52 protein-coding genes and 1 pseudogene (1 of these 53 running past the window's edge) are annotated in these 56742 nt (G+C 71.3%); 38 read left to right on the forward strand and 15 right to left on the reverse strand.

The genetic code is table 11. The features are described 5' to 3' along the window. Nucleotides 1-1353 carry the 5' portion of a UDP-glucose/GDP-mannose dehydrogenase family protein gene (locus tag AB0C25_RS02975; RefSeq protein ID WP_357368906.1) on the reverse strand. It extends 75 nt beyond the left edge of the window, so 1353 of the gene's 1428 nt are visible here — the first part of the coding sequence; the start codon lies at nucleotides 1351-1353; the stop codon falls past the left edge of the window. 250 nt (nucleotides 1354-1603) lie between these two features. Between AB0C25_RS02975 and AB0C25_RS02980 the strand changes: the two genes are divergently transcribed. From AB0C25_RS02980 to AB0C25_RS02995, 4 genes and pseudogenes are all read left to right on the forward strand, one after another. Continuing rightward, nucleotides 1604-2767, forward strand: coding sequence for an acyl-CoA dehydrogenase family protein (locus AB0C25_RS02980; protein WP_357368908.1), 1164 nt, complete (start codon nucleotides 1604-1606; stop codon nucleotides 2765-2767). 526 nt (nucleotides 2768-3293) lie between these two features. Then, nucleotides 3294-3467 (forward strand): annotated as a pseudogene (locus AB0C25_RS02985) (NUDIX domain-containing protein); the annotation flags it as partial. A 126-nt stretch (nucleotides 3468-3593) separates the two neighbouring features. After that, nucleotides 3594-4115, forward strand: coding sequence for a SigE family RNA polymerase sigma factor (locus tag AB0C25_RS02990; RefSeq protein WP_357368910.1), 522 nt, complete (start codon nucleotides 3594-3596; stop codon nucleotides 4113-4115). Further along, nucleotides 4108-5382 (forward strand): rod shape-determining protein MreC, encoded by a 1275-nt coding sequence (locus AB0C25_RS02995; protein WP_357368912.1) that lies wholly within the window; start codon nucleotides 4108-4110, stop codon nucleotides 5380-5382. The genes AB0C25_RS02990 and AB0C25_RS02995 overlap by 8 nt, the downstream gene beginning before the upstream one ends. 69 nt (nucleotides 5383-5451) lie before the next feature. On the opposite strand, the gene AB0C25_RS03000 is transcribed toward AB0C25_RS02995, so the two are convergent. Both AB0C25_RS03000 and AB0C25_RS03005 read right to left on the reverse strand, forming a co-directional pair. After that, the gene (locus AB0C25_RS03000) at nucleotides 5452-6012 is read right to left on the reverse strand and encodes a hypothetical protein (protein WP_357368914.1); all 561 of its coding nucleotides are present in this window, start codon (nucleotides 6010-6012) and stop codon (nucleotides 5452-5454) included. A gap of 361 nt (nucleotides 6013-6373) precedes the next feature. Next, complete coding sequence (locus tag AB0C25_RS03005; protein ID WP_357368916.1) at nucleotides 6374-7345, reverse strand: GNAT family N-acetyltransferase; 972 nt, start codon at nucleotides 7343-7345, stop codon at nucleotides 6374-6376. Between the two features lie 145 nt (nucleotides 7346-7490). Here AB0C25_RS03005 and AB0C25_RS03010 point away from each other — a divergent pair, with 145 nt between their 5' ends. After that, a complete protein-coding gene (locus tag AB0C25_RS03010; RefSeq protein WP_357368918.1) occupies nucleotides 7491-11222 on the forward strand; it encodes a S8 family serine peptidase in 3732 nt (1243 codons plus the stop codon). A 75-nt stretch (nucleotides 11223-11297) separates the two neighbouring features. Here AB0C25_RS03010 and AB0C25_RS03015 read toward each other — a convergent pair whose 3' ends face one another. From AB0C25_RS03015 to AB0C25_RS03035, 5 genes are read right to left on the reverse strand one after another with little or no spacing between them, the layout of a single operon-like run. Beyond that, nucleotides 11298-11912: a hypothetical protein gene (locus AB0C25_RS03015; protein WP_357368920.1), complete on the reverse strand. Its 615-nt coding sequence runs from the start codon at nucleotides 11910-11912 to the stop codon at nucleotides 11298-11300. Further along, on the reverse strand, nucleotides 11909-13288 hold the full coding sequence (locus tag AB0C25_RS03020; protein WP_357368922.1) for a hypothetical protein: 1380 nt from the start codon (nucleotides 13286-13288) through the stop codon (nucleotides 11909-11911). The genes AB0C25_RS03015 and AB0C25_RS03020 overlap by 4 nt, the downstream gene beginning before the upstream one ends. Next, a complete protein-coding gene (locus tag AB0C25_RS03025) occupies nucleotides 13285-14085 on the reverse strand; it encodes an ABC transporter ATP-binding protein (RefSeq protein ID WP_357242416.1) in 801 nt (266 codons plus the stop codon). Before AB0C25_RS03025 ends, AB0C25_RS03020 begins: the two co-directional genes overlap by 4 nt. Nucleotides 14086-14127: 42 nt before the next feature. Further along, on the reverse strand, nucleotides 14128-14925 hold the full coding sequence (locus tag AB0C25_RS03030; protein ID WP_357368924.1) for a zf-HC2 domain-containing protein: 798 nt from the start codon (nucleotides 14923-14925) through the stop codon (nucleotides 14128-14130). Then, nucleotides 14922-15473: an RNA polymerase sigma factor gene (locus AB0C25_RS03035; protein ID WP_357241868.1), complete on the reverse strand. Its 552-nt coding sequence runs from the start codon at nucleotides 15471-15473 to the stop codon at nucleotides 14922-14924. Before AB0C25_RS03035 ends, AB0C25_RS03030 begins: the two co-directional genes overlap by 4 nt. Before the next feature lie 295 nt (nucleotides 15474-15768). On the opposite strand from AB0C25_RS03035, the gene AB0C25_RS03040 reads away from it, so the two are divergent. Then, nucleotides 15769-16989, forward strand: a complete 1221-nt coding sequence (locus AB0C25_RS03040) for a multidrug effflux MFS transporter (protein ID WP_357369058.1) — start codon at nucleotides 15769-15771, stop codon at nucleotides 16987-16989. Between the two features lie 36 nt (nucleotides 16990-17025). Here AB0C25_RS03040 and AB0C25_RS03045 read toward each other — a convergent pair whose 3' ends face one another. Continuing rightward, complete coding sequence (locus AB0C25_RS03045; protein ID WP_357368926.1) at nucleotides 17026-17700, reverse strand: hypothetical protein; 675 nt, start codon at nucleotides 17698-17700, stop codon at nucleotides 17026-17028. 23 nt (nucleotides 17701-17723) lie between these two features. Between AB0C25_RS03045 and AB0C25_RS03050 the strand changes: the two genes are divergently transcribed. Both AB0C25_RS03050 and AB0C25_RS03055 read left to right on the forward strand, forming a co-directional pair. Continuing rightward, nucleotides 17724-18242 carry a hotdog domain-containing protein gene (locus AB0C25_RS03050; protein ID WP_357368928.1) on the forward strand — a complete coding sequence of 173 codons (519 nt, stop codon included), beginning with the start codon at nucleotides 17724-17726 and terminating at the stop codon, nucleotides 18240-18242. A 142-nt stretch (nucleotides 18243-18384) separates the two neighbouring features. Further along, nucleotides 18385-20394, forward strand: coding sequence for an acetoacetate--CoA ligase (locus AB0C25_RS03055; RefSeq protein WP_357368930.1), 2010 nt, complete (start codon nucleotides 18385-18387; stop codon nucleotides 20392-20394). A 284-nt stretch (nucleotides 20395-20678) separates the two neighbouring features. On the opposite strand, the gene AB0C25_RS03060 is transcribed toward AB0C25_RS03055, so the two are convergent. Beyond that, nucleotides 20679-21368 (reverse strand): TIGR03089 family protein, encoded by a 690-nt coding sequence (locus AB0C25_RS03060; protein WP_357368932.1) that lies wholly within the window; start codon nucleotides 21366-21368, stop codon nucleotides 20679-20681. 154 nt (nucleotides 21369-21522) lie between these two features. Here AB0C25_RS03060 and AB0C25_RS03065 point away from each other — a divergent pair, with 154 nt between their 5' ends. Together AB0C25_RS03065 and AB0C25_RS03070 are read left to right on the forward strand one after the other, a co-directional pair. Beyond that, entirely contained in the window at nucleotides 21523-22668 is a 1146-nt protein-coding gene (locus tag AB0C25_RS03065) for a glycosyltransferase family 1 protein (RefSeq protein ID WP_357368934.1), read from the forward strand. A gap of 61 nt (nucleotides 22669-22729) precedes the next feature. Next, nucleotides 22730-23821, forward strand: a complete 1092-nt coding sequence (locus AB0C25_RS03070; protein WP_357368936.1) for a sugar phosphate nucleotidyltransferase — start codon at nucleotides 22730-22732, stop codon at nucleotides 23819-23821. Here the strand turns inward: AB0C25_RS03070 and AB0C25_RS03075 are convergent. Beyond that, nucleotides 23790-24398, reverse strand: a complete 609-nt coding sequence (locus AB0C25_RS03075) for an NUDIX hydrolase (RefSeq protein ID WP_357368938.1) — start codon at nucleotides 24396-24398, stop codon at nucleotides 23790-23792. The two genes, AB0C25_RS03070 and AB0C25_RS03075, sit on opposite strands and share 32 nt — an antisense overlap. 39 nt (nucleotides 24399-24437) lie before the next feature. Here AB0C25_RS03075 and AB0C25_RS03080 point away from each other — a divergent pair, with 39 nt between their 5' ends. Both AB0C25_RS03080 and AB0C25_RS03085 read left to right on the forward strand, forming a co-directional pair. Continuing rightward, on the forward strand, nucleotides 24438-25484 hold the full coding sequence (locus AB0C25_RS03080; RefSeq protein WP_357368940.1) for a hypothetical protein: 1047 nt from the start codon (nucleotides 24438-24440) through the stop codon (nucleotides 25482-25484). Nucleotides 25485-25769: 285 nt separating this feature from the next. Continuing rightward, on the forward strand, nucleotides 25770-26768 hold the full coding sequence (locus tag AB0C25_RS03085; protein WP_357368942.1) for a winged helix-turn-helix domain-containing protein: 999 nt from the start codon (nucleotides 25770-25772) through the stop codon (nucleotides 26766-26768). Between the two features lie 110 nt (nucleotides 26769-26878). Here AB0C25_RS03085 and AB0C25_RS03090 read toward each other — a convergent pair whose 3' ends face one another. Next, entirely contained in the window at nucleotides 26879-27964 is a 1086-nt protein-coding gene (locus AB0C25_RS03090; RefSeq protein ID WP_357368945.1) for a coenzyme F420-0:L-glutamate ligase, read from the reverse strand. Continuing rightward, nucleotides 27961-28962, reverse strand: a complete 1002-nt coding sequence (gene cofD, locus AB0C25_RS03095; protein WP_357368947.1) for a 2-phospho-L-lactate transferase — start codon at nucleotides 28960-28962, stop codon at nucleotides 27961-27963. The genes AB0C25_RS03090 and cofD overlap by 4 nt, the downstream gene beginning before the upstream one ends. Before the next feature lie 98 nt (nucleotides 28963-29060). Here cofD and AB0C25_RS03100 point away from each other — a divergent pair, with 98 nt between their 5' ends. From AB0C25_RS03100 to AB0C25_RS03125, 6 genes are all read left to right on the forward strand, one after another. Continuing rightward, complete coding sequence (locus AB0C25_RS03100; RefSeq protein WP_357368949.1) at nucleotides 29061-30152, forward strand: hypothetical protein; 1092 nt, start codon at nucleotides 29061-29063, stop codon at nucleotides 30150-30152. 308 nt (nucleotides 30153-30460) lie between these two features. Further along, a complete protein-coding gene (locus AB0C25_RS03105; RefSeq protein ID WP_357368951.1) occupies nucleotides 30461-33004 on the forward strand; it encodes a bifunctional FO biosynthesis protein CofGH in 2544 nt (847 codons plus the stop codon). 38 nt (nucleotides 33005-33042) lie between these two features. Continuing rightward, nucleotides 33043-33321 (forward strand): hypothetical protein, encoded by a 279-nt coding sequence (locus AB0C25_RS03110; protein WP_357241910.1) that lies wholly within the window; start codon nucleotides 33043-33045, stop codon nucleotides 33319-33321. Between the two features lie 51 nt (nucleotides 33322-33372). Beyond that, nucleotides 33373-34767: a DUF4331 domain-containing protein gene (locus AB0C25_RS03115; protein ID WP_357368953.1), complete on the forward strand. Its 1395-nt coding sequence runs from the start codon at nucleotides 33373-33375 to the stop codon at nucleotides 34765-34767. A 17-nt stretch (nucleotides 34768-34784) separates the two neighbouring features. Continuing rightward, nucleotides 34785-35114, forward strand: a complete 330-nt coding sequence (locus AB0C25_RS03120; RefSeq protein ID WP_357368955.1) for a phospholipase — start codon at nucleotides 34785-34787, stop codon at nucleotides 35112-35114. A 458-nt stretch (nucleotides 35115-35572) separates the two neighbouring features. Then, a complete protein-coding gene (locus AB0C25_RS03125; RefSeq protein WP_007455784.1) occupies nucleotides 35573-35830 on the forward strand; it encodes a WhiB family transcriptional regulator in 258 nt (85 codons plus the stop codon). A 138-nt stretch (nucleotides 35831-35968) separates the two neighbouring features. Here the strand turns inward: AB0C25_RS03125 and AB0C25_RS03130 are convergent, their stop codons facing one another. Further along, the gene (locus AB0C25_RS03130) at nucleotides 35969-36418 is read right to left on the reverse strand and encodes a metallopeptidase family protein (protein ID WP_357241919.1); all 450 of its coding nucleotides are present in this window, start codon (nucleotides 36416-36418) and stop codon (nucleotides 35969-35971) included. Nucleotides 36419-36571: 153 nt separating this feature from the next. Between AB0C25_RS03130 and AB0C25_RS03135 the strand changes: the two genes are divergently transcribed. From AB0C25_RS03135 to AB0C25_RS03210, 16 genes are all read left to right on the forward strand, one after another. After that, nucleotides 36572-36940, forward strand: a complete 369-nt coding sequence (locus AB0C25_RS03135) for a DUF3499 domain-containing protein (RefSeq protein WP_357368957.1) — start codon at nucleotides 36572-36574, stop codon at nucleotides 36938-36940. Between the two features lie 457 nt (nucleotides 36941-37397). Then, nucleotides 37398-38141: a DUF5753 domain-containing protein gene (locus AB0C25_RS03140; RefSeq protein ID WP_357369060.1), complete on the forward strand. Its 744-nt coding sequence runs from the start codon at nucleotides 37398-37400 to the stop codon at nucleotides 38139-38141. Next, nucleotides 38132-38320 carry a DUF397 domain-containing protein gene (locus AB0C25_RS03145; protein WP_357368959.1) on the forward strand — a complete coding sequence of 63 codons (189 nt, stop codon included), beginning with the start codon at nucleotides 38132-38134 and terminating at the stop codon, nucleotides 38318-38320. Before AB0C25_RS03140 ends, AB0C25_RS03145 begins: the two co-directional genes overlap by 10 nt. Nucleotides 38321-38339: 19 nt before the next feature. Further along, the gene (locus tag AB0C25_RS03150) at nucleotides 38340-38534 is read left to right on the forward strand and encodes a DUF397 domain-containing protein (protein WP_357368960.1); all 195 of its coding nucleotides are present in this window, start codon (nucleotides 38340-38342) and stop codon (nucleotides 38532-38534) included. A 282-nt stretch (nucleotides 38535-38816) separates the two neighbouring features. Beyond that, entirely contained in the window at nucleotides 38817-40001 is a 1185-nt protein-coding gene (locus AB0C25_RS03155; RefSeq protein WP_357368961.1) for a spermidine/putrescine ABC transporter substrate-binding protein, read from the forward strand. 4 nt (nucleotides 40002-40005) lie between these two features. After that, the gene (locus AB0C25_RS03160; RefSeq protein ID WP_357368963.1) at nucleotides 40006-41157 is read left to right on the forward strand and encodes an ABC transporter ATP-binding protein; all 1152 of its coding nucleotides are present in this window, start codon (nucleotides 40006-40008) and stop codon (nucleotides 41155-41157) included. Then, nucleotides 41154-42053, forward strand: coding sequence for an ABC transporter permease (locus AB0C25_RS03165; RefSeq protein WP_357368965.1), 900 nt, complete (start codon nucleotides 41154-41156; stop codon nucleotides 42051-42053). Before AB0C25_RS03160 ends, AB0C25_RS03165 begins: the two co-directional genes overlap by 4 nt. Beyond that, nucleotides 42050-42877 carry an ABC transporter permease gene (locus tag AB0C25_RS03170; protein WP_357368967.1) on the forward strand — a complete coding sequence of 276 codons (828 nt, stop codon included), beginning with the start codon at nucleotides 42050-42052 and terminating at the stop codon, nucleotides 42875-42877. Before AB0C25_RS03165 ends, AB0C25_RS03170 begins: the two co-directional genes overlap by 4 nt. Before the next feature lie 269 nt (nucleotides 42878-43146). After that, the gene (locus AB0C25_RS03175; protein WP_357369063.1) at nucleotides 43147-43956 is read left to right on the forward strand and encodes a G5 domain-containing protein; all 810 of its coding nucleotides are present in this window, start codon (nucleotides 43147-43149) and stop codon (nucleotides 43954-43956) included. 84 nt (nucleotides 43957-44040) lie between these two features. Further along, nucleotides 44041-44280, forward strand: coding sequence for a hypothetical protein (locus AB0C25_RS03180; RefSeq protein WP_357368969.1), 240 nt, complete (start codon nucleotides 44041-44043; stop codon nucleotides 44278-44280). A 213-nt stretch (nucleotides 44281-44493) separates the two neighbouring features. Next, nucleotides 44494-45159: a response regulator transcription factor gene (locus AB0C25_RS03185; RefSeq protein ID WP_357368971.1), complete on the forward strand. Its 666-nt coding sequence runs from the start codon at nucleotides 44494-44496 to the stop codon at nucleotides 45157-45159. Beyond that, nucleotides 45156-46220, forward strand: a complete 1065-nt coding sequence (locus AB0C25_RS03190) for a HAMP domain-containing sensor histidine kinase (protein ID WP_357368973.1) — start codon at nucleotides 45156-45158, stop codon at nucleotides 46218-46220. Before AB0C25_RS03185 ends, AB0C25_RS03190 begins: the two co-directional genes overlap by 4 nt. Nucleotides 46221-46290: 70 nt before the next feature. Then, nucleotides 46291-47304 (forward strand): pyridoxal-phosphate dependent enzyme, encoded by a 1014-nt coding sequence (locus tag AB0C25_RS03195; protein ID WP_357368975.1) that lies wholly within the window; start codon nucleotides 46291-46293, stop codon nucleotides 47302-47304. Then, entirely contained in the window at nucleotides 47301-48431 is a 1131-nt protein-coding gene (locus AB0C25_RS03200; RefSeq protein ID WP_357368977.1) for a D-alanine--D-alanine ligase family protein, read from the forward strand. Before AB0C25_RS03195 ends, AB0C25_RS03200 begins: the two co-directional genes overlap by 4 nt. Further along, on the forward strand, nucleotides 48428-49105 hold the full coding sequence (locus AB0C25_RS03205) for a M15 family metallopeptidase (RefSeq protein ID WP_357368979.1): 678 nt from the start codon (nucleotides 48428-48430) through the stop codon (nucleotides 49103-49105). The genes AB0C25_RS03200 and AB0C25_RS03205 overlap by 4 nt, the downstream gene beginning before the upstream one ends. Before the next feature lie 57 nt (nucleotides 49106-49162). Then, nucleotides 49163-49837 carry a hypothetical protein gene (locus tag AB0C25_RS03210; RefSeq protein WP_357368981.1) on the forward strand — a complete coding sequence of 225 codons (675 nt, stop codon included), beginning with the start codon at nucleotides 49163-49165 and terminating at the stop codon, nucleotides 49835-49837. A gap of 9 nt (nucleotides 49838-49846) precedes the next feature. Here the strand turns inward: AB0C25_RS03210 and AB0C25_RS03215 are convergent, their stop codons facing one another. Then, complete coding sequence (locus AB0C25_RS03215; protein ID WP_357368983.1) at nucleotides 49847-51088, reverse strand: SUKH-3 domain-containing protein; 1242 nt, start codon at nucleotides 51086-51088, stop codon at nucleotides 49847-49849. A gap of 79 nt (nucleotides 51089-51167) precedes the next feature. Here AB0C25_RS03215 and AB0C25_RS03220 point away from each other — a divergent pair, with 79 nt between their 5' ends. Genes AB0C25_RS03220 through AB0C25_RS03235 form a run of 4 tightly spaced genes read left to right on the forward strand, consistent with a single transcriptional unit; the run spans nucleotide 51168 to nucleotide 56288 of the window. Continuing rightward, nucleotides 51168-51590, forward strand: coding sequence for a YbaB/EbfC family nucleoid-associated protein (locus AB0C25_RS03220; protein WP_357368986.1), 423 nt, complete (start codon nucleotides 51168-51170; stop codon nucleotides 51588-51590). Continuing rightward, on the forward strand, nucleotides 51587-51919 hold the full coding sequence (locus AB0C25_RS03225) for a hypothetical protein (RefSeq protein WP_357368988.1): 333 nt from the start codon (nucleotides 51587-51589) through the stop codon (nucleotides 51917-51919). Before AB0C25_RS03220 ends, AB0C25_RS03225 begins: the two co-directional genes overlap by 4 nt. Nucleotides 51920-51934: 15 nt before the next feature. Further along, a complete protein-coding gene (locus AB0C25_RS03230; RefSeq protein WP_357368990.1) occupies nucleotides 51935-56023 on the forward strand; it encodes a toxin glutamine deamidase domain-containing protein in 4089 nt (1362 codons plus the stop codon). Next, the gene (locus AB0C25_RS03235) at nucleotides 56007-56288 is read left to right on the forward strand and encodes a hypothetical protein (RefSeq protein WP_357368992.1); all 282 of its coding nucleotides are present in this window, start codon (nucleotides 56007-56009) and stop codon (nucleotides 56286-56288) included. The genes AB0C25_RS03230 and AB0C25_RS03235 overlap by 17 nt, the downstream gene beginning before the upstream one ends. Nucleotides 56289-56742 lie beyond the last annotated feature (454 nt).

The raw sequence follows: 56742 nt of genomic DNA on the forward strand, positions 1-56742 counted from the left end.
GACCACCTTGCGACCGTTGACCAGCTCGCCGAGGGCGACCGGGTCGGCGTTGCGGAAGTCGGCCCACTCGGTGAGGACGCAGACCAGGTCCGCGCCGGTGACCGCCTCGTTGATGCCGCTCTCGTAGATCAGCTCGGGCACCGCGCGGCGGGCGTTCTCGCTGCCCTGCGGGTCGTACACGTGCACCTCGGCGCCGGCCTTGTGCAACAGCGCGGCGACGGCGAGCGCCGGGGCGTCGCGGACGTCGTCGGTGTTGGGCTTGAAGGTCGCACCGAGCACGGCGATCCGGGTGCCGGAGAAGTCCGGGCCGGCCGGACCGGGGCGGCGGCCGAGCAGATCCGAGGCGAGTTGCAGCACCCGGGTACGCCGGCGCAGGTTGATCAGGTCGACCTCGTGCAGGAAGCGCAACGCCTCGCCGGCGCCCAGCTCCTGGGCACGGGCCTGGAAGGCCCGGATGTCCTTGGGCAGGCAGGCGCCGCCGAAGCCGAGGCCGGCCTGGAGGAACCGGTTGCCGATCCGGGGGTCGTAGCCGATCGCGCGGGCGAGTTGGGTGACGTCGCCACCGGAGGCCTCGCAGACCTCGGCCATCGCGTTGATGAAGGAGATCTTGGTGGCCAGGAAGGCGTTCGCGGCGACCTTGACCAGTTCGGCGGTGGCGAAGTCGGTGACCACCAGGGGCACCTCGCGGTCCTCGGTGGCGGCCAGGTCGAACACGCCCTTGTGCGCGGCGTAGAGCATGCCGTTGGCCCACTCGCTCTTCACGCCGACCACGATCCGGTTGGGGCGCAGGACGTCGTCGACGGCGAAGCCCTCCTGGAGGAACTCGGGGCTCCAGGCCACCTCGACGCCCAGGTCGCCGGGGGTGTGCTTGCCGACCAACTGCTCCACCCACTCGGCGGTGCCGACCGGCACGGTGGACTTGCCGACGATCAGCGCCTTGCGGGTGAGGTGCTGCGCGAGGCTGGTGACCGACGCCTCGACGTACGACAGGTCGGCGCCCATCCCGTCGGCCCGCTGCGGGGTGCCGACGCAGATGAAGTGCACGTCACCGAAGTCGGCGGTCTCGGCGATGTCGGTGCTGAACCGGAGGCGGCCGGCGGCGAGGTTGCGCCGCAGCAGCTCATCCAGGCCGGGCTCGTGGATCGGCACCTGACCCGCGTTCAGCATCGCGATCTTGTCAGCGTCGACGTCGAATCCGAGCACGTCGTAGCCCAGTTCGGCATAGCAGATGGCGTACGTCGCACCGAGGTAGCCGGTCCCCAGGAACGTCACCCGCGGTCGAGGCGCGCCCGAGGGCGGTGTCACCGCGGCGATGGCGGGGGTCGGCTGGATGGTGGGGTAGGGGATCGTCACGCCTGTCTTCTCCGCTCGCACTGGCGGCGCGTCGTCGCGTCGCATTCTGCTGCGGCGCCTGGCGGGGCACCGGAGGGGTGGCTCACTGTTGTTCTCCATCATTGTCCAGCGGCGTGGGTGCCCCCTCATGCCCATACCTACGCGCCGGTAACATCACCTGAACTGCAGTAGCTAGTCTTCAGTCTGCGCGGTCGGCGGTCAGGAGTCGTCACAGACTGCGCATGATAGCGGTGAAGGGAAGGGACCCAACATGGCCGCAGGCGAGTCGTTCGACGTCTACCGGTTGCCCGAGGAGCACCAGGCGATCCGGGACGCGGTCCGCGAGGTCTGCACGGCGAAGGTGGCCCCGCACGCCGCCGAGGCCGACGAGACCTCGGAGTTCCCCAAGGCGTCCTACGACGCACTGCGGGCAGCCGACTTCCACGCCCCGCACATCCCCGAGGAGTACGGCGGCGCGGGCGCGGACGCTCTGGCCACCGCCATCGTGATCGAGGAGGTGGCCCGCGCCTGCGCGTCGTCCTCGCTCATCCCAGCGGTGAACAAACTCGGCACGATGCCGCTGTTGTTGTCCGGTTCCGAGGACCTCAAGCGCCGCTACCTGACGCCCGTCGCGGCCGGGGACGCGATGTTCTCGTACTGCCTCTCCGAGCCGGAGGCGGGCAGCGACGCCGCGTCGATGACGACCCGGGCCGTCCGTGACGGGGATCACTGGGTGCTCAACGGCGTGAAGCGGTGGATCACCAACGCGGGTGTCTCCGAGTACTACACCGTCTTCGCCGTCACCGACCCGGCTGCCCGATCCCGGGGCATCTCGGCCTTCGTGGTGGAGAAGTCCGACCCCGGTGTGAGCTTCGGCGCACCGGAGAAGAAGCTCGGCATCAAGGGCTCGCCCACCCGCGAGGTCTATCTCGACAACGTGCGGATCCCCGCCGACCGGATGATCGGCGCGGAGGGCACCGGCTTCGCCACCGCGATGAAGACCCTCGACCACACCCGGGTCACCATCGCCGCGCAGGCCGTCGGGATCGCGCAGGGCGCGCTCGACTACGCCAAGGGGTACGTGGCCGAGCGCCGACAGTTCGGCAAGGCGATCGCCGAGTTCCAGGGCATCCAGTTCATGCTCGCCGACATGGGCATGAAGCTGGAGGCGGCCCGGCAGCTCACCTACGCGGCTGCCGGCAAGTCCGAGCGTGGCGACGCCGATCTGACCTACTTCGGCGCGGCGGCCAAGTGCTTCGCCTCGGACGCCGCCATGGAGATCACCACGGACGCGGTGCAGCTGCTCGGCGGTTACGGCTACACGCGGGACTACCCGGTCGAGCGGATGATGCGCGACGCCAAGATCACCCAGATCTACGAGGGTACGAACCAGGTGCAGCGGATCGTGATGGCCCGGCAGCTCCTGAAGGACTGATTCGGGGCTGTTCTAGCAGCTCAGACCAGGTGTGGACGGGCTAATAGGCTCGGGCACGTAAGGTTGCCGAGCAATCGCTCGTGGGACATATTTGATCATCCCAGAACGCTTTCGGTTGGCGTTCCGGGGAAACCTGGGCGAGCTCATCGCTAGATCGAAACGTAGCGCAAGGCGTCGGTCGGCTGGGTGGGGCCTGGCGGTTTGCTGTGGTAGGCGGCACAGGTCGTTGGCGTGTGCGTGGCGAGTAGTAGGGGACCGCCGTGGCTCGCCTGCGGGCAGCGTCGATCGGCGTCCGACCCCGGTCTGCTTCGAGCGGGCGGGGTCGCCGGGTGGGCGACGCTGGCCCGATCCGCCCGATCCGCCCGATCCGCCCGACCGGCCGAACGGCGCGGCCCTGCACGGGCACACCTGGCCAACTTTCGAAGATCACGAGCGGGCTGCGACGGTGGGCCTTGCGGGCCAGCCGCGGTCGGTCAGGATCGAGGGCCAGTACGCACACCTGCTGACCGCCGCTGCGTAGCGCGACTGGAGCGAGGCGCAGTGCGCCGACGCCGTGCTGACCGCCACCGGCGGCCGGTGGATCGTCATGATCGAGCGCCGCGACGGCGGCGGGTAGGCGCTGCCCGGCGGCCACATCGAGCCGGGCGAGGCCGTGGCCGACGTGGCGGCCCGGGAGTTGACCGAGGAAACCGGGCTGGTCGTCACTCTCCCCGACCCGCGGGTCGAGATAATCGATCGTCAAAATTCTCGGAGTCACGGCAACGTTTGCTGGGTTCGAGAGCGTAAGTAGTGGCCGTGAGATTGAGACTGAGGGCGCGGGTGGCTGATGCATGATCGCGAGGACAAGGAGGTGACAGCCTTTGTACGGGCGCGTTACGGATCGCTGCTCCGGACCGCCTTCCTGCTGTGCGGAGACCGGGGAAAGGCCGAGGATCTGGTCCAGACGACGTTGGCCAAGACCGTTGTGGCGTGGTCTCGACTGCAACGCTCAGAAGGCGTCGATCACTACGTTCGGCGCATACTAGTCAACACTTTCGTGACCTGGAGGCGGCGCCGATCCTGGTGGGAGCAGCCCTGGGGCCGGCTGGTGGAGAGTCAGGCACGCGACGAGTACGTGGGGGTGGAACAGCGGGACTTGCTCCGCCGGGCGTTGGACGGGCTGCCGGCACGACAGCGTGCCGCCGTCGTACTGCGCTTCTACGAGGACCTGTCCGAACAGGACACGGCACGCGTACTGGGTTGCTCGGTGGGCACGGTCAAGAGTCTTTCATCAAGGGGTCTGCAGACTCTGCGTAAGCAGTGGGTTGAGGCCGACGCTGTTGCTGATCAAGAGGTGCGCTATGCGTAACACGACCGAGTTGCGTGACGGCCTGGTGGATCTGGCCGAGTCGGTGGCACCGGCCGAGGGTTATGAAGGCAAGATCATGCGGCGGGCGGACCGGCGTCGCGGGCGCCGGCGTATCGCCGCCGGAACTGCGGCTGCGGTTTGCCTGGCGGTGCTGGTCACGATGTTTCGGGTTGTCGGACTCGCCCCCGCACCGCAACTCGCTGCACCGGCGCCGGATGGCCCGTTTCTGGGCTGGTCCCCGGTGGGAGACGTGGACGCTGGCCTGGTAAGTGAGGCCGCCAGCGTCTGGGACCGCACCAACTCGGCAGGCCCGCACACAGATGTTCGAGCCCTTGTCGCGACGCGCCACCCACGCCTGCGTTCGACTGTGGTCGTCCTGCAGGGTTACGACAAGCAGGGCGACGCGCGCCTGGCCTTCTTCACCGGTGATTCCAGTGCGGCGGACGCCTTACGGATGCGGGTTGATCGGCCGGTGCCCGACCCGGTGAAGACTCAGGTGATCAGTCTGGTCAGTCCACGGTTGTCCGGTGCCGCTGGCGAGCTCAGTAACGACTCCTGGGGCACTTATGCTATTGCCCTCGCCGTGCCAGGCGTGACAGCGGTGCGGATCTCGAGCACCGCGGTCGATGATGACATGTCACAAGAACCGGACGGGCCCAACAGTCGCCTTGTGGTAAAACGACTCCCGCTCGCTGCGACCGCGCAGACGACGACGATCGCCGGGTTCACCAAGCCGAGACGACCGTTAGCTAGCCTCACGAAGGTGTTCGAGGTGCCTGGTGAGGACGGTGTGAACGGCGACGCGCGGGCCGTGCCCGCCGAGGTAGTCGGCAGAACCGGCCAACAGGTAATCGTGACGTTCCCGAAGGATCAGGGAGTCAGGCCAGGGCAACTAGTCGTCGTCGCCGAAGGTTTGGTCGGACGCGTAACGGCAGTCGATACCGTCCGCGGTGAAGCTACTGTCGACCTCGTCACCAGCGTCGGATTCTCCGGCCAGGTACACGCGGATATAAGTAAAGTTCCGGGTTCCGTGCGCGGCACCGGCGGAAAACTGCTCATGGACGGCGTTCCCGCGGACGGTGAAATTTACCAGACCAACCGTGTCCTGATGCCGGATCCGTCCCAGCGCAGCAATCAGGTTGGCGCTGTCACGATCGGGCGAGCGTCTGCGGACAAGGCGGCAGGCGCGACCACGGTGGAGCTTACGCCAACAGTCGACCTTGCCAGCCTCAGTAGATTGTCGATCATGACGCCATCCGGCCCCTGACGGCGGCCCGCCGACGCAAGGATGCGCGGAGGCGACTCGCCTCCGCGCATCCTCAACAGGTCTGCAGGGTCAGTAGTGGACGTAGCCGCTGCCGGAAGCCTTTGCGATGTCCCCGCTGGAGTTACCCGTGGAGTAGTAGTTGAAGTACATAGTTGTGTTCGTCGGAACGTTCGACCAGCACCAGGTACGCGTCACGCCGTCCGTGGGAACGGTGATAGTCCCGCCCGCCGACAGCGCAACCTTAAACTGATGCCACGACTCCTCGGGGTAATCCCAGGTAGCTTCGATGTCCTTGCAGAAACTCGTCCTCGTGGATTTGAAGTCTCGGCCATTCTTGCCCCAGAACCCCTCGAATGTGAAGGAGTACGGGATTGTGGACACCGCGAAAGGAGTCATTCCCGTCGTGACCGTCGGGCCGTCCTGAGTGTAGTGGTCGATTGAACCCTGAAGCTTGGGCATGCTCCCGGTGACCGTCATGGTCACGTTCGGCGGGAGCGACGCCCACACGGCGGCATTGTTCGCTGCGATCTCGGCGGCACTAAACGTCCGCTTCGCCGGCTCGCCGCCGGCCGCTGCGGTTTCAGGTGCCGCTTGAGCCGGAGCAGCCAATAACAGCAATCCTGTGGCCACGGCAGCGACGATTCCAAAAGACCGCTTCACTAACGAGTGTGACACTCTGTGATCCTCCCGTGCGGTTTGTGTGATAGACCGACTCTGTCATCGATTGAGTCATCACTGCAAGAGCGACTATGGTCGATATTTGTGCGACTTTTCACCGGCATCGGGTCAACGCGCCCGGTGGACATGTGATATCGCCGGGAGTCTCTACGTGAGGGGGTGGTTCGGGAGGCGGCTCCGGCAACGTGCCAACGCGAGGAAGGCGTGCGCGAACAAGCTCGGATCGGGCGGCTTCGAGGAGCAGCCCATGGCCTGGGGCGGTGGCGTCCCGCCGCTACCGGGCCGGTGAAGTCTCGACCGGAGCGCGCCCTCGTCACTCGGCGGCGAGCTGTCGCATAAGCACCGCGTACCCGCGTCCCGATTCGGTGAAGCCGAGCCTGCGGTACAGCGCCAGGGCCGGGTGGTTGATGTCGCTCACCTGGAGTCGCAACCGGCGGAAGCCCGCTGATCGTGCCCGGTGCTGGGCCCGCACGATCATCGCGGTGGCCAGGCCGCGGCGGCGCCAGGGCGGCCGGGTGCCGAGGCAGTGCAGCAGCGCCGTCGGCTCGTCCGCACCCTCGTCGGCCAGCGCGAAGAGGAAGGCCGCGACCGGGTTGTCGGCCTGGCTCACCTCGGCGAGCAGCAGGCAGGAGAGGTCGGGCAGGAAGTGCGGGTGTGCGGTGGCGTGTTGTGGCCAGGTGCGCCGGTCGGGTCGGAGCGCCGCTGGACTCTCCGCGTAGGTCTCGTTGTGCGCCAGCCGTGCGAGTTCCTCGTAACGCTCGTCGACGGGTTCCAGCGCCAGGCCGGGCGGCAGCCCCGCGGCGGGCGACGACTCCGGCACCGCCAGGACGAGGTCGCGTTCGTGCCGGATCAGCGAGAAGCCGTCCTCGACCAGCAGTCGGTGCCCGGTGCCGTCGTTCTCGGCGCACCGGGTACCCAGAACGGCTGCCTGTGCCGTTCCCCCGACCCGCCGCAACTGCTCCGCCCGTTCGACGAGCCACCGGTGCAGCTCCGTGCGAACCTCGCCCGGCAGGTCGGGATGGGCCACGGCAGTCAGCCGGATCCGGCGTAGACCATCCGCCTCTCCCATGTCGGCGGCTTCCGCGTACGCGGCGACGGCCCCGTCGTCGGCGACGCCGACCAGGGTGTGCCGAGCGAGGTCCGGACCGAGGCTCGCCAGCCGTCTGCCGACGTCCTCGGCGCGTTGATCGAGGCCGACGGGCGCGTGCACCTCGGCCTGCCGAAAGAGGGCCGCCAGTGGCACGGCATCGTCTGGGGCGGCCGGAATCCAGTGGAGAACCTTCATCGACCGCATCCTATCGAGGTGGTGCTCGGGGCAGGATCGACCGCCGGTGCCCACCCGTCGCGAAACATTCAAGATCCACAGCCGAAACAAGCGGCCGGGAGATTAACATCTGCCGTTCCTGTGTTGATCAACTTGAGGAATCGTATTGCTACCTCCACGTCTACGCGGACGACTGCCGATAGCGCTGTGCACCGCGCTCGCGGTGCTCGCCCCGTCGCCCGCCCTGGCCGCACCCGGCCCCGCTGCCCCCGCCGCCCTCGCGTCTGCCGCACCCCCGGCTCCCGCAACCACCCCCACCGTCACCCTGATCACCGGGGAGAAGGTCACCGCCACCCGGTCGGCCGACGGAAGTCTCAGCCCCCAGGTACGAGACGCCGAGGGACGGCTGACCGGGTTCACCTCGTCCCGGGTGGGCGGGGACACCTACGTCTACCCGCACGGTGTGCTGGCGTACGTGGGCGCCGGGCTGCTCGACAAGCAACTGTTCAACCTCTCGGAGTTGCTGGCGGACGGCTACGACGACGCGCGGCGCGACCACCTTCCGCTGATCGTCACCTACACCGCTGCCGCCGCCCGTTCCCGTAGCGCCTCGGCGCCCGCGGGCGCCCGCGACGTTCGTCGGCTGGACAGCATCCAGGGCGCCGCCCTGAACGTCGACCGCTCGGAGACCTTCTGGTCCTCGATCACCGGCGGCGGGGAGGCGACCGCTCGTTCCGCCGGCGGTCGGCCCGCTCTCGGCGGCGGCATCGCGAAGATCTGGCTGGACGGCAAGGTCGAGGCCGACCTCGCCGACAGCACCGCGCAGGTCGGCGCCCCGCAGGTCTGGGCGTCCGGGAACACCGGCAAGGGCGTCGACGTCGCCGTCCTGGACACCGGCATCGACGTCAGCCACCCGGACTTCGCCGGCCAGATCGCCGCCACCGAGTCCTTCGTTCCAGGCGAGACGGTCAAGGACGTCTTCGGCCACGGCACGCACGTCGCCTCCACGATCGCCGGCACCGGCGCGGCCTCGGGCGGCACGGAGAAGGGCGTCGCCCCGGGCGTACGGCTGCACGTCGGCAAGGTCCTCGGTGACAACAACTCCGGTCAGGACTCCTGGATCATCAGCGGCATGGAGTGGGCCGTCCGCGAGCAGCACGCCAAGATCGTCAACATGAGCCTCGGGGCCGACCCCACCGACGGCACCGACCCGATGAGTGTGGCGCTCAACGAGCTGAGCGAAGAGACCGGCGCGCTGTTCGTCGTCGCGGCCGGAAACACCGGTCCCAACCAGTACACGATCGGCAGCCCCGGCAGTGCGGACGCCGCGCTGACCGTCGGCGCCGTCGACGGCAACGACACCCTCGCCATGTTCTCCAGCCAGGGTCCGCGGATCGGCGACCGGGCCCTCAAGCCCGACCTCACCGCCCCCGGTGTCGGCGTCCTGGCCGCCCGTTCGCAGGACTCCGCAGGCGAAGGCTGGTACCGCCTCGGCGACGGCACCTCGATGGCCTCCCCGCACGTCGCCGGCGCTGCCGCGCTGCTGGCCGCCCAACATCCCGACTTCACCGGGAAGCAGCTCAAGGAAGCTCTGGTCAGCACCGCGAAGCCGCTCGCCGGGCTCAACCCGTACCAGGGCGGCAACGGCCGACTGGACATCGCCGCGACCACCGCCGCGTCCGTCGTCGCCACCACCAGCGCCGACTTCGGCTACCCCGAGTGGCCGACCGCCCCCGAGGGCACGGTCGAACGGGAGGTCCGTTATCGCAACCTCGGTGACAACGCTGTCACCCTCGACCTCGCTGCGACCGTCGACGGTGCCCCGGAGAATCTCTTCGCCCTGTCGTCCCGGCAGATCACCGTCCCGGCGCGTGGCGTCACCTCGGTGACCGTGGCCACGGACTTCGACCGCGTACCGGCCGACAACCCCTTCGCGGGCTTCCTCACCGCCACCGATGCCGCCGGCACGGTCCGTACCCGTACCGCGCTCGCGATCGGTCGTGAGGGCGTACGCCACCGGCTCACCGTCCAGGCCACGGACCGCAGTGGCAAACCGACAGGCGGAGACCTCCTCCTGCTCGGGCAGGACAACACGGTCCTACAGCAGCAGGTCGACGCCACCGGCACCCTGGAACTGCGGCTTCCCGCCGGCACGTACGCGGCGTGGCTCAAGACCGAGGTCGAGGGCGTGAACGGACCGAACTCGCGCGGGCTCGCCGTACTGCCGGTACCGGAGATCACCCTCGACCAGGACCGCACCGTCGATGTCGACGCCACCAAGGCCCGCCGGGTCTCGGTGACCACGCCACAGGAATCCACTCTGGACGGTGCCCGCATCGAGGTGTCTCGCGAATTCGGCGGCAACGTATGGACCGACGGCTGGTTCCTGGATCCCGCGCACGACAGTGTCTGGGTGCTGCCCAGCGACCGCAAGGTCACGACGGGCACGTTCAGCTTCAGCACCCAGTGGCGTACGGTGCAGCCCGCGGTGACGGTGACGGCCGACGGCCGTGACTACGACGACCTTCGGGTGCAGCGGGCCGCGACGCCGCTGCCGCGCGGCGATCAGCACCTCGACGCGGTGTTCGCCGGCGACGGGGACAGCGGCGGGTACGCCGCGCTGAACGCCCGCGGCAGGGCCGCCGTGGTGCGCCGCAACGACGCCGTACCCGTGCAGAAGCAGGCCGCGGCGGCGGCATCCGCCGGCGCCCGTCTCCTGCTCGTGGTCAACGACGGCACCGGGCGCCTCGCGGCGTGGCCGGGTTCGGTGTGGGTGCCCCAGGACCCGCCGCCGGTCACCGTGGCCACCCTCACCCGGGACGAGGGTGAGCAGTTGATCGCCCGGATCACGCGCGGGAAGCGGGTTCGGCTCGACGTCACCTCCCACCCCACCACCGAGTACGTCTACGACCTGATCCGCGACTACGTCGGTGCGGTTCCGGCGGACCTCGCCCAGCGGGTCAGCAAGCGTGAACTGGCCCGGGTCGACATGTCCCTACGCAACTGGCGTCCCGGCCGGGCGGTGGAGACGCGCAACGGTCTCACCGCGTCGGGATCGATGAGCGGCCTCGACTACCACGAGGTCCCGGCGCGCGGCGACCGCACCGACTGGGTCAGCGCCGGGACGCGGTGGACCACGAACGTCGCGGTGCCGGACGAGCAGTCCCAGCAGACGGCACCCACCACCTATCGGGCCGGTTCCGTCCAGCAGGAGCGGTGGTTCGGCCCGGTGCAACGGCCTCGGCTGCTGACGACCAACACCGTCTTCCGGGGCGACGGTGACGCGATCTCCGCCCTGATCCCCGGCTGGGGCGACTCGGGCACCGCGCACGAGGGCAGCACCCCCGGCAACATGGCCGTCGACAACAGCCTGCGGCTCTACCAGGGCGACACGCTCGTCGGCGAGGCCGACCGTTTCCACCCGATGATGAGCAGCAGCGTCCTCAGCCCGGAGCCCCTGCCGTACCGACTCGTGTCGGACAACAGGCGGGACGGCTGGGCCGGGGCGTACTCGACCGCCACCAGGACGGAATGGGGCTTCATCTCCGCCCGGATCAAACCCGGCGTCCTGGCGTGGGAACCGTCCCTGATCCAGCTCGACTACGCCGTCGACACCGACGTCGACGGCAGGGCGAAGCGCAACGCCGACCTCACCGTCACCGCACTGCACCTGCCGACGGCGACCGAGGCGTCCGCCATTCGGACGGTGACGCTGGATGTGTCCTACGACGACGGCGCGAGCTGGCACCACGCCAAGCTCCAGCACAAGGGTGACGGTTGGCGTACGCGGATCGACGCCCCGCGTACGGCAGGTTTCGTCACCCTGCGCGCCACGGCCCGGGACGTCCGGGGCAACAGCGTCGAGCAGCGCATCACCCGGGCCTTCGGCCTGCGGTGAGCTGGGGTGGCGGGTGGGGACCGGCATCGGTCCCCACCCGCCGCCCGCTCGCGATCGACCCGGCGAGACGATCCGTCACCTGTCGAGGGACGTCTCCACGGCGGGCCGCAGCGGGCCGCCACGCAGCGCGTACGCGACCAGACCGGTCACCGCCAGGGTGCTGGCGCAGACGGTGGCGGCGGTGGTGCCGGCGGGTTGGATCAGCCATCCGGCGATCTGCATCCGCAGGTCCCCGCTGGGACCCAGCAACGGCAGGACCGCGATGAGGGTCCAGGTCAGCGGGCAGATCCACGACAGGGCGGCACCGAACAGGGCGGCACCGAGGGCGGTGAGCCCGAGGAGCCCCGCGGTGTTGCGCAGCATCAGGCTGAACGGTTCGTAGCGCGCGTCGGTGACCGCGCTGAGGGCCAGCAGGGCGGTGATCGTGGCGACGGCGAGCAGCAGGTGCCCGGCGCGTCGCAGCGGCCAGTTGACCGACGCGGTGCGGTCGAGGGCGTCGTCGGCACCGCTGAGGGTGGTGCCGGCCGCGACCACCGCCAGCATGATGACGAGGCTGGCCGTGCGGGTGTTGATGGTCGTCGAGTCGGTGTAGGCCAGCGACAGTGCCCATGCCACCGCGATGAGCGCGGACGCGGTGGTCAGCGCGAGGGGCACCCGGCGGGAGCGGAGGTAGAGCTGAAGCCACCTCACGGCTGACCCTCGGGCAGGACCGCCACGAGGCCGTCGCCCTGGCAGGCCAGCGCCGCCTCGCGTGCCGCTGCCATCCGACGCCGTTGCTCGGCCTCCGGGAGACTCACCAGCGCCTGGTACGCGCTCACCAGTCGCTCCACCTCCGCGGGGTCCCATCCGGTCGGGGCCGGTGGTCGACCGGTCAGCCAGGCGGCGGCGACGATCCGGGCCCGGTACTCGTCGCCCTGAACCGACTGGTCGGCGCACTCCTGCTGCCAGGCGGCCTCGAGCAGGGACGGCAGGAAGTAGTCGCCGGACAGGTCGGCGCGCCCGAGGCGGTCGAACGAGGGGGTGTCGAAGACGACCGTGTCGGCGGAGTGCGGGGCCGGTGCCGCTCTTGGATCCAGCCGTGCCCAGTAGCTGACCTGCTGGGTCTGCACCGCCCGGACGGGTGCGTTGGGCAGCTTGGCCGCCATCATGGCGAGAGCCTGGCGGGCAGGGCCGACGACGTCGGGCAGCAACTCGGCGTGCACCCGCGTCACGCAGACCTGCGGGCCGGCGTTGTCACAGACCAGCTCGATGGCGGCCGGGTCGACGACCGCCGCCCCGCGCGTACCGCCGATGGGCAGGAGCGGTACGGCCACCGCGGCGCCGAGCACCGCCGGGAGGAGGGCCAGCGCGGTGGCTCGGCGGCGGACCGTGCCCAGCAGCAGCAGTCCGGTGGCGGCGAGCGCCACCAGCCACAGCGTCTGGAGCGCGCTGACCCGCGGCATGATCGTCTGGAAGTCGTCAAGTTCGTTGATGACCGGGATGAGCAGCAGCGCCGACGGTTCGGGCCGGAAGGCCGCCAGGTCGGGGTCGCGCTGGGCCGCGAGCTCGGGGACGAGCCCGAGCAGGGCGAACCCGGCCACCGCGACGACGGGTGCGGTGATCACCCGGGGTACGGCCCGACCGGCGGCCATGCCGAGCCAGCCGGCGGCGAGCAGGGCCGGAACACCGACGGCGGCGACGACGATGGTGGCGCCCGGGAAGTAGTGCGCCGTCGGCACCACCCAGCCGGCCGCGACGAGACACACCAGGGTGTACGCGGCCACCACCGTGATCGCGAGCGCGCCGGCGGTCACCGTGGTGCGGTGCCACCGGGGGCGGGCGGTGCTGGTGAACAACTCGCCGACCCGGTGCCGGGCGTCGCGCCGACCCAGCCACGCCCCACCGGCGAGCGCCAGCGGCAGCAGCACCACGAGTATCGACCGTGCGATGACCGCCAGTAGCATCCACCGGCCGGCGAAGAACTGGGTGGACGTGATCAGCAACGGCACGCCGGTGGCCAGCAACAGCAGTGCGACGCCCAGGGCCGCCGACCGACGTAGCTCGATGCGGAGGATGCGCCCGATCATGCCGGCACCTGCCCACGGTGGGAGCGCAGCAGCGCCGAGTAACCACGTTCGGTGGCGCTGTCGCCCGCGTCGTCCGCGCCGCCCTGCTGGGCCAGCTGCCCGGTGGTGCCCTGCCACACCAGGCGACCCTCGTGGACAAGCACCACGTCGGTGCAGGCCACCGCGACGTCCTCGACCAGGTGGGTGGAGACGAGCACGCAGCTGTCCAGACCGATCTCGCGCAACAGCTCGCGGAAGTCGAGCCGTTGCTCCGGGTCCAGGCCGACCGTCGGCTCGTCGAGCAGCAGCACCTCCGGGTCGTTGACGATCGCCTGGGCGATGCCGGCGCGGCGCAGCATCCCGCCGGAGAGTGTCTTCATCCGGGAGTCGGCGCGGTCGGCGAGGCCGACCCGTTCGACGGCCCGTTGCACCGCGCCCGGGATGACCGTCTTCGGCATCTCCTTGAGCCAGGCCATGTATTCGACGAACTCCCGGACGGTGAAGCGCGGGTAGAAGCCGAAGTGCTGCGGCAGGTAGCCCAGGCCACGCCGGACCCGACGGAGGTCCGCCTTGGCGGTGATGTCCTCGCCGAGCAGGCTCAACCGGCCACCGGCGGGCTTCACCACCGTGGCGAGTGCCCGCATCAACGTCGTCTTGCCGGCGCCGTTGGGGCCGAGCAACCCGTGCACGCCGGTGCCCAACGCCAGGTCCAGCCCGTTGACCGCCAGGTGTCGTCCGGCTCGGACCTGCAACTCCTCGGTTCGCACCGCCCACGGATGGGTGGACGGCCTGGTCTCCGCCGCGCTGACGATACGCATCATGACGTCTCCATTCGGTAGGTGGTTCGTGTTGTCAGCTGCTCACGACGTGCGGGGAAGTCCTCCGAGCGGACGTCGTCGGGCCCGGACGAGCACCACGGCCACCAGCGCCACGGTGCTGGCGGCCCACCAGGGCGAGCTGCTGTCCGCGAGGACGGCCGGGAGTCGGCCGCCGGCCAGACTCGGCGCCACGACGCCCGCGGACCAGGTGAGGGCCAGTACGGCGGCGGCGCGGTCCACCCCCACCAGCCCGCCCAGCGCCAGCGCCCCGGCGGTGAAGCCCAGCGCCGGCAGCAGCCAGAGACCCGGGGAGTGCCCGGTGCCCCAGCCCGCCACGGCCAGCACCGGGATGACCGCCACCAGGACCGCCAACGTGCGGCGCAGCAGCAGCGCCAACCCGGTACGCGGCATGGTCGCCATCAGCTCCCAGGCCGGATCGAGTCGCCGGCTCCAGAGCGCGGCCACCGGCAGCAGCGGTGCCATCGGCGCGACGAGCAGCACCAGCGACGGCAGGTTGTCGAAGGTCGTCTCGAAGAGCACCGCGGCCAGCATCAGGCCGGCGGCGGTGGCCAGCCACGGCAGGATCCGTCCGGCGACCCCGGTCCGCCGCAATCGCCGCCGACGCACCGGAGCAGGGCCGGTGGCGATTCCGGTGGCGATGCCGTCGGCCACCCGGTCCAGCAGGTCGCGGGTGGTGGGGTCGACCGCCTCGGCCAGGACCGCCCGGCAGGCGGCGCAGGACTCCAGGTGCGCCTCGACCGCCCAGCTGGTCGTGTCGTCGACGCCGCGACCACCCGAGGCGTACTCGGAGATCATCGTCTGGGTGGGATGAGTGGTCATGACAGCGCCTCCCGCAGCGCGATCCGGGCCCGCCGCGCGCGGGTCTTCACGGTTCCTTCCGGCATGCCGAGCAGCAGCGAGGTCTCCCGCACGGTCAACCCGTCGAGGACCATCGCGCGCAGCACCTGACGCAGCTCCGCCGGCAGTGCCTGCAGGGCCTGCTCCAGGTTGGCGTCCAACCCACCAGCGAGCGCCTCCTCCTCGGCCGCCGGAGCCACGGCGTCGTAGGTCTGCACCGACGGAATCCGCTCCCGTCGGGCCCGGTGGCGGAACGCGTCCACGAGCCGGTGCGCGGCGATCGTCCACAACCAGCCGACCGCGCTGCCGGAGCCCGCGGACTGCGCCTGGCTGCCGGCCGACCGCCACACCGCCAGGTACGTCTCCTGCAACACCTCGGCCACCACGTCCTCGTCGGCGCACCGCCGACGTAGCCGCGTGGTCAGCCACGGGGCGGTACGCCGGTACAGTGCGTCGAAGGCACGCCGATCGCCGCGGGCGACGCGGCGAAGCAACTCACCCTCGTCGAGTCCGTCCAGACTTCGTCTCACGACAGGCAAGACGATTCGACCCCCCACTTCGGTTCTGGCCCGGTGGTGACCCCGGTCACATTTCTTCCGTACTCGGATCGAGCCGACACGGCGTGACGCCCCCCACAGCGGGAACGTCGAACGGGCTGCGGGCGTTGCCGACACACGCCCGGCAGTTGCGGACGCGCTGACGCCGTAACGACGTAGAAGCTTCCGCAGAGAGACCGAGATGATGAAGCAGTTGGTGGACCAGACCGAACCGGGCACTCACACGGCACCCCCGCCCACGACCGCGGAGGTGCTGCCCGGTGACCTGATGACCAACCGTCAGCGGGCACAACTCGTCCTCGTGCTCGGTGCGTTGATCGCCATCGGGCCGTTGACCATCGACATGTACCTGCCCGCGCTGCCCGCCATCACGGCAGGGTTGCAGACCACCGAGACCGCCGTGCAGTTGACGCTGACCGGCACGCTCGTCGGCCTCGCGCTGGGCCAGCTGCTGATCGGGCCACTCTCCGATGTGGTCGGACGGCGGGTGCCGCTGCTGGCCGGGCTGGCCGCGCACATCGTGGCCTCCGTGCTGTGCGTCTTCGCGCCCACCATCGCCGTGCTCGGCGCGCTGCGCGTCCTGCAGGGGCTGGGCGTCGCGGCCGCCACCGTGGTCGCCACCGCCGTCGTCCGCGACCTGTTCAGTGGCGCGTCGTTCGCCCGGATCTTCTCCCGGCTGATGCTCGTCATGGGCCTGGCCCCCATTCTCGCGCCGACCCTGGGCAGCGGCCTGCTGAGCTGGACCGACTGGCGGGGCGTCTTCGCGGCGCTGGCGGTGTTGGGTGCGCTGCTGCTCGTCGTGGCGGCACGGCGGCTCCCGGAGACCCTCCCGGTGGCACGTCGGCGGCACGGAGGGATCGGTGCGACCCTGCGCGACTACCGGGGGCTGCTCAACGACCGGGCGTTCGTCGGGTTGGTGCTGGTCGCCGGGCTGGCGATGGCGGCTCTGTTCGCGTACGTCGCGGGGTCGTCGTTCGTGCTCCAACGGGAGTACGGCCTCGACGAGCAGCAGTTCGGCCTGGCCTTCGGGGCCGGCGCCGTCGGCCTGATCGCGGCCACCCAGTTCAACGTCCGGCTGCTGCGCCGCTACACCCCGCAGCAGATCCTGGTCAGCGCGCTCATCGCGGGGACGGCGGCCGGCCTCCTGCTCGTCATGTTCGCGGCCACCGGCTTCGGTGGCCTGGGCACCCTGCTCGCGTCGCTGTGGCTGGTCCTGGCCGCGGCGGGCCTGGCCCTGCCGAACGCTCCGGCGCTGGCCATGAGCCGGCACAGTGCGGCCGCCGGCACCGCCGCCGCGCTGCTCGGTGCCGTGCAGTTCGGTGTCGGCGCGCTCTCGGCGCCACTGGCGGGCCTGTTCGGCGCCGGGAGCGTACCGATGGCGATCGTCATCGCGGGCGGCATGGCCGCCGCGCTGATCGTCATGCTCCTCGTCGTGCCCCGCGCCGACCTCGGCGCCGTCGACCCGGAGCTGGCGGTCGCCGTGCACTAGAAATCGGGCGGGCCGGTTGCCCGGCCCGCCCGACGGTCAGCGAATCTCCGTGGTGTTGTCCTCCGGGCGCGGCTGGCCGCGCGGTGGGGCGGACCAGGGCGACTCGCCACCCACCCGGCGCGGCAACGGCTCGGTCGGTGTCGACTCGGCCGGGTAACCCAGAGTGAGCGGCGCGGTGTCGCGCTCCGCGGGGGTGTGGGACGGCCAGTCGGTGAGCGTGAAGTCGTCGTCGCGGGGGCCGGCGCCCGGCGCGGACACCGGTGCCACGGCCGGCTCGGTGGCGGGGCGCGGCCACTGCCGCCAGCGCTGCACGCTGAAGGTCGCCATCAGCAGCAGCAGGCCGATCAGGAAGAGTGTGCCGTTCTCCACGGGCAGCCGCAGCGGCAACGGATCGCCGGCCACCTTCCACTCGTGCGGGATCGCGTCCCGTACCGCGAAGGGCGCCACGAACATCCCGATGTACGGGGTGACCAGCAGCAATCCGGCCACCAGCGGACCGAGCGGCGAGAAGCGCAGCGTGGCCAGCAGGCCCAGCAGGACGCCGCCGACACCGAGGTACACGGCTGGCTCGATCAGGTTTGCGGTGTTGAACGTGCCGGTCTCCACCCAGCGGTCGACCGTCCGGCTCGACCCGTCCTGCCCCAGTGTGACGAGCACCCAGGTGATGGGCGCCACCACCAGCCCGGCGAGGAAGCTCCAGAGATGTCGCATCCGCGCACCGTACCGTTTTCGGCATGACTGAGCACCTCTCCGCCGCACCGGTCGGCAAGCCGACGTCGTACTCGCGCGTCACGCTGAGCAAGATGATGACTGCCGTGGACGTGAACCTCTACGGCACCGTGCACGGCGGGGTCCTGATGAAGTTCGTCGACGACGTGGCGGGCGCCGCCGCTGCCCGGCACAGCGGCGGAACGGCCGTGACCGCGGCGATCGACGAGATCGTCTTCTCCGAGGCGGTCCGGGTCGGTGACCTCGTGCACGCGCACGCGCAGGTGAACTGGACCGGCCAGACCTCGATGGAGGTGGGCGTGCGGGTGGTCGCCGAGCGGTGGGACTCGGCCGAGGACGCGCCGGTGCGGGTGGCCACCGCGTACCTGGTCTTCGTCGGCGTGGACGTGGGCGGGGCGCCCCGGACGGTCCGTCCGGTGTTGCCGGAGACGGCGGAGGACGAGCGCCGGTACAAGGAGGCGGAGATCCGCCGAGCGCACCGATTGGCCCGCCGGCGCGCCATTCAGGCCCACCGCGCCGGCTGACCCACATGGGGTGCCGGGTTGGAGTGTGGGACGGGCACGCGTCGGTTGGCCTACCCGGTGCGCAGAATGGCGCTTCGAGGTAGGGCAAGATGGCGCCACGGCCCAGGCACAGTGTCGTGCGAGGCCAGGGGAGGGTGGAGCAGTGGGTGACATGCTGTGGACGCCGCCGGCGGACGTACTGGAGCGGTCCCGGATCGGTGGCTACCTGCGCTGGCTGCGGGAGCGCCGCGGGTTGGACTTCGCCGACTACGACGCGCTGTGGCGCTGGTCCACCACCGACCTGGACGGGTTCTGGCGCTCGATCTGGGACCACTTCGAGGTGATCGCGCACACCCCGCCGACCGCCACCCTGGCCGAGCGGGGCATGCCCGGTGCCCGCTGGTTCCCCGGTGCCACGCTCAACTACGCGGAGAACGTGCTGCGGATGCCGGGACGTGCCGACGACGACCCGGTGGTGATCGCGCACGGGCAGACCCGCGCACCTGTCACGCTGACCGCCGGGGAGTTGCGCGAGCAGGTCCGCCGGGTGTCGGCCGGGCTGCGCCGGCTCGGCGTCACCGCCGGTGACCGGGTGGCGGCGTACGCCCCGAACATCGCCGAGACGTACGTCCTCCTGCTGGCCACCGCCAGCCTGGGCGCGATCTTCTCGTCCTGCGCGCCGGAGTTCGGCACCCGCAGCGTCACCGACCGCTGGCAGCAGATCGAGCCGACGGTCCTGGTCGCCGTGGACGGCTACCGGTACGGCGACAAGGCGGTGGACCGGCGCGCGGAGGTCGCCGCGATCCGGGCCGCCCTGCCGTCGCTGCGGCACACCGTGAGCATCGGCTACCTCGACCCCACGGGCTCCGCGCCCGAGGACGCGCTGGGCTGGGAGGAGCTGGCCGCGCCCACCGACGAGCCGTTGACGTTCACGCCGGTGCCGTTCGACCACCCGCTGTACGTGCTCTACTCCTCGGGCACCACCGGGCTGCCCAAGCCGATCGTGCACGGTCACGGCGGCATCCTGCTGGAGCACCTGAAGATGCTCGCCCTGCACCACGACCTGGGTCCCGCCGACCGGTTCTTCTGGTTCACCACCACCGGCTGGATGATGTGGAACTTCCTGGTCTCCGGCCCGGCGGTGGGCGCGACGATCGTGCTCTTCGACGGCAACCCGGCGGTCCGGGCGGAGCCCGGCCGGCCGGCTGAGCCCGACCTCGGTGGGCTGTGGCGGCTGGCGGCGGAGACCGGCACCACGTACTTCGGCACGTCGGCGCCCTTCCTGCTGGCCTGCCGCAAGGCTCAGTTGGTGCCCCGCGAGGTCGCCGACCTGTCCGCGCTGCGCGGCGTCGGCTCGACCGGTGCGCCGCTGCCCGCCGAGGGCTTCCACTGGGTGTACGAGACGGTGAGCGAACGGGTGCAGCTCCAGTCGCTCTCCGGCGGCACCGACGTGTGCACCGGCTTCGTGGGCGGGGTGCCGCTGCTGCCGGTGTACGCGGGCGAGATCGCCTGCCGGGCGTTGGGCGCCAAGGTGGAGGCCCGTTCGTCCGACGGCACCCCGGTGCTCGGCGAGCTGGGCGAGCTGGTGATCACCGAGCCGATGCCGAGCATGCCTGTGGGTTTCTGGAACGACCCGGACGGCGTCCGTTACTCCGAGGCGTACTTCGACGTCTACCCGGGCGTCTGGCGGCACGGGGACTGGATCACGATCAACGAGCGGGGAGGTTGCGTGATCACCGGCCGCTCCGACGCCACCCTCAACCGGGGCGGGGTGCGGCTGGGTACCGCCGAGTTCTACTCCGTGGTCGAAGGGCTCGACGAGGTGCTCGACTCGGTCGTCGTGCACCTGGAGGACGACGAGGGCGGCGCCGGTGAGTTGCTGCTCTTCGTGGTGCTGGCCGAGGGCCTGGACCTGGACGACGACCTGCGGAAGAAGATCTGCCGCGAGCTGCGTACCGCCCTGTCGCCCAGGCACGTGCCCGACGAGATCCACCAGGTACGCGCGGTGCCCCGCACCCTGTCGGCGAAGAAGCTGGAGGTCCCGGTCAAGAAGATCCTCACCGGCACCCCGGTCGACCAGGCCGCAGCCAGGGGCGCCCTGGCCAACCCCGAATCCCTGACGGCCTTCGCCGTCCTGGCCCAACGCAGAGCGACGGACAGCGCTCCCGCCTGAGAGCTCCCGCGCGGCGGCTCACTCGGTCACGGACCCGCGGCGAGGGCCAGGCCGAGTGGCCAGGCCGAGTGGCCAGGCCGAGGGCTAGGCCGAGTGCCGACGGCCCCTTTGCTCTGCTTCAACCGGCGCAACAGTTTCGGCCTCTCATTGTTGCGTCCGTTGAAGCAGAGCAAAGGGCGCGGTCAGACCCATCGGGTGGCTCTCGGTGCCGCCGGACGCCCACGCTCCGCCGAGCGACTCATCGCCCTGGCGGGCACGGCTCGTGGGTCACGGGAGCTCGTGGGTCACGGGAGGGTGTGGGTGACCTTTTCGGTGGTCACACGGGCGGCCAGGCGCGCTGGGTCCGAGTTGGCGCAGAGGACCACTGTGGCGGCCCGGGTCAGCGGGGCCAGCAGCCAGTCCACCGGGTCCGGGTAACGGGCGGCGTCGACGAGGACCCGGGCACCGGCCTGGATGCCCAGCTCGGTGGCGCGGTCCTCGGCACGGGCCAGCAGATGCTCGTCGGTGGGTCCCGGTCCCGGCTGCGGGTGGAAGTGGTCGCCGTGCCGGCGTACCTCGACCACGTAGTCGGCGAACCCGGGCGGCACCTGCCGGAGCGGGGCGGCCAGTGGAGCCAGCCCGAGGGCGTACCGCTCGTCGGCCGACCAGGACTGTGCCTCGTCGAGCCGGTCGGCGGCGGCGAAGAGCACGTCGACGTCGCCCGGGTTGTCGATGACGCTCAGCTTGGCCGACCAGCAGCCCAGCAGCACCGCCGCGGTCTGCCAGTGGGGCGGCAGCAGCATCCCGGCCGGAGTGCCCGGGGCGACGCCGACCTCGTCGACGAGCAGGTTGGCGGTCTTCGCCACCCAGTTCGCCAGGGTGGCACCGGATAGTTCGGTGCGGTCACCACTGGCATCGTCGTACCAGGTGAGGAGCGGTCGGGTCGGGTCGGTCGCGATCGCGTCGGCGAACACCCGGGCAATGTTGTCGGCCATCGGCGCGAACGATACGCCCCTGTGGGCCGTACTCGAAGACGATGACAACTCGGCATACCGTCGGGTCGCAGTCAGCGTCGGCCCCGCGCTCCGGCGTAGGCTTGACCCCCGGAGTGTTGTTCCCCACAGACCCGCCAGTGCAAGGAGTCGCCCCGTGACCGCCGGTCGCCCGCCCCGCGTGCTCATCGACGCCACGAGTGTCCCCGCCGACCGTGGTGGCGTCGGTCGATACGTCGATGGCCTGCTCGGTGCCCTTGGCAAGGTGTGCGGGTCGGGGGTGGAGCTGGCGGTGGTCAGCCTCCGCACCGACCTGGAGCGTTACACCCGGATGCTGCCCGGCGCGGAGATCATCCCAGCTCCGGCCGCCGTGGCGCATCGCCCGGCCCGGCTCGCGTGGGAGCAGACCGGCCTGCCGCTGCTCGCCCAGCAGGTGAGCGCCGACGTGCTGCACTCGCCCTTCTACACCTGCCCGCTGCGGGCCGGGTGCCCGGTCACCGTCACCGTGCACGACGCGACGTTCTTCACCGAGCCGGAGCACTACGACAAGTCCCGCCGCACGTTCTTCCGCAGCGCCATCAAGACGTCGCTGCGCCGCGCAAACCGGGTGATCGTGCCCAGCAAGGCCACCCGGGACGAGCTGATCCGGCTGCTCGACGCCGATCCGACGCGGATCGACGTGGCCTACCACGGTGTCGACCAGGCGGCCTTCCACGCCCCCACCGAGGAGGAGAAGGCCCGCGTCCGCGCCCGGCTGGGGCTGGGCAACAGCAGCTACGTCGCCTTCCTCGGCGCCAAGGAGCCGCGGAAGAACGTGCCCAACCTGATCCGTGGTTGGGCCCGCGCGGTGTCCGACCGGGCCGAGCCGCCGGCCCTGGTGATCGCCGGTGGGCAGGGGCACGACGACGACATCGACCGGGCGGTGGCCGAGGTCCCGTCGCACCTGCGCCTGCTGCGCCCCGGCTACCTGCGCTACGCCGACCTGCCCGGCTTCCTCGGTGGCGCACTGGTCGCCGCCTATCCGTCCTACGGCGAGGGGTTCGGGCTGCCGATCCTGGAGGCCATGGCGTGCGCCGCCCCGGTGCTGACCACGCCCCGGCTCTCGCTGCCCGAGGTGGGCGGTGACGCGGTCGCGTACACCTCGGAGGACGCGGAGCAGATCGGCATCGACCTGGCCGCGCTGCTCGACGACGAACAGCGGCGGCTGTCCCTGGCCAAGGCGGGTTTCGACCGGGCCAAGGAGTTCACCTGGGAGTCCAGCGCCGAGGTGCACATCGCCGCCTGGAGTCGCGCCCGCTCCTGAGCCCGGGTGCCTGGTGGTGACCCGTGCCACTGCCAGCAGGTACGTCGGGCATGATGTGCGGATGCTTTATGCGGTAATTCCGGCAGGTGGCAGCGGCACGAGACTCTGGCCGTTGTCCCGCGCCGGCCACCCCAAGTTCCTCCACCCGCTGACCGGCACCAGTTCCTCGCTGCTCCAGGCGACCGTGGAGCGGCTCGCGCCGCTGACCACACCGGATCGGACCCTGGTGGTCACCGGTGCCGCGCACGTCGCGGCGGTGGCTCGGCAGCTGACCGGTCTGCCGGAGGAGAACATCCTGGTCGAGCCCTCCCCTCGGGATTCCTGCGCGGCGATCGCGCTGGCCGCCGCGGTGATCGCGGCGCGCGACCCGGACGCGGTGATGGGCAGCTTCGCGGCGGACCACCTGATCGGCGACCCGGGAAGCTGGGTGCGCACGGTCCAGGAGGCGGTCCGGGGGGCCGAGCAGGGGATGCTGATGACGGTCGGGATCACCCCGACCCGTCCGGAAACCGGCTACGGCTACCTGGAGACCGGCGAGGAGACCGACGGCGCTCCGTGGCGGCCGGTGACCGAGTTCAAGGAGAAGCCGGGCGCGGAGGTCGCCGAGGCGTACGTCCGCTCCGGCCGGCACCTGTGGAACGCGAGCATGTTCGTGTGGCGGGTGGATGTCTTCCTCGCCGAGCTGGCCCGCCAGCAGCCGGCGTTGCACGCGGGCGTCGCCGCGATCGCCGCCGCCTGGGGCACCCCCGAGCAGGACGAGGTGCTCGGCGCGATCTGGCCGACCCTGCCGAAGATCTCCGTGGACTACGCGGTGATGGAGGGCGCGGCCACCGCGGGTCGGGTCGCGACCGTCCCGGGCGACTTCGGCTGGAACGACGTCGGCGACTTCCACACCCTGGGTGAGGTGCTGCCGGCCGACGAGGCGGGCAACGTGGTGCTCGGCACCGACGCCAAGCCCGGGGTGCTCCTGCGGGACAGCACCAACCTGGTGGTGGTGCCGCAGTCCGGTCGGTTGGTGGCCGTCCTCGGGCTGCGCGACCTGATCGTGGTGGACACCCCGGACGCGGTGCTGGTGTGCCCGCGTGACCAGGCCCAGGGCGTCAAGGCCCTGGTCGACGAGCTCAAGGCGCGCGGCGAAGAGGGCTACGTCTGAGGGCCGCCAGGGCCGGTGCGAGCAGTTGCACGGTCCCGCCGGCCAGCGGCTCGGGCAGCTGGTCCGGCGGAAACCAGCCCAACTGCTCGGCCTCGTCGCTGACCTGCTCCACCGCGCCGGGCGGCGCGACCACGGCGAACCGGACGTCGAAGTGGCGTGAGCCGCCCTGGCAGAGCACCTCATGCACGTCGACGTCGATCGGCACCGGGTCGATGCGCAGGTCGGCGATGCCGGACTCCTCGGTGGCCTCGCGGAGCGCGGCGGCGACCAGGGTCTGGTCGATCGGCTCGCAGTGCCCACCGAGCTGCACCCAACGCCCGAACTTGACGTGCAGGCAGAGCAGCACCCGCGAGCCGGTGGCGTCCAGCACCAGCGCGCTCGCGGTGACGTGCCCGGGTCGGTGCGGCCGGCTCATCGCGATCGGGCCGGCGTCGAGCAACGTGAGGGTGCGGTCCCTCGCGGTGGCCGCCCCCGGGCTGGTGGGCTGCCAGCCTTCGAGCAGCGCGGTGGCGTCGGCGTGCAGCGCCGCGTACGCCTCGGGGTCGGTCGGGTGGTCGGTGATCGCGGTGTCGGGCACCCCGCCACTGTACGAGCGGGCGCTCCGTACGCTGGCGCGGTGACCCTGCGACTCGTCGAATTCGTGGTGGCCGGCAACGAGGCCAGCGATCTGCTGCCGGTGCGGTCGACGGCGCTGCTGCGCGCGTACGGCGCCCGGCGGGGCTTCTGGACCGTGCTGGACGAGGGGCCGGTCGAGCGCTGCCTGGCGTTGCTGCTGGAACGCGAGGACGGCGAGTGGACGGCCCGGCACGTGCTGGCCGACGCCGGCGCGGAGAACGGGCGGACCGAGGATGGCGAGGCGCTCGCCCACCACGACGGCTGGGTGTACGTCTTCGGCTCCCACTTCGGCTCGAAGGCTGGCCCGCTGCGGCCCCGACGCGCCTTCGTGGCCCGCTTCCGGGAGGACGACGCGGCGACCGGGCTGGTGCCGGTGCACGTGGTGCGCAATTCGTTCCGGCTGCACCGGGCGGTGAACGACGCTCTCGCCGGATCGCCGTTGACCCTGTTGCCGCCCGGGGACCGGGTGCGGGCGCGGTTCATCGTGGAGACGCTGGCGCGGGGGACCGCGCGGGAGAAGCGCTGGGTGAGTCGGCTGGCCCCGGGCGACCTGCCGCTGAACGTGGAGGCGGCCGCCTTCACCCCGGCCGGGACGGTCCTGCTCGGGCTGCGGTTCCCGGTCACCGACGCCGGTGAGCCGATCCTGGTGGAGATCGCCGGTGTGCCGGCCATGTTCGCGGCGGAGCCGGCGTGGCCGGGGGCGTTGCGCGCGTACACGTTGACCGGGGTCACCCCGCCGGGAAAGCTGACCGGGTTCCGCGCGATCACCCCGACGACGGACGGCGGGTACGCGGCGGTGATCGGCTCGATCGACGCGCTGGGCAAGGGGTCGGTGCTGCTCGACGACCATCCGGGCGGCGGTGACGTCACGTCTCGGCACGTCCGCTTCCGACTCCCGGCCGCTGGGTCGGCCGACGCGTCCCGGCTGGTCGGGGAGCCGGTGCGGGACCTGGCGCCGTTCCACCACGTGGAGGGGCTGGCCGAGGTGGACGGGCGACAGTTCTACGTCACCGACGAGGATCACCGGGTCGCGCTCTGGGTTGGTTGAGCCGAGCGCGCGATGCGGCGAGGCTGGGTGACCGGACGGCACCTCTGCGGAGCAAGGGCCGCAGACCCTCGTGGTGCCGCCCGATCAGGGGCCTCCCCAGACCCGGTGCCCTGGGGCCGGCGCATCGAGGACGCACCGGCACGGTGTTCGGGCACTGGAAGCATGTCGAACCGCTCCGGCGACGTCGAGGTTTTTCAACCCAGGCTTAAAGATGGAGATTAGTGCCGTCCGGGTAGAGTCAAACGGTCACCCGGCATCCCCCTGCTGGCGACACTGGAGCGCTCCATGCTGAAGATCCACTTTTCCGGGGAGGACATCCTCCGGACTCGGGTGGCGCCGGCGGCGGACCCGGTCTGGGAGCTGGTCCTCAGCCTGCACGCGTTGCAGAGCCGCAACCGCGACCCGTTGACGGCACACTGGCGGCGCACCGTATCCCGAGGGCTGCGTCACGACGCCGCCTCCGACCAACTCCGGTTGCTCTTCGCGTTGAGCCCGCCGCGCGGCTACTTCCCGGACTTCCTCACCCCGTACGCCAGCGTCGACGGCTTCGAAGCCGGGCTGGACGCGCTCCGCAGCACCCCGATCGGGATGCTGCAACGGGACCTGAGCGTGCTCGCCACCGAGAACCAGCTGCCGCCCTCGGCCGCCGCGCTGGCCCGGGGCGAGGTGGAGGTGCTGCACCACCTCGCCGACTCGATGGTTCAGTACCGGTCGTTGGCGATCAACCCGTACTGGAGTCGCATCCAGTCGGCGGTCGCGGCGGACCGGGCGCACCGAGCCAGGGCGCTGCTCGACGGCGGCATCGAGGGCCTGCTCACCAGCCTCCGGCCGGCCATGCGCTGGGACGGCGGGGTGCTTGAGGTCCGCAACTACCCACACAGCCGGGAGCTGCACCTGGACGGTCGAGGGCTGCTGCTGGTGCCGTCGTTCTTCTGTGCGGACACGCCTGTCGCCCTGCTCGATCCGGCCCTGCCGCCGGTGCTCGTCTACCGGGTGGACCGGTTGGGTGGGCTGGCGTCGGCCGACGGCACCGGGGCGGTCCGGTCCGCCGCCGCCCGTGAATCACTCGCCGCGCTGCTCGGCCGCACCAGGGCGGCCGTGTTGCAGGCCAGCGACGAGGGCTGCACCACCGGCGAGGTCGCCCGCCGGCTCAACATCTCACCGGCGGCGGCGAGCCAACACGCCACGGTGCTGCGCAACGCCGGCCTGCTGGTCAGCCATCGGGACCGCAACAGCGTGCTGCACACGTTGACCCCGCTCGGCCGGGCCATGCTCGACGCCTGATCCCGCCACCGCGCGAGCGCGCCGGGCCGCCTGGACGGGCGACCCGGCTGTCGCTCAGGACGCGAGCGCTCCGTGCGCCGGGCCGCCTGGACGGGCGACCCGGCTGTCGCTCAGAGCGCGAGCGCGGCGCTCGCCGGGCTGCCGGGCGGCGGTGGCAACAGGGTCGACCCGACGCCCTGGGCAGCCAGGGCTACGCGCAGTCGGTGCAGGTCGGCACCGAAGCGAACCAGGCCGATCGGGTCGACGGGGGTCGGGGCCGAGCCGAGCAGCAGGTCGGCCCCGTCCGGCCAGCCGGGCATCTCGGCGACCAGCCCGGCGCGTACCTCGGCCTCGTCGACAAGCGTGAAGACCGTGCCGGGGGCGACCACCCCGGCGACCGCGTCGATCGCCCGTCGTACCGCGGTCAGGTCGGCCGGCGTCGGACCGGGACCATCGGCCAGGGTGGCGGCGTCGGTGAGCCCGGCGGCGCGGGCTTCGGCGGTGCCGAGCGCGAAGAGGTCCTGTGCCGCGTCGCGGACCAGCGCCCGCGCGCCACCGGCGTCGTCCGGGGTGGTGGCGGCGAGGTAGCCCCGCACGACCGCGACGGGGACCTGGTCGCACTTGCCCTTGATCAGCTCGCCGGCCCCGGCCAGCTCGTCCACCACGGCCATCTGGGTCAACTGAAGCTCGTTGCCGTACGGATCCACCTCGCCCCGGTGGTCGCGGATCGCCGGCATTCCGGCCACACCCAGCGCCACGTCGGTGAGCCCGTTGCGCCAGGGCCGGCCCATCGTGTCGCTGATGATCACGGCCACGTCCAGGTCGTAGCGCTCCCGCAGCGCGTCACGGAGTGCCCGTGCCGACGCGTCCGGGTCGACCGGCAGCAGCACCAGTTGGGTCTTGTCGACGTTCGACGCGTCGATCCCCGCCGAGGCCATCACGAAACCGTGCTGGGTCTGCACGATCCGGGTCGGCCCCCGGCTGGCGACCACCCGGGCGGTCTCAGCGGCCAGGATCTCGTCCCGTGCGACCAGCCGCTCGGGACCGTCCGCCGGGACGTCGACCAGCCGTCCCTCCGACTTCGAGACGATCTTGCTGGTCACCACGAGCACGTCCCCGTTACGCAGCCACGGCGCCGCGGTGGCGATCATCGCCGCCAGGTCGTCACCCTCGGTCACGTGGCCGATGCCGAGCACCGGCAGGATCTCCAGCCTCACGTCAACTCCACCGCGGCGCGGACCATGGCCACGGTCGCCGCCTCGTCGGTCATCCGCAGCGGCATCGCGCGGACCGTCACTCCCGGCACCACCGTGCCGGCGTCCTCGTCGGCCACCAACCAGCCATCCAGCAGGCCGCCGTCCGACCGGCCCCCGTAGAGGCGGCCCACCCCGGCGGCGCTGCACTCGGCACCCAGCACAGCGAGACAGCGGTCGGCCATCCCCCGCACCGGAGCACCGCCGATGATCGGCGAAACACCCACCACCGGCGCCGGGCCGTCCGCCACTGCCTCCCGCAGCCCCGGTACGGCCAGCACCGGCGCGACGCTCACCACCGGGTTGCTGGGGGCGACCAACACCAGGTCGGCCGACCCGATGGCGTCCAGCACCCCGGGTGCCGGCTTCGCCGTCTCCGCACCGACGAAGACGAAGCGATGGGTACGGATGTCGGCCCGGTGTCGTACCCACCACTCCTGGAAGTGGATCGCCCGCTGCCCCTGCTCGTCCTCCACGGCGTTGGCGCTGTTCGCGAGTGCGGGGCTCGCAAGCTCACTCCTCCCGCTCACGACAGCGTGGGTTTCCAGGCGGTCGTCGGTCGCCGGCAGCAGACGTACGCCCGGCTGCCAACGGGTGGACAGCGCCTCGGTGACCGCGCTCAACGGGTAACCGCCGTTGAGCATGGTGGTGCGCACCAGGTGGGTGGCGATGTCCTTGTCGCCGAGGCCGAACCAGTCCGGCTGTGCCCCGTACGCGGCCAGCTCGCCCTTGACCGTCCAACTCTCACCGACCCGACCCCAGCCCCGCTCCGGGTCCGCGCCACCGCCGAGGGTGTACATGACGCTGTCCAGGTCGGGGCAGATCTTCAACCCGTGCAGCCACAGGTCGTCGCCGACGTTGATCACGGCGGTCACCTCCGCGCCGACTTCGCGGGCGTACGCCCGGACGCCGAGCAGGAACCGGGCGCCGCCGATGCCGCCGGCCAGAACCACGATGTGCATGACGACCATCCTCGCGCACGTGATGCCTTCGATCCGCCGGTGGCCCTCGAGACTAGGCTCACGTGCGCCCTGTCCGTTCCTGCCCCGAGGGGGAGCTAGTGACCAGCCCCGCCGAGCCCGCGTCCGCCGACGCGGCACAGGCCCGTCAGCTGACCAAGCCGCTACGCGAACTCGCCGCGCTCGCGTTGCTCGGCGCCAACGCCGTGCTCCTCTTCGTGGCTCTGCTCCGGTTGATCACCCCGGGCGGCTCCTTCACCGACCGTGCGGGCGACGCCTTCGGCGCGTTCGTCGGGCTGGTGGCGGTGGGCCTCCCGTTGCTGGCCGTGCTGCTGGCCACGCACATCTCGCCGGTGGCGCCGAAGGCCAAGCTGATCACGCAGGTTGCCCTCGGCGAGTACGCGGCCAGCGCGGTGATCGGCACGCTGACCATGCTGATCTCGACGGTGGGCCGTTTGGCCGACACCAGGGTGCTCGACGCGCTCCTCGGTGTGCTCACCCAGATCGCCTGGATGGCGATCTTCGCGGTCGCCGCCTGGGTGGTCTACACCATCTGGCGCGCCCACTACTACGTACCGCGGCCCAAGCCGCAGCCCGGTGTCTACGGCCAGCCGCAGCCAGGCTGGCCGCAGCAGCAGGGCGGCTGGCCGACCCCGGGGCAGCCCGGTGGTCAGCCGCAGGGCGGCTGGCCTGCTCCCGGCCAGCCCGGCGGTTACCCGGCGGATCAGTACGGCGGCCAGTACGCCCAGCCGTCCCCGCCGTTCCAGGCCCCGCAGTCGGCCCCGCCGCACCCGCAGTCGGCCCCGCCGCACCCGCAGTCGGCCCCGCCGCACCCGCAGTCGGCCCCGCCGTTTCCGCAGTCCGCGCCGCCGGCCCACCCTGCCCCGCAGTCCGCACCGCCCGCGTCGCCCGCGTCGCCGTTCGGGCAGCCGCCGTTCGGGCAGCCGCCGTCGGCCGATCCGACGCAGGCCATTCCGCGCCAGTCCGTCGAGCCGCCGTCGGCCGATCCGACGCAGGCCATTCCGCGCCAGTCTGTCGACCCGGCGTCCGCCGACCCGACCCAGGCCATTCCCCGCCGGTCCGTCGACCCGGCGTCCGCCGACCAGACCCAGGCGGTTGCCCGCCCGGTCGATCCGGACGCCGACCGCACCCAGCAGATCAAGCCCGGTGAGCATCCGGACCAGCCCCGCTGAGCCTGCTCCGGCAACGGTTCGCTGCGCACCTGGCGCCCTCGGCGAGGTGTTCGGGTTCGCCTTTGCTCTGCTTCAACGGAGGCACCACCCGGTGTCCGGATATCGGACGCGACCTGGTGCGTGGGTTGAAGCAGAGCAAAGGTGGCGAGACAGGTGCCGGCCGCCCCGCCCACTTCGGGTCACGCGGTCGGGCGTTCGGGAGCGGGAGCGGGAGCGGGAGCGGGAGCGGGAGCGGTGCCGCGGTGCCCTTTCCCACGGTGCGGGCCGGGACTGGCAGGGCCGGCTCGCGCTGCGCATAGGCTGAGCGGATGGTTGATCGCACCCAATCCGGCCCGAGTGACGCTAGCGTGCGGCGAGCCCTGGGCCGGGCCGCGACCGGGCGGGCGCTTGACGTCGACGAGGCGACCGCCCTGCTGTCGGCCCGTGGGGACGCCCTCGACGAGCTGCTCCGGGTGGCCGGTGGCATCCGCGACGCCGGGCTGCGTGACGCTGGGCGGCCGGGCGTGGTCACGTACTCGAAGAAGGTCTTCATCCCGTTGACCCGGCTGTGCCGGGACCGCTGTCACTACTGCACGTTCGCCACCGTGCCACACCGGCTGCCGGCGCCGTTCCTGGACCGCGACGAGGTGCTCGCCATCGCGCGGGCCGGCGCCGCCCAGGGTTGCAAGGAGGCCCTCTTCACGCTCGGTGACCGGCCGGAGGAGCGCTGGCCGGCGGCCCGGAGCTGGCTCGACGAGCGCGGCTACGACTCCACACTTGACTACCTGCGGGCCTGCGCGGTGGCCGTGTTGGAGGAGACGGGCCTGCTGCCGCACCTCAACCCGGGCGTGCTGTCCTGGTCGGAGCTGCAACGGCTCAAGCCGGTCGCCCCGAGCATGGGCATGATGTTGGAGACGACCGCGACCCGGCTCTGGTCCGAGCCGGGCGGTCCGCACTTCGGCTCACCGGACAAGGAGCCGGCGGTCCGGCTCCGGGTGCTCGACGACGCCGGCCGGGTCGGGGTGCCGTTCACCACCGGCATCCTGATCGGCATCGGGGAGACGCCGGCCGAACGGGTCGACGCGCTCTTCGCGATCCGCCGCGCCCACCGGGAGTACGGCCACCTCCAGGAGGTGATCGTGCAGAACTTCCGGGCCAAGCCGGACACGGCGATGCGTGGCATGCCCGACGCGGAGCTGCACGACCTGGCCGCCACGGTGGCGGTGGCCCGGCTGCTGCTCGGCCCGAAGGCCCGGATCCAGGCTCCGCCGAACCTCATCGCCGGTGAGTACGACCTGCTGCTGCGCGCCGGCATCGACGACTGGGGTGGTGTCTCGCCGCTCACCCCCGACCACGTCAACCCGGAACGCCCGTGGCCGCAGATCGAGGAGCTGGCCCGACACACCGAGCTGGCCGGGTTCACGCTGCGGGAGCGGCTGACGATCTACCCGGAGTACGTGCGCGCCGGTGACCCGTGGCTCGACCCGCGGTTGCTGCCGCACGTCGACGCGCTCGCCGATCCGACGACCGGCATGGCGGTCGAATCGGCCCTGCCGCACGGCCACCCTTGGCAGGAGCCGGAGGAGGTGTTCGGCGGGCGGGTCGACCTGCACGCCACCATCGACACCACCGGCCGCACCGACGACCGGCGCGGTGACTTCGACAGCGTCTACGGCGACTGGTCCGAGGTCGCCGGAAAGGTCACCCCGGAGGCGGCGGCGCGGCGTGCGGGCGTACCCCCGGTGACGGCCGGGAGCGGCGCGGACCGTGACCTGGCGGCGGGGCTCAAGCTCGCCGCCGACGACCCGGCGGCGCTGCTCGACCCTCGGCACACCGACGCCGCGCTGGCGCTGTTCGGGGCGGACGGGCCGGCGCTCGACGCGTTGTGCCGGCTCGCCGACGACGTCCGGCGTGACGCCGTCGGCGACGACGTCACCTACGTGGTCAACCGCAACATCAACTTCAGCAACGTCTGCTACGTGGGCTGCCGGTTCTGTGCTTTTGCCCAGCGTGAGCGGGACGCGGACGCGTACCGGCTCTCCGTCGACCAGGTCGCCGACCGGGCCGAGCAGGCGTGGGCGGCCGGGGCCAGCGAGGTGTGCCTCCAGGGCGGCATCGACCCGAAGATGCCGGTCACCGGGTACGCCGACATCGTGCGCGCCATTAAGGCCCGCGTGCCGGACATGCACGTGCACGCGTTCTCGCCCATGGAGATCGTCACCGCCGCCGCGAAGGCGGGCGTGCCGGTGCGCGACTGGTTGACGCAGCTGCGCGAGGCCGGGCTGGACACCATCCCCGGCACCGCCGCGGAGATCCTCGACGACGACGTGCGCTGGGTGTTGACCAAGGGCAAACTCCCGGCGGCCGCCTGGGTCGACGTGGTCAGCACCGCCCACGAGCTGGGCATCCGGTCCAGCTCCACAATGATGTACGGCCACGTCGACCACCCCGGGCAGTGGCTGGCGCACTTCCGGGTGCTGGCCGGCGTACAGGACCGCACCGGCGGGTTCACCGAGTTCGTGGCCCTGCCGTTCGTGCACACAAATGCTCCGATCTATCTGGCGGGAATCGCCCGACCGGGGCCGACCTGGCGGGAGAACCGGGTGGTGCACGCCATGTCCCGGTTGCTGCTACACGGGCGGATCGACAACATCCAGTGCTCCTGGGTGAAGCTCGGTGACGAGGGCACCGTCGCGATGCTCCAGGGTGGATGCAACGACCTCGGCGGCACGTTGATGGAGGAGACGATCTCGCGGATGGCCGGCTCCGACAACGGGTCCGCGCGTACCGAGGAGCAGTTGCGGGCCATCGCGACGGCAGCCGGCCGGCCGGCGCGCAAGCGGTCGACTGCGTACGGTCACGCCCGACCCTGACGTCGAACCTTTCCCCGCCGCCGGCCGTACCACGCTCCATGACCAGTGATCAGCGGAAGCGGCAGTGGCCGCGACTGACCCGCCGGCAGACGTTGACCGCCGCGGCCACCGCGACCCTCGGCGCCGCCGCGCTCACCGTGCCGGGCCTGTCGGCCGCGCAGAACGCCCCCGGTGCGGCTGGCCGTGCCGACGAGCCGATCGTCGTACACCTGCGCGATGCCGCCTCCGGAACGATGGACGTCTTCGTCGGTGAGACGCGGATCGAGGTACGCGACCGCGGCCTGGCGGACCGGCTGCGGCGCGCCGCCCGGCGCTGACCCGGCACTCCGCACTGCCATCCTGTCCCCGCCCAGTGAGGTTGGTCCGCCATGTCTTCCCACCGCGAGGCCCCGGAGATAGCCAAGGATCCGGTCGCCGACAGCTCCGACCTGTACGCGTTCGTCAGCCCCGACAAGCCCGACACGGTGACGCTGATCGCCAACTACGTTCCGTTGCAGCTGCCCTCGGGGGGCCCGAACTTCTTCGAGTTCGGTGACGACGTGCGCTACGAGATCCATATCGACAACGACGGCGACGGCCGTCCGGATGTCACCTACCGGTTCGAATTCACCACCGAGATCACCAATCCGAACAGCTTTCTCTACAACACGGGCACCATCGAGTCGCTGGACAGCAAGAACTGGAACCGGCGGCAGTTCTACAGCTTGACCCGGGTGACCGACGGCCGGGAGCACCGGTTGGCGCACAAGTTGCCCTGCCCGCCGTGCAACGTCGGCCCGCTGTCCACCCCGAAGTACGCCGAGCTGGTGCGGCAGGCCACCTACTCGCTCTCCACCGGCGAGCGGGTCTTCGCCGGGCAGCGCGCGGACGGCTTCTTCGTCGACCTGGGGGCGATCTTCGACCTCGGCACGTTGCGGCCGTTCCAGCAGTTGCACGTCGCCGGGAAGAAGATCTTCAAGGCCGAGGGGGAGCCGGTCAACGCGACCGACCGGATGAACGTGCACAGCATCGCCGTGCAGGTGCCGCTGAAGCAGGTGCGTCGCCGCGCCAACCGCTACGGCGCCGGTGACGCGGCGTCGGTGATCGGGGTGTGGACGTCGGCGTCGCGCCGGCAGGTGCGGGTGCTCGGTGACCGGGGCGCTGCGGACACCGCCACCGGGCCGTTCACCCAGGTCTCCCGGCTGGGCAATCCGTTGTTCAACGAGGTCGTCGTGCCGATGTCCAAGAAGGACCTGTGGAATTCGCTGCCACCGTCGGAGGACAAGCGGTTCGCGCGGTTCGTCGAGCAGCCGGAACTGGCCGCTCTGCTGCCGGCGCTCTACCCGGACGTCTTCCCGAATCTGGACCGCCTCACCAAGTCGAAGAAGGCCCGTGCGGACCTGGTGGCGATCCTGCTCACCGGCGTACCGGCCGGGCTGATCGACGGCTTCACGAACGCCACCGGCGACGTGCAGGCCGACATGCTGCGGCTGAACACCGCGATCCCGCCGACCCGGCAGCCGGACCGGTTCGGGGTGCTCGGTGGTGACCTGGCCGGATACCCGAACGGGCGGCGGGTCGGCGACGACGTGGTCAGCATCGCGCTGCGGGCGATCGCCGGGGTCACCGTCCCGCTGGTGGACAAGACGTTCCAACCCGACGCGGCGGCCGCCGCGGTCACCCCGGGGTTGAGCGCCGCCGACGTGACCGCGCCGTTCCTCGCCAACTTCCCCTACCTGGGTACTCCGTACGACGGGTTCAACAACCCGCCGGCGGCGTCCTGACCGGCCGGGGGGTGGGGATGCACGAGCACGCGTACGGGCCGTCGGAGACGGGGAGCGTCGTCCTCGATCTGGGCGGCGACACCGGTGCCCTGATCGTCTACACGGGCCGGGATCTGCACGGCCGGGAGATCGAGATCAGCCGGGACGACGATCGGCGGGTCCACTCCGCCGTGCGGGAGCGCCGGGTACAGGACGGCTCGTTCCACAGTGCGGTCTATCCGGATCTGCCCGGCGGGATTTATACCGTCTGGTGGGACGAGAGCACGCCTGCTGGCTCAGTTTCTGTCCACGGTGGAGGGATCGCCGAATTCGTGTGGCCCACCAGCGGGTTCGGGGTCGCCAGCTGACCGTTCCACACCGTTTTGGCACCGCGCCCCGTCCACATTGTGGGCGGGGCGTACGTGCTGTTCCCAGCTCGACGGGCGGTCTGCGCCGCGCCGCGTTAACCTGTCCCCCACCAAGATCAGCTTTGGGGGTGCGGACGTCTGGCACTGCCCCGTTGGCGACTCGTCGGGGGAGCGCCACGGGAGAAAAGTCGGGCAACTCGCCGGAGAGGGCGTTACTCGGCCGGGGTCTGAATCGATAGGGCAGGTTGCGAGGCTGGACGGTCCGAGTGGCCGTCCGGGGGTGTCGGGAGGGCGACTCCATTATCAAGTTTGGCTTGACGGCGCACGCATTACACGCGTGTAATTTGAATGGGGTTGTTCGCACGGAACGCAACAAAACGGGACCGGACGGACAAGCACGCCTTTCGCGTGGGGGGTTGCAGCGGCGATGACGCCGGTGCGCGACAAGGAGGCATTTGATGGACGGCCAGCTTGAGGTGGCCGACCTGCTCGGAAACGCGCCGGAGTGGCAGGAGCGGGCACTGTGCTCGCAGACCGACCCGGAAGCGTTCTTCCCCGAGAAGGGCGGCTCAACCCGCGAGGCGAAGCGGATCTGCTCGCGGTGTGAGGTCAAGACCGAATGCCTCGAATACGCTCTCGGTCACGACGAGCGGTTCGGCATCTGGGGTGGGCTCTCCGAGCGGGAGCGGCGCAAGTTGAAGCGGCGGGCCGCCTGAGCGGTGCGAGGTCGAGGCGGTGGGGGCCGCCCGACTCTTGCGCGTTCTGGGGCTGCGTGGCCGGCGTGCGTCGCCGGTGCCGCCGAGTGGCCGGCGTGTGCCGCCGATGCGGCTGCTGGCCGGCATCCGGGGGGTCGCTCAGGTCAGCTCGTCGGGATCGACCCCGAGCAGGTTCGCCACCTGTTCGATGATCACGTCGTGCACGAGGTCGGCGAGGTCCTCGCGGTCCATCGCCCGGAACTCCAGGGGCCGCCGGTACAGCACGATCCGCGGCGGCACCTCCTGTCGGCCCGGCCGGCCGGGCAGCAGCCGGGCCAGCGGGACCTCGCCATCCTCCAGCACATCGGAGTCGTACACGTTCAGGTCCGGCGGGACGTCCTCGACCGCGAACTCGACCCCGGCCAACTCCTTGGCGAACCGACGCTCCAGCGTCTCCACGGTGTCCAGGACCAGGTCGTCGAAGACCTCTGCCTTGGTCCGCGCCAGTGGCACGGTGGCCGGCACCAACCGCCCGCGCAGGCCGCGACCGTGCCGGTCACGGTGCACACGCCGGCCGGGGCCGGGGCGGCGGTGTTCCGGGCTCGTCATGAGGCAAAGGGTAGCGCCCGCGTCGGGCTGGCCAGCGGCACCGCCGCTCCCGTGGCGCGGCGCGCCCAGAACGGCGAACTGTGATCACCGTGACGGGCGTGTCGCAACGCGAAGCGATGCGCCGGACCCGGTAATGGAGATACCCTGCCGCACGTGAGGTCACCACGGCGCTGCTCCCGTAACGGCTGCCCCCGGCAAGCGGTCGCCACATTGACCTATGTCTACAACGAGTCGACAGCGGTGGTGGGGCCGCTGGCGGCGTTCGCCGAGCCGCACACGTACGACCTGTGCGAGCCGCACGCCCGCAGCCTGACGGCACCGCGGGGCTGGGACGTGGTCCGGCACGAGGGTGCATTCGAGCCGCCGCCACCCACCACCGACGACCTGGTGGCGCTCGCCGAGGCGGTCCGCGAAGCCGCCCGCCCGGCCCCCCGCCCCCCGGAGCCCGACCAGAACCGCCCCGAGCACCCCCACCAAACCGGCCGCCGAGGCCACCTCCGAGTAATCCCCCCCAACCACTAACCCGGACCCCGCAGCCCCCGCGCTCCGGCCCCGCGGCCAGTCCGCGTTGATCATGGGGTTATAGCCGTACCGCTCGGCGTGTCGTGGCAATAACCTCATGATCAACGAGCGGTGCGGCCGGTCTGTCGGCCCTGCCGGGTGGGGCGCTGCCTCGATCGACTCGGGATTGCTGATATCGGGGTGTTGGGGGCGGGTTGATGCCGCCATATCGGTGCTGCCGAGTGGGTCAATCGCAGGGGTCGGCGCGGGCCAGGTTGAGGACGTTGGCGGAGCGTCTTGGGGCGTTCCGGGGGCGCCTGGGGAACGTGTCGACATGTCTCACCGCCACACGCCGGTAGGCCGCAGACATCACCACCCAGCGTGGTTAACATGCGCCGCAGCGTGCACCGAACCAGGTGGCGGTGTACCCCTCGTGGGCGGGAGGGTCCGAGTGGCGAACGAGGCTTTGCGGGTGGCGATGGCCGAGGCGGGCGAGACGGTCGAATCGCTTGCGGAGAAGGTTCGCATCCACCCCAAGACGGCCGCGCGGTGGCTCGCCGCAGGGCACATTCCGCACCCCCGTACCCGGATCGCGGTTGCCCGGGTGTTGCGTCGCGACGCGGCCGACCTCTGGCCGGAGCCGTTCCGCCGACGTGACCTGCCGTGGTTCCGACCGTGGGCCGAGCTCGAACAAGACGCCGTCTCGATCCGCTCCTACCAGCCTCTGCTCGTGCCGGGCCTGCTCCAGACCGAGGGGTACGCCCGCGCGGTGCTGGGCACAGGTGGACTGCTCGCACCGTCCGAGGTGGATCTGATCGTCGCGGGCCGCCTCGAACGGCAGTCGGTCCTCGGTCGCGACGCCCCACCGCAGTTCGTGGCGGTGGTCGACGAGGTGGTGCTGCGCCGGCTCGTCGGCGATCGCGCCGTGATGTCCGGGCAACTGACCCACCTGGCGGCGGTCGCGGAGTGGGAGCACGTGCAGGTGCGGGTCATCCCGGCGGAGAGCCCGTGGCACACCGGTCTGGCCGGTCCCTTCGTGCTCGGCCGCCTGCCCGACGGGACGGAATTGGCGTATCTCGACAACCAGCTCCGCGGCCAGGTCGTGACCGATCCCGTCGACATCGCTAGCCTGGGACGCAGGTGGGAGAGCGTCACCGGTGAGGCGTTACCCCAACGTCAGTCGATCGAGCTGATCAGGGAAGTGGCCACGACATGGACATGACCGACGCCCGTTGGCGCACCGCGACCCGCAGCAGCAACAACGGTGGTGCCTGCGTCGAGGTGGCCGACAATCTGCCCGGTCGGGTGCTGGTGCGCGACAGCAAGGATCGTGGCGGTGGCACCCTGGCCTTCGCGCCGGAAGCCTGGTCGTCCTTCGTCGGCCTCGTCCGAGCGAGCTGATCAGGGAAGTGGCCACGACATGGACATGACCGACGCCCGTTGGCGCACCGCGACCCGCAGCAGCAACAACGGCGGAGACTGCGTCGAGGTGGCCGACAATCTGCCCGGTCGGGTGTTGGTGCGCGACAGCAAGGATCGTGGCGGTGGCACCCTGGCCTTCGCGCCGGAAGCCTGGTCGTCCTTCGTCGACGCGGTTCGCCGGCCCAGTCGCTGAGCCGTCGGTCCGGCCGCTGAGCCGTCGTGGTCTGTTGGCAACGCGCCGTGCCGTCGGTCCGGCCGCTGATCCACTCGGGTTTGGGGAAAGCGCGGTGTCCCGGCGCGCAGACACCCCGACTTCCGGAACGCCGAGTGGATCAAGCTGAGCGACCGTCGCGTGGATCAAGCTGAGCGTGGTCAGCACGTCCACGGGCGGTGACGCGTCGGCCCCGATGCTCCGCCGGTGCTGCCGGTTTGTCATCGTGTCAGTCGTCCACGGCACCGACCCTGAGGAAAACTGATGCGTGTCCCCCTCCGGCCCCTCTCCCGGCGTGGACTGCTCACCGGCGCTCTCGGTTCGGCCGCCCTGGTCGCCGCGGGTGGCGGCCTTGCCGGCTGCGGCACCAAGGGCGCCCAACAGACCGAGGCTGGCTGCGTCGGCGAGGACCTTTCCGGCACCGAGAAGAAGCTCACGTTCTCCAACTGGCCGCAGTACCTGGACGTGGACGAGGAGGACGAGTCCAAGCGGCCCAGCCTGGACGAGTTCGTCCGGAAGACCGGAATCCAGGTCACGTACACCGAGGACATCAACGACAACAACGAGTTCTTCGGCAAGGTACGGCAGCAGCTCGCCGCCTGCCAGAGCACCGACCGGGACATCATCGTGTTGAGCGACTGGATGGCGGCCCGGATGAGCCGGCTCGGCTGGATCCAGAAACTCGACCCGGCGAACATTCCGAACGTGCGGGCCAACCTGCTCCCGCCGCTGCTCAACCGCTCCTTCGACACCGACAACCAGCTCTCCATCCCGTGGCAGTCCGGCCTCGCCGGGTTGGCGTACAACGGGAAGGTCACCAAGGAGCTGCGTACGGTCGACGAGCTGCTGACCCGCCCCGACCTCAGGGGCCGGGTGACCGCGCTCAGCGAGATGCGCGACACGATGGGCCTGCTGCTCGGCGCGGGCGGGCACGACCCGTCGAACTTCACCACCGCCCAGTTCGACGACGCGCTCCACAAACTCAAGAAGGCCGTCGACTCGGGGCAGATCCGGCGCTTCACCGGCAACGACTACGCACCCGACCTGGCCAAGGGCGACATCGCGGCCTGCATCGGCTGGTCCGGGGACGTCATCCAACTCGCCGCCGCCGACGAGAGGGTGCGGTTCGTCGCGCCCGACTCCGGGGTGATGCTCTACAGCGACAACATGATGGTGCCCAACAGGGCCACCCACAAGGCGAACGCCGAGCAGCTCATCAACTACTACTACGAGCCGGCCGTCGCCGCGAGGCTCGCCGCGTACGTCAACTACATCTGCCCCGTCAAGGGCGCTCAGGCCGAGATGGAGAAGATCGACCCCGAGCTGGCGACCAACCCGCTGATCTTCCCGGACGAGGCTCTGCTGTCGAAGTCCACGATGTTCATGGCCCTGGACGAGAAGCAGGAGAAGGAGTACGAGGGCAAGTTCCAGCAGGTCATCGGGGCGTGACGGGATGGCACACGAGACACCCGCCGACCACCTGCGCCTGGCCAACCTCACCAAGCGGTTCGGCCCCTCCACCGCGGTCGACGACCTCACCCTGTCCATCGGGCCGGGCTCGTTCTTCGCGCTGCTCGGGCCGTCCGGCTGCGGCAAGACCACCACGCTGCGGATGGTCGCCGGGCTGGAGGAACCGACGAGCGGTCAGGTGCTGCTCGGTGACCGGGACGTTACCCGGCTGCGACCGTACCGGCGGCCGATCAACACGGTCTTCCAGAGCTACGCGCTCTTTCCGCACCTCACCGTCTTCGAGAACGTGGCCTTCGGGCTGCGCCGACGCGGCATCCGCTCGGTCGACGGCGAGGTCCTGCGGATGCTGTCGCTGGTGCAGCTCGACGGCTACGGCAACCGCCGGCCGGCCCAGCTCTCCGGTGGCCAGCAGCAACGGGTCGCGCTGGCCCGGGCGCTCGTCAACCGGCCGCAGGTCCTTCTGCTCGACGAGCCGCTGGGTGCCCTGGATCTGAAGCTGCGCCGGCAGATGCAGATCGAGCTGAAGCGGATCCAGACCGAGGTGGGCATCACCTTCGTGCACGTCACCCACGACCAGGAGGAGGCCCTGACCATGGCCGACACCGTCGCGGTGATGCACGACGGACGGATCGCGCAACAGGGCACGCCGGCCGACCTCTACGAGCTTCCCGCCACCGCGTTCGTGGCGAACTTCCTCGGCCAGTCCAACCTGCTCGCCGGCGATGCCACCGGCGTCAGCGGCGGCGACGTCGCGGTGACGGCGCACGGCAGCCGCTTCTCGGTGCCCGCCGGCCGGTCCCGGTCCGACCACGGTCCGGTCCACCTGGGGGTACGCCCGGAGAAGCTGAATCTGGTCGGCTCCGCCGACCAGGTGCCCGCTGGGCATCAGCACGTCACCGGGGTGCTCACCGACGCGTCCTACGTGGGAGTCAGCACGCAGTATCTGCTGCGGACCGGCTGGGGCGCCGAGTTGTCGGTCTTCAGGGCCAACAGCGGGACCTCGACGCCGGTGGCGGTAGGCAGCACGGCCGTGGCGTACTGGGATCCGCGGCACGCGTTCCTGCTGCCCCGTGCCGCCGGGGACACCGACCGGACGTCGCCGGTGCGCGACGAGCCGGTGGGCGCGCCCTCGTGACCCGTCCGGCGCCCACCGGAGCGGGGCAGGAGTCGCCGGCGGTCCGGTCCGTGCGGCGTCGCCTCCTGCCGTACCTCCTGGTGTTGCCCGGGGTGGCCTGGCTGCTCGTCTTCTTCGGTGTGCCGCTGCTGCAACTCGGTGCGGCGAGCCTCTACGACCCGGGCGGCTCGCTCTCCACCGGGTACGCGATGGCCTGGGCGTTCGGCAACTACCCGGACGTGGTGCAGGCGTACTGGCCGCAGTTCCTGCGCTCGTTCGGCTACGCCGGGCTGGCCCTGGTGCTGGGGCTGTTGCTGGGCTACCCGTTGGCGTACGCGATTGCGCAGAAGGCCGGGCGGTGGAAGAACCTGCTGCTGGTGTGCGTGGTCGCGCCGATGTTCACCAGCTTTCTGGTCCGGACGCTGGCCTGGAAGACCATCCTGTCGGACAACGGCGTGCTCGTCGGTCTGCTGCGCGACGTGCACCTGCTCGCGCCGCAGGGACGGCTGCTGGCCACGCCGTTGGCGGTGGTGCTCGGCCTGACGTACAACTTTCTGCCGTTTCTGGTGCTGCCGCTGTACGCGAGCCTGGAGCGGCTGGACCACCGGCTGCTGGAGGCGGCCAGCGACCTGTACGCGAGCGGTGCGCAGGCGTTCCGCCGGGTGACCCTGCCGCTGTCCCGGCCCGGCCTGGTCGCCGGCACGCTGCTGTTCTTCATCCCGGCAAGCGGCGACTACATCAACGCCGAGCTGCTCGGCACCCCCAACGAGTACATGATCGGCAACGTCGTCGACTCGGCGTTCCTGGTCCGGTTGGACTACCCGCAGGGCGCCGCGCTGTCGTTCCTGCTGATGGCGGCGATCCTCGCGGTGGTCGTCGGCTACCTGCGTCGGGCCGGCTTCGAGGGGATGGCGTGAGGTTCTGGCGCTGGCTGGCCGACCACTGGGTGCTGATCGTGGCACTGCTGGTGGTCGGCTATCTCTCGTTGCCGATCCTGGTGGTGGCCGGCCTGTCGTTCAACCGCCCGTCGAGTCGGCTGTCGTACGACTTCAACGAGTTCACCCTGGACAACTGGCGGCGGCCCTGCGCCACGTCGGAGATGTGTGACGCGGTGGTCCGCAGCGTGCAGATCGGTTTCCTCGCCACCGTGGTCGCCACCGTGCTGGGCACCCTGCTGGCGTTCGCGCTGGTCCGGCACCGCCTCCGCGGCCGGTCCGGCATCAACGTGCTGATCTTCCTGTCGATGGCCACCCCGGAGCTGGTGATGGGTACGTCGCTGTTGGCGCTCTTCGTGTCCGCCGGGGTGCCGCAGGGCTTCTGGACCATCGTGGTCGCGCACGTGACGTTCTGTGTGTCGTTCGTGGTGGTCACGGTGCGGGCGCGGCTGGCCGGGATGGACCGGCGGTTGGAGGAGGCCGCCATGGATCTCTACGCCAACGAGTGGCAGACCTTCCGGAGGATCACCCTGCCGTTGCTGCTGCCCAGCATCGTGGCCGCCGCGCTGCTGGCCTTCTCGCTCAGCTTCGACGACTTCATCGTCACGAACTTCAACGCCGGCACCACTGTCACGTTCCCGATGTACGTCTGGGGCGCCGCCCAGCGGGGCATCCCACCGCAGGTGAACGTCATCGGCACCGCGATGTTCGCAGTAGCGCTCCTGCTGACCGGGCTCACGTCGCTGCGGGGTCGGCGGGCTCGTCGACCCGCGTCGGATGTCGGTACGACGGGGGCAGCGCGTTGAGCCCACCTGCTGACGGCATCTCGACACATCACCTGTCCTGTGTCGACGAGTGACCGCGCGAGGGCGCACTCGTCCTGATCTGCGGCTTCTGTTGACAAATTCAGCCGCACGATCGGCCCTGATCAGCCGGCCTGAGGGCTTGCCGCAGGTGTCGTCCCGTCGTCCGAAGACGTGCCCACGGATCATCGGCGTGGCGCGAACGGCGCAGGTGACGAGCACGACGGGGGATATTGCGGACGGTGTTTGCGACGACACTCATCGCCGTGACGATGCAACCACCGCCGATTCCCGGCCCGCCGTACGCACCGCAGTCCGGCCCGGGCGGCCGCCCGAGCTGGTTCCGTCGGGCCAGTCCTGCCCGTCGGACCGCCGTGATCCTCGGCTCGGTGACCCTGTCGATCCTGCTGCTCTGCTGTACCGGCACCGCCATCATCGGCGCGTTGGCCGGCGAACCGGAGCCGACCAAGACCGGCACGGCCGCCGAGCAGGCGCAGCAACCCATCGTGGCGGCGCCCGCCGAGCCGTCCGACGAGGCTTCCGCGCCGGTCGCCGCGCCGATTGCCACAGCGGTCGCCACGCCGATTGCCACAGCGGTCGCCACGCCCGTCGCCACGCTCGGCGCCACCGGGTCCTCCGCGCCGGCCTCGCCGGATGCCGCGCCCGCGCCGGTCGTGCGGGTGCGGACCGAGACGGAGCAAGCCACCGTCCGGTACGGCGAGACGACCGTCAAGGACGCGTCCCTGGCCGAGGGCAAGCGCGTTGTCCGGACCAAGGGCGTCAACGGAGTGCGAACCCTGACGTACGAGGTGACCACCACGAACGGGGTGCGGACGTCCAGGAAGCTGGTCAAGTCCACGGTGACGAAGCAGCCGGTGACCCAGGTCGTCGCCGTCGGCACCAAGAAGCCGCAGTCGTCGACGTGCGACCCGAACTACAGTGGCTGTGTCCCGATCGCCAGCGACGTCGATTGCGCGGGCGGCAGCGGCAACGGCCCCGCCTACGTCGGTGGACCCATCAGGGTGATCGGCGACGACATCTACGACCTGGACCGCGACGGCGACGGCACGGCCTGCGACTGAGAGCGCCCGGCGACCGGTGCTCACGCAGCGTTACCTCCGGGGGTTGGGATCCGCCGGAGAGCGGTATACCTGTGGGTCATATTTATGACTCACAGGTATACCGCTCTCGGGACCAAGTGGCCTGCCCGGCCGGTGGCCTGCCCGGCCGGTGGCCTGCCCGGCCGGTGGCCTGCCCGGCCGGTGGCCTGCCAGGCCGGTGGCCTGCCCGGCCGGTGGCCTGCCCGGCCGGTGGCCTGCCCGGCCGGTGGCCTGCCCGGCCGGTGGCCTGCCCGGCCGGTGGCCGGTGCCCCGCAGAAGTCCGGTGCCGCCGCCCCCGATTCGTGACGCAGCTCACCCCCGGCCGTGACCCGTTGGGGTTGTCGGGGACGGACGGCGCGGGCGGCCTGGGATAGGCACGAACCCGACGGTCCTCCGGGTCGCGGTGACTTGTCCCTGGGGCATTGCCGTGGACGATGGCTGTCTACGGGTGCTTACAGAACCCTTAACCCGGGCCTGCGACGGTATGCCGGGGCAGGCCGAACTCGGGGGAGCGGAAACGTGCGGGTGCTGGTGGCGGACGACGAGCGGTTGTTGGCGGACACGGTGGCCGAAGGGCTGCGCCGCCTGTCGATGGCCGTCGACGTCTGCTACGACGGCGACGGCGCGCTGGAGCGGATCGGGGTCAACCGGTACGACGTCGCGGTGCTGGACCGGGACATGCCCGGGCACACCGGCGACGAGGTGTGCCGCAGCATCGCCGACTCACAGGTCGGCACCCGCGTTCTGCTGCTCACCGCGGCGGCCGGCATCCGGGACCGGGTGGAGGGGCTCGGGCTCGGTGCGGACGACTACCTGACCAAGCCGTTCGCCTTCGCCGAACTGGTGGCCCGGGTGCAGGCTCTCGGCCGTCGGTCCACCCCGGCGCTGCCACCGGTACTCAGCCAGGACGGCCTGACGCTGGATGTGGGCCGGCACGTGGTCACCCGCGACGGCCGGCCGCTCGCCCTGAGCCCGAAGGAGTTCGCCGTGCTGCACGTGCTGCTGCGGGCCGAAGGCCAGGTGGTCAGCGCCGAGGAGTTGCTGGAGCAGGCCTGGGACGAGTTCGCCGACCCGTTCACGAACGCGGTACGGGTCACCGTGATGACTCTCCGGAAGAAGCTCGGCGATCCGACGATCATTCACACGGTTCCGAAGGCCGGCTACCGGATCGGCGGTACGGCGTGAGCTGGACGCCGCGACGTCGGGTGCTGCTCGTGGGTCTGTTGGCACTGCTGACGGGGCCGGTGCTCCCGACGATGGGCAAATGGCTGGCCGGGGTGACCTGGGACTGGGGGCAGCAGTTCTGCGACGTACCCCTGCCCGGGCTCAGCACGGTGTGTGCCGGGGTGCGGCCGGGGGCGTTCGTGCTGCCCCTGGTGGCCGTACTGCTGGTGACCGTGGCGGTCCTGGCGGCGCTCTGGTTCGGCGCGATGTGGTGCCTGCGCCCGGTCCGTGACCTGGCCGGGCCGATCGGGCACGTCGGCCCGCAGAACCTCGGCCACCGGATCCGCCCGCGGGGGCGCGACGAGCTGGCCCGGCTGTCCCGGGCGATCGACGAGATGATGGAACGCATCTCCGCGGGGTACGAGGGGCAGCGGCGGTTCGCCGCGAACGCCTCGCACGAGCTGCGTACCCCGCTGGCGGTGCAGCGGACGCTCATCGAGGTCGGCATGGCCCAGGCGCTCTCGGCTGAGCAGTTGGAGTTGCTGACCGCCCAACTGCTCGAGACCAACGAGCGCAACGAACGGCTGATCGAGGGTCTGCTCGCGCTCAGCGAGAGTGACCAGGGCCTGCGGTCGCGGATACCGCAGCGGCTCGACGCGATCGTCGAGGCGGTGCTCGCCGGCTACCAGGACCGGGCCCGCGAAGCCGCCGTCACCATCGACATCCATCTGGCGCCCCGGATTGTGGTGGGCGAGCGGGTGCTGTTGGAACGCCTGGTCAGCAACCTGGTGGAGAACGGGATCAAGTACAACCGGCGGGGCGGCTCGCTGACCGTCGCGGTGAGCGGGGCGCCCGCGCTGTCCGTGGTCAACACCGGTCAGCCCGTGCCGGCCGAGGCGGTGGCCGGTCTCTTCGAGCCGTTCCGCCGGCTGACCCGGGACCGCACCGCGCAGGGCGGAGGCGCCGGTCTCGGCCTCGCCATCGCCCGCTCGATCACCCAGGCACACGACGGGATCATCGCGGCCCGTCCCGCCGAGCACGGCGGCCTACGGGTCGACGTCCAACTACCCAATGTGACCTAGCGCTCCACACCGTCGCTCCGGGTCCGCGTACGGCGGATCCGACCCGTGGTGTGCCCGAAAGGAGAAACCGATGTCACGCACCGTTGCCCAGGTCCGGGCCGATGTGGAGGAGGCCGCCCGCTGGCTCGCCGGCCGCGTGGTCCGGACACCCGTGCTGCGGTCCCCGGTGATCGACAGTCTGGCCGGGGCGCGCGTCCTGCTCAAGGCGGAGAACCTCCAGGACGGCGGCTCGTACAAGATGCGTGGCGCGCTGCGGGCGGTCGGCCGGCTCGCCGCGGCCGGCCACCGAGGGGTGATCGCGCAGAGCACCGGCAACCACGCGGTGGCGGTGGCGTTGGCGGCCCGGCAGCACGGGATCGCGGCGACCGTGGTGCTGCCGGTCGACGCGGCACCGACGAAGGTCGACCGGGCCCGCGCGGCGGGGGCGCGGGTGGTGTTCGCCGGCACCGGCGTCGAGGAGCGGGTGGCGGTGGCCAACGGGCTCCACGACGAGAGCGGTCACCCCGTCGTCGACGCGTACGACCACCCGGACGTCGTCGCCGGGCAGGGCACCGCCAGCCTCGAACTGATCGAGGAGGCCGAGCGCGTCGGCACACCGCTGGACACGCTCGTCGTACCGGTGGGTGGTGGTGGCGGGGTCGCGGGCGCCTGCCTGGCCGCGGCCGGCAGGGGCATCGAGGTGTACGGCGTGGAACCGGTCGGCTGTGACTCGCTCGCCCGTAGCCTGGAGGCCGGTGAGCGTGTCCCGGTCGCGCCGGTGCCCACGATCGCGGACGGGCTGCGGCCGTCCTGTGTGGGTGAGTTGCCGTTCGCGATCGTGCGGAACGCGCTGCGCGGGGTCGTCCGGGTCGACGACGACGAGATCGGGGCGGCGTTCCGGCTGATCCTGACGGAGCTGAAGGTGCTCGCCGAACCGTCCGGCGCGGCTGGCCTGGCCGGCGCGCTTCGGCTCACCCCCGAAGCTGGTCGGCAGCGGACCATCGGGGTGGTGCTGACCGGCGGGAACGTGGAGCCGGCGTTGGTGGCCCGGTTGCTGGTCCCGCCGCCCGCCGAACTGCCGAGCAGGGAAGCGGTGGCGGCGTGAGCGCGCCGACGCGGATCGGAATCCTGTTCGGTGGACCGTCGGCGGAGCACGAGGTGTCGTGCGCGTCCGCGCTCGGAGTGGCTCGGGCGCTCGGCGGCGGCGGGTACCGCACGCTCGCCATCGGCATCACCCGCGGCGGCGGTTTCCGGCTGATGCCCGACGCGCTGCTGGCGCAGTTGCGGGACCGGCCGGCCGGCGAGCGGGCCATCGACGACCGCCTCCAGGTGACCGGCCCGGCCGTCGAGTTGCGGGCCGGTCCGCGTCCGGGCGTCGTGCAGGTGTCCGCGGGCAACGCCCCCGGCGCGGTGCACGCCGAACTGGACGTGGTCTTCCCGGTGCTGCACGGCCCGTTCGGCGAGGACGGTGTGGTGCAGGGGCTGTTGGAGTCCCTCAACGTGCCGTACGTCGGGTGTGGCATCCTCGCCTCCGCGGTGGGGATGAACAAGGTGGCGATGAAGCGGGCGCTGCGCGCCGAGGACATCCCCGTCACCCCGTACGTCGCGTTCGACGCGCACACCTACCGGGCGGCCGACGACCCGGAGAAGCTGGTCCTCGGGCTGCGCCGGCCGCTCTTCGTGAAGCCGGCGAACATGGGTTCGTCGATCGGCATCTCCCGGGTCGGCGAGGGCGACGACCTGGCCGCCGCCGTCGAGGAGGCACTGCGCCACGACCAGCTCGTCATGGTCGAGCAGGGGGTCACCGGCCGGGAGTTGGAGTGTGCGGTGCTCGGTGGCTGGCGTCCGGAGGCGTCGGCGGTGGGCGAGGTGCGGGTGGCCGGCGGGTGGTTCGACTACCAGCAGAAGTACTTCGGCGACGCCGACCCGATGATCGTTCCCGCCGTGTTGCCGGACGAGGTGACCGCGCGGGTTCGCGAGCTGTCGCTGCGCGCGTTCGCCGCGATCGGCGGCTGGGGTCTGGCCCGGGTCGACTTCTTCTACGACGAGAGGAGCGGTGAGCTGTACGTCAACGAACTGAACACCATGCCCGGGTTCACCGCGCACTCGATGTATCCGAAGGTGTGGGCGGCCGCCGGTGTCGGGTACCGGGAGGTGGTGGACCGACTCGTCGAGTTGGCCCGTACCCGGCACGCGGAACGGACGGCCAACACCGGGGGGAGCGTCCGATGATCCTGCTCTCCGATCCCCGCGTGGCCGCGGTGCCCAGCGCCGACGACGGTGACCCGTTCGTGGACCTGCGTGAGCTGCCCGAGTTGCGGCTCGACGGCCGGGCGGCCGACCCGGTCGGGGCGTACGCCCGGCTGCGCGCCGCGGTCGTGGACCGCCTGCTGGCCGCGCAGCGTGCCCTGCCCGCCGGGATGCGCCTGCTGGTGGTCGAGGGCTACCGGCCGTACCAGGCGCAGCTGGCCATCTTCACCGGCTACCGGGACGAGTTGCGCCGACGGCACCCGGACTGGTCCCCGCGGCGGCTGCACCGGGAGACCACGAAGTTCGTCTCGCCGGTCGAGGTGGCTCCGCACAGCACCGGCGGGGCGGTGGACCTGACGCTCTGCACCGACGACGGCGTGGAACTCGACCTGGGTACGGCCATCGACGCGACCCCGGAGGACAGCGACGACGCCTGTTTCACCGACGCGCCCACGATCTCCGCCACGGCCCGACGGCACCGGCAGATCATGGTGGACGCTCTCGGCGGCGCGGGGATGGTGAACTACCCGACCGAGTGGTGGCACTGGTCGTACGGCGACCGCTACTGGGCGCTGATCACTGGGGCGCCGCACACCCGGTACGGGCCGGTGGACCTGGCCGCCGCACGATCGGTGCCCGTTCCGGCTGAACGGTAGGGCACTCCCGTCCGTACCAGGGGAGGAAGGACACCACCGAGGACGGGAGTGACGTCGATGAGGGTGCAGCGCAGACACGTGCTGGCAGCGACCGTGGCGGTGCTCGCCGCGGCGGGCGTGGCGGTGGGGACCAACTTCGGCTTCGCCGACACCGCCCCGGCACGGTCGACCGTCTGCTCCGGCTCGGTCACCTTCTCGGCGGAGGGGGGCGCGCCGGCGGCGACCAGCGACCGCTTCCCGGCGGGCACCCGACTGCGGGTCACCAACCTGGACAACAACCGGGCGGCCACCGTGACGGTGACCGGCCCGTCGGGCAGTTGTGTACTGCTCAACGCGGCCGCCATGGAGCTGGTCCGGGAGCCGGGCAAGAACGTGATCCGCCGCAACGTGGTGGAGCGGTTGGACGGTGGGGCGCCGCCGGCCGGGCAGTCGACCGCCGGCACGATCCGCCCCGGTGCGGCATCTCCCGGGGCGTCGGGTGCGGCTCCCCGCTCGGCGTGCTCCGGGGCGATCACCTTCTTCGAGGAGGCGGCCGGACCCGCGGCGACCAGCGGCCAGTTCCCGGTGGGCACCCGGTTGCGGGTGACGAACCTGGACAACAACCGGGCGACCACGGTGACGGTGACCGGCCCGTCGGGCAGTTGTGTGCTGCTCAACTCCGCCGCGATGGACCAGATCCGCGAGCCCGGCAAGAACCTGGTCCGCCGCAACACCGTCGAGGTGCTGCGCTGAGACTGGCCCTCAGTCGGACTGCCAGGTGCCGTCGTCGCGGACCCGGGCGGGGGCGCGGCCGAGCAGCAGCGTGGTGAGCGCCGCGTCGATGGTGTCGCCGAGGAACCACTCGCCGGCCTGGTCGAGGGCGAAGACCCGGCCGCGCTCGTCCACCGCCAGGATGCTGTCCTGTTGCTCGGTGCCGATCGGAAAGAGTCGTACGCCGAGCACCGCCCCGAAGTCCGCGAGGGTGTCGGCGGTGTGCGCGATGGTGTGCGGGCGGATGTCGAACCGGGAGATCCACACCTGCTCGCCACGACCGCGTCGAGCACCGACCAGGCTGGGGAACGCGGTCAGCGCCTCGACGGCGGCGGGGAAGACCGCGTGCTGGTGGGCCACCCCCCGCACCGCGGTGACGTCCCGCACGGCCGCGGCAGCCATGAGCTGATCGCCGATGTGCGGTCGCCAGCCCGCCGCGACCAGCGCGTTGGCGACCTCCGCCGGGAAGCGGCCAGGGTCGGGATCGGGTTCCGCCGGGGCACGCCAGGTCTCGGTGTACGCCCGAGCCGACTCCGGCAGGACGTTGGCGCGCACCAGGAACGTGATGCACGAATCGCAGGGCAGCTCGGCGGGGCCGCCAGCCGGATCACCCGGCTCCCGGACCCGGAAGATCTCGAACCGGGCGTCCGCCAGCAGTGCCGCCGCCTCGGCCCGACCCATCGGCGCGATGCCCTCGGTGGCTCGGCGGTGGTCGTACTCGTGCAGCACGTCGGAGACCACGATCAGCTCGGCGTGGGCTTCGCCCCCGCGGACCAGGTCGCCCGGAGGCAAGTGGTCGAGGTAGGTGCGGACCAGCGGGTGATGGTTGAGCGGGACGTCCGCCCTGGTGCCCTGGGCCGTCCAGATCCGGCCCTCGAGGGTCAGGTGCGCGGTCGTGTTCGGGGTGGCGATCCGATGGATCTCCCGGACCAGCAGACTCGACGGGTCGACGGTGCGGGGAGCGGTCGGCCCGGCCGGCTGGCTGCGTCGGTACAGATCCGCCACCACGTCGCTCGGCACCCGCGGCCAGGTGGTGACCTTGCCGGTCTGCTTGTCGATGACCGTCGTCGGCAGGTCCCCCGGGATCGTGCGCACCTCGGTGGGGACGACTGAGGTGATGACGAAGCCGAGGTCGAACTCGTCGACCATCGCCGTGCACTCGTGGCCGAGGCGCTGCGAGTCGCGGCGGGCCCAGGTGGCCGCCAGTTGCTCGGCCTGTTGACGGTCGATCACGCACTGAAACTACCGGATTACACGAATCGATGGCGGCCGGTATGGTGCTGCTCTACCGACTGTGACGGGAGGGGCAGCGGTGAGCGAACACGCGGACCGGCACGCCAACCGCGACCTACGGGCCAGATTCGACGACGTGTACGGGCAGTACCAGCAGCTCAGGTCCGGTTTGGACGACTTGCAGACGCGCCTCGCCGAGTTGCGGGTGACCCGGCGGTCGGCCGACGGCCAGGTGACCGCCACCGTGGGCGCCCAGGGGCAGTTGATCGAGGTCGAGGTGACGCCGGCCGTCTACCGCGAGCGGGACGCCGGGGCACTCGGCCGGAAAATCACCGAGACGATCCGGGCCGCCGCGACCGACGCCGCCGACGCCACCCGTGACCTCGTCGCCGAGATCATGCCGGCCGGCTCCGGGTCGGCGGACTTCCTGCGCACCGGGGATTACGCCGCGCTGCTCGGCCGGGCCGACACCGTTCTCGGCAGGGGTGCGGGGCAGCCATGACCGACGGACAGCTCTGGCTCGATCCGTCCCGCGCCCGCCGGGGCGGGGCCGACCTGGCGCTCGCTGGTGAGGCGGTAACGGCCCGTCGAGCGGCGGAAGGCGGCGCGATCGAGGCCGCCAGCGGCGCCCGGCCGTGGGGTCGCGACGACATCGGCGCCGCGTTCGAGCGCAACTACCGTGGGTTCGAGCAGACCGTGCTGCGGGCCTGGGCGGGCGTCGGGCACCGGCTCACCGAGATGGGCGGCGACGTGGTCCACGCCGTCGACGCGAGCGTGCAGACCGACGGGGGCAGCGCTGCCCGGTTCGGTCGGGCCGCCGACAGGCGCTGACGGCCGGCGACTGCGATGAGTGTGCTGCCGAGCCCGATCCCGCACCCGCTGGACCACGCACCCTGGGACGTGCCGGGCTGGATCTACGAGGCCCTCGACTGGGTGGTCGGCGTGCAGTGGCCGGAGGGCAACGAGCGGGCGGTCTGGGACGTCGCCGACCAGTGGTACGCGATCGCCGGCGTCCTCTCCGGCCCGTACACCGATGCCGCCACGGCCGCCGCCGACGTGCACGACGGGTACGGCCGTGTCGGGGCGGTCGACGCGGCGTTCGAGGTGGCCTGGCGGGGGATCGCGGAGGGTGCCGACGCCCCGCTGCCCGTGCTGCTCGCGGTCGCCGCCGATCTGGGTCGGCTGGTCGAGGAGTGCGGCTGCGACATCGAGGGCGCCAAGCTGGAGGTCTGGATCGAGCTGGGCATCCTGGTCGTCGAGCTGCTCTCGGTGGCGGTCGCGGCGGTGCTCACCGCGGGTGCGGCAAGCCCGGCGGCCGGCGCGGCCATCACCGCGACCCGGCTGCTGGTCCAACAGATCTTCAAGCGGCTGCTGGGCCAACTGGCCAGCAAGTCCCTCAGACACGGGCTCAAGGAGGCCGGCGAGCGGGCGGCCAAGGAGGTCACCCGGGGTGGGGTGCGCGGTTTCACCAGGCGGGCCGCCCGGGAGGGGCTGGAGGAAGCCGCCGAGGAGGCCGGGGTCACCCTGGCCACCCAGGCGTACCAGAACTCCACCGGGCGGGCACACGGCCTGGACCTGACCGACCTCGGCGCGTCGGCGGTCGGTGGCCTCGCCGGCGGGGCGGTGGCGCCGCTGGCCGGGCTGGGCCGACAAGCGACCGGGCGGGTGGCTCGGGTCGGGGAGCACCTGGGGCGGGAGATGACCGGCGAGGTGCTCGCCGACAGCGCTGCCAGCCTGGCCACCGGTCAGGGACTGACCTCTTTGGAGGACGTGGCGCGCGCCGCCGCGTCCGGGGCCACCGGTTCGGCCACCGGGCAGACCGACCACGCGTTGCGCACCCGGCTCGACGCGCAGGCCGACGCCCTCGCCGGGGCGTCGTTCACCGGCCCTTCCCTCCCTTCCGTGGCGACGGACGCCGGCGATCCGTCCGGCTCGGGGGCGTCCCGGTCGGCCGAGGCTGGTGCGGGTGCGGCCACGTCGGCAGCGGGTGTGGGCTCGTCCACGGTGGCGGCGGACGCGGCTGGTTCGAATGGCATGGTCTCGGCTCCGAACGTTCCGGCGCAGGCGACGCCTCTCGCCGCCACGTCGCCACCGGACCACGGGTTGCCGCCGCGCGCCGATCCGCCGGGTGTCTCCGCGGCGCAGGCGACGGCACCGCCGCCCGCCACCGCCGCGGACCTGCACGTGTCGACACCACCGTCGGTCACCGCGCTGTCCGACGTGGACACCCCGATGCCGTCGACGGACGGGCCTCTCCTGAAGGAGGCCAGCGCCACACCCCCGGTCGCGGCCGATCCGACGCCGCCGCCGACCGCCGCCGACCCAAGGCCGTCGCCGGTGGCGGCTCCCGGGCAACCGTCGGCCGTTGCTCCTGGCGTCTCGCCGGTGGCGGCTCCCGGGGTCTTGCCGGTGGTCGCTTCGGGGGTCTCGTCGGTGGCCGCACCCGGGGTCGGGCCGGTGGCGGCTCCCGGGCTGTCGTCGGTGGTCGCTCCCGGGGTCTCGTCGGTGGCCGCGCCCGGGGCCGGGGCCTTCGGGCCGACCAGCGGGCCGGCCACCGGGGTCGCGCCGGGCCACGTCGGCAACTCGCCGCACGCCACCACCTACGGCCCGGTCGCCTGGTCACCGTCGACCGCCACGCCGACGCCGACGACCGCCGCCGGCCCGACATCGCCGGTCACCGTCGCCAACCCGGAGGTGGGACGACTGCTCGCCCCGGCGCGGGAGCGGCGCGCGCCCGATCATCCGGCCCGGGGCAGGGCGTCCGTCCCCGTCGAGGTCGTGGCGTTCGGCGATCCGGTGACGCCCACGACCGACACCATCGACTGGTACGCCGCGCAGTGGGCCGCCGAGGCGGAAGCCGCCGAGCGGCGGCGCTACCACGGCCACCACCAAACGCAGCGGACCGGGTTCGAGCGCAATCGCCGGCACGCCGAGGCCACCCGACTGCGCGCCCGGGCCGCCGAGCACGATCGCCGGGCCACCGAGTACGCCGCGTACGCCGGACAACTGCACCACGCTGGTCACCGGCAGTGGGCCGACGGCTGGCAGCGGGCCGCGTACGACGAGACACGCGCGTACACCCAGTGGCGTGACCTGGCGGACGCGGTGCTGGCCGGCACCACGGCGCCACCGGTCGTGGACATCGGCGCCACCGCCTTCGAACACGCCAACCGGGACGTCGGCGCGCTCGCGCTCGGCGCGGTGGAGACCTCCGGTCCGTCCCGGCTCACCGGCGACGACACACCCCCGCCGATCGACGACTCCCGGCCGTACGGGCGGCCGGGAGGACTGCGTCCACCGCTCGCCCTGCACCAGGTCGACGTCGAACGGCAGATGCCCCGCGATCCGGACGGCACCGTCACCCGCACCGCCGATCCCCGCCGGGGCGGCTGGTTCCGGCTGTTGAACGACGGAGGTCCCAGGGCCGACGCCACCCGGGGCATCAACTGCCTGGACTGCACGCTGTCGATGTTCGAAACCTGGGTGCACGGGCGGCCTCGGGTGTCGGCGCCGCGTACCTTCGACGGCTACCTGGACGGGGACATCCGACGCCCGATCCGTGGCGAGGCAGGCGGCCCGGGCCGGGTCGAGGACGTGACCGGCGGGCGCTTCCAGCGGCTCCTCGCCCCGCCGTCCGGGCAGCGGACGTACGGCGAGCAGGCGCGGCAGGCCGCCGACCGGAGCTACCGCAACCTGCACGACCAACTGGTGCTGGGCGGCCACGGCAGCTACGCGTTCCTGGTCACCGAGTGGCCGCACGGCGGTTCGCACGCGTGGGTGGCGCTCAACCAGAACGGCACGGTGCTCTACGTGGACCCGCAGAACGGCCTGGTCCGGGACCGGCCGTTGTACCCCGACGTGGTCGGCATCGACTCGCTGGTGCTGGGCGGCGACGGCCGGCCGATGCCGCTCAGCGGGTTGCCCCGCGGCCGGTTCAGTGAGCGGCCCGACCTGCCCGACCACCCTTCGGCAGACGGCGACGCCGGCCACGGTGACCCGTACATCAACCGGATGTATCTGCTGCTGGACGGTCCGGGATCGGCGAGTGCGGGCGACGGCGGAGCGAACTCAAGCGAACCCGGTCAGATAGGTCCCGATCTCGCTCAGCTCACGACCTCGGAGTTGGTGACGCTGACAGACCTTCGCGAGCGTGCTCGGGGTGCCGCTGACCGGGTCGAAGATGTTTTGATGCAAGTCGGGCAGGTCGTGACCGACACGCTCGGCCTGGCTGATCCAATCCGACTACGGGGCCGCGATTTTCGCGTAAAAGGGCTTGAATCGTTGGCACGCAAGTACCTCGACGAGGCGCGCGTCGAGCAGGTTGACGTTACGGAGTTCGTAGCGAGTGTCAACGACGTCCTAAGATTCTGCTTTGAGATACCGTCCACAGAGCATTACACCAAAGCCGTAGACCGGATTATTGCTGGCCTGGTCGAAGCTGGGATCTCAGTGCCGGCCTCAGCCTGCAAGAACTTTTGGCGGAAGGGTAACCGATTCTACGGCTTGAACTGCACCCTTCGTTTGCTCGACGGAATGCTGGTCGAGCTGCAACTGCACACCCCGGCATCGCGGGAGGCCTGGCTGGCTACTCATGAAGATTATGAGGTGGTTCGGCGGCCGTCGAACCGCTCCGAACGACGATTCGAGTCACTGCTGCGGATGCTCGCCGCGAACCGCGAACGTGGCCTCCCGAATTCCCTGCCAGGCGGGCTGGATTCTCGTTTTCCGGCCAAGGATGCCACCTTCGCCAAGTGGATTAGCCAGAACATTGACGCTTGGCGCGAGTACCACGTGTGGCTGGCCCAGCACGGGACGAGCCTCCCCCAGGTTGTGCAGAATTTTGGGTTAGGGTCGCGGGACTTCCCAGTAGCGCCGAACGTTGCAGAAGAGTTGGAGCGGGAGATTGTTGAGTTACTACGTGATCTACCGGACTGATGACCAGGAAAGGCTGGTTGGCATTTTCGTCATGGATGCGGGACTTGGTCAGGCTATTCTTTGGGATCATCGCGCTCGAGTATGGGCCTATGACCCGGACCTCGTTGTGCGCTTTCTGGATGACTACCGTAATGTGGGCCGCTATAAGAGCGTCAGCCGCGCTGCGGTCGAGGCAGTGGTCGAGGCGGTCACCGGGGGTGAGAAGTTGCCTGACGAGAGTTCAATTCGCGCGATGTTCAGGGTTGGTAGTAACAGTGATCGCTAGAACTGGCCGCATCCGCGAGGTCTAGCGGACACTCCCACTTCCGGGATCGGACGGGTTGTCAGGGAAGCGAATGTCAGCTAATTGGGTGGTTGCTCGGCACGGGCACGTGGACCGCTTTTTGGTCCGTCTGCGAGCAGCGCTCGGGCTGAGTGAGGTGGGGCGGGCCGAATCCTGCATGCCCGTTTCCTGGAAAGCAGGGTTGAGGACGAAGCGGAAGGGGCGAACCGACGGCGACCCCGCGAAGGGTGGCCCGGACGGTGGTGCCGCCAGCGACGGTACCGAAGGTCCGCAGCGAGGGTGATCGACTCGGGTTTGGTGAAGTCGGGGCATCCGAGGCCGTGGGACAGCCCGAGTTCAATGGGCTAGTTGCATCCTGTTTGTGCTGGTCGGCGAGGGTTGACGGGGCTCGTGGTGGTGATCGAGCCGCTGGCCGCGCCCCTGTTGATCTACGGTG

It is taken from the genome of Micromonospora sp. NPDC048839, assembly GCF_040649915.1.
In the GTDB taxonomy this organism is placed as follows: Bacteria; Actinomycetota; Actinomycetes; order Mycobacteriales; family Micromonosporaceae; genus Micromonospora.

Coding starts and splice junctions, on each gene's coding strand:
- AB0C25_RS03120 (WP_357368955.1), top strand. CDS start 34,785: ATGCACGAGCACGCGTACGGGCCGTCGGAGACGGGGAGCGTCGTCCTC.
- AB0C25_RS03030 (WP_357368924.1), bottom strand. CDS start 14,925: ATGACCACTCATCCCACCCAGACGATGATCTCCGAGTACGCCTCGGGT.
- AB0C25_RS03085 (WP_357368942.1), top strand. CDS start 25,770: ATGCTGAAGATCCACTTTTCCGGGGAGGACATCCTCCGGACTCGGGTG.
- AB0C25_RS03195 (WP_357368975.1), top strand. CDS start 46,291: ATGTCACGCACCGTTGCCCAGGTCCGGGCCGATGTGGAGGAGGCCGCC.
- AB0C25_RS03150 (WP_357368960.1), top strand. CDS start 38,340: ATGGACATGACCGACGCCCGTTGGCGCACCGCGACCCGCAGCAGCAAC.
- AB0C25_RS03115 (WP_357368953.1), top strand. CDS start 33,373: ATGTCTTCCCACCGCGAGGCCCCGGAGATAGCCAAGGATCCGGTCGCC.
- AB0C25_RS03110 (WP_357241910.1), top strand. CDS start 33,043: ATGACCAGTGATCAGCGGAAGCGGCAGTGGCCGCGACTGACCCGCCGG.
- AB0C25_RS03225 (WP_357368988.1), top strand. CDS start 51,587: ATGACCGACGGACAGCTCTGGCTCGATCCGTCCCGCGCCCGCCGGGGC.
- AB0C25_RS03005 (WP_357368916.1), bottom strand. CDS start 7,345: ATGAAGGTTCTCCACTGGATTCCGGCCGCCCCAGACGATGCCGTGCCA.
- AB0C25_RS03175 (WP_357369063.1), top strand. CDS start 43,147: ATGCAACCACCGCCGATTCCCGGCCCGCCGTACGCACCGCAGTCCGGC.
- AB0C25_RS03050 (WP_357368928.1), top strand. CDS start 17,724: ATGACTGAGCACCTCTCCGCCGCACCGGTCGGCAAGCCGACGTCGTAC.
- AB0C25_RS02990 (WP_357368910.1), top strand. CDS start 3,594: ATGCATGATCGCGAGGACAAGGAGGTGACAGCCTTTGTACGGGCGCGT.
- AB0C25_RS03070 (WP_357368936.1), top strand. CDS start 22,730: ATGCTTTATGCGGTAATTCCGGCAGGTGGCAGCGGCACGAGACTCTGG.
- AB0C25_RS03045 (WP_357368926.1), bottom strand. CDS start 17,700: ATGCGACATCTCTGGAGCTTCCTCGCCGGGCTGGTGGTGGCGCCCATC.
- cofD (WP_357368947.1), bottom strand. CDS start 28,962: ATGCACATCGTGGTTCTGGCCGGCGGCATCGGCGGCGCCCGGTTCCTG.
- AB0C25_RS03105 (WP_357368951.1), top strand. CDS start 30,461: ATGGTTGATCGCACCCAATCCGGCCCGAGTGACGCTAGCGTGCGGCGA.
- AB0C25_RS03130 (WP_357241919.1), bottom strand. CDS start 36,418: ATGACGAGCCCGGAACACCGCCGCCCCGGCCCCGGCCGGCGTGTGCAC.
- AB0C25_RS03155 (WP_357368961.1), top strand. CDS start 38,817: ATGCGTGTCCCCCTCCGGCCCCTCTCCCGGCGTGGACTGCTCACCGGC.
- AB0C25_RS03205 (WP_357368979.1), top strand. CDS start 48,428: ATGATCCTGCTCTCCGATCCCCGCGTGGCCGCGGTGCCCAGCGCCGAC.
- AB0C25_RS03145 (WP_357368959.1), top strand. CDS start 38,132: ATGGACATGACCGACGCCCGTTGGCGCACCGCGACCCGCAGCAGCAAC.
- AB0C25_RS03040 (WP_357369058.1), top strand. CDS start 15,769: ATGACCAACCGTCAGCGGGCACAACTCGTCCTCGTGCTCGGTGCGTTG.
- AB0C25_RS03060 (WP_357368932.1), bottom strand. CDS start 21,368: ATGGCCGACAACATTGCCCGGGTGTTCGCCGACGCGATCGCGACCGAC.
- AB0C25_RS03140 (WP_357369060.1), top strand. CDS start 37,398: ATGGCCGAGGCGGGCGAGACGGTCGAATCGCTTGCGGAGAAGGTTCGC.
- AB0C25_RS03020 (WP_357368922.1), bottom strand. CDS start 13,288: ATGATCGGGCGCATCCTCCGCATCGAGCTACGTCGGTCGGCGGCCCTG.
- AB0C25_RS02995 (WP_357368912.1), top strand. CDS start 4,108: ATGCGTAACACGACCGAGTTGCGTGACGGCCTGGTGGATCTGGCCGAG.
- AB0C25_RS03125 (WP_007455784.1), top strand. CDS start 35,573: ATGGACGGCCAGCTTGAGGTGGCCGACCTGCTCGGAAACGCGCCGGAG.
- AB0C25_RS03210 (WP_357368981.1), top strand. CDS start 49,163: ATGAGGGTGCAGCGCAGACACGTGCTGGCAGCGACCGTGGCGGTGCTC.
- AB0C25_RS03025 (WP_357242416.1), bottom strand. CDS start 14,085: ATGCGTATCGTCAGCGCGGCGGAGACCAGGCCGTCCACCCATCCGTGG.
- AB0C25_RS02980 (WP_357368908.1), top strand. CDS start 1,604: ATGGCCGCAGGCGAGTCGTTCGACGTCTACCGGTTGCCCGAGGAGCAC.
- AB0C25_RS03180 (WP_357368969.1), top strand. CDS start 44,041: ATGACTCACAGGTATACCGCTCTCGGGACCAAGTGGCCTGCCCGGCCG.
- AB0C25_RS03160 (WP_357368963.1), top strand. CDS start 40,006: ATGGCACACGAGACACCCGCCGACCACCTGCGCCTGGCCAACCTCACC.
- AB0C25_RS03230 (WP_357368990.1), top strand. CDS start 51,935: ATGAGTGTGCTGCCGAGCCCGATCCCGCACCCGCTGGACCACGCACCC.